This is a genomic window from Bailinhaonella thermotolerans (assembly GCF_003594875.1).
Lineage (GTDB): Bacteria > Actinomycetota > Actinomycetes > Streptosporangiales > Streptosporangiaceae > Bailinhaonella > Bailinhaonella thermotolerans.
The window spans coordinates 171788-229230 of record NZ_QZEY01000012.1 but is presented as its reverse complement, the minus strand read 5'-3'; the positions used below and the strand labels follow the sequence as shown (position 1 = coordinate 229230).

The 57443-nt window shown below is 73.4% G+C and carries 52 protein-coding genes (2 of these 52 running past the window's edge); 28 read left to right on the top strand and 24 right to left on the bottom strand.

Annotation, left to right across the window (positions count from 1 at the left end):
* Positions 1–388, top strand: the 3' end of a protein-coding gene (locus D5H75_RS27040) for a cyclase family protein (RefSeq protein ID WP_119929360.1). It extends 521 nt beyond the left edge of the window; only the last 388 of its 909 coding nucleotides appear in the window; the start codon falls outside the window, past its left edge; the stop codon is at positions 386–388.
* A gap of 100 nt (positions 389–488) precedes the next feature.
* Here the strand turns inward: D5H75_RS27040 and D5H75_RS27035 are convergent, their stop codons facing one another.
* Positions 489–1982 (bottom strand): AMP-binding protein, encoded by a 1494-nt coding sequence (locus tag D5H75_RS27035; protein WP_119929359.1) that lies wholly within the window; start codon positions 1980–1982, stop codon positions 489–491.
* A 21-nt stretch (positions 1983–2003) separates the two neighbouring features.
* On the bottom strand, positions 2004–3062 hold the full coding sequence (locus tag D5H75_RS27030; RefSeq protein ID WP_119929358.1) for an LLM class flavin-dependent oxidoreductase: 1059 nt from the start codon (positions 3060–3062) through the stop codon (positions 2004–2006).
* Between the two features lie 126 nt (positions 3063–3188).
* Here D5H75_RS27030 and D5H75_RS27025 point away from each other — a divergent pair, with 126 nt between their 5' ends.
* The 4 genes from D5H75_RS27025 to D5H75_RS27010 all read left to right on the top strand — a co-directional run bounded on the left by D5H75_RS27025 (position 3189) and on the right by D5H75_RS27010 (position 7231).
* Positions 3189–4079: a carbohydrate kinase family protein gene (locus tag D5H75_RS27025; protein WP_202638546.1), complete on the top strand. Its 891-nt coding sequence runs from the start codon at positions 3189–3191 to the stop codon at positions 4077–4079.
* A gap of 259 nt (positions 4080–4338) precedes the next feature.
* Positions 4339–5061 (top strand): DUF2271 domain-containing protein, encoded by a 723-nt coding sequence (locus D5H75_RS27020; RefSeq protein WP_119929356.1) that lies wholly within the window; start codon positions 4339–4341, stop codon positions 5059–5061.
* A 2-nt stretch (positions 5062–5063) separates the two neighbouring features.
* Positions 5064–5975 (top strand): FAD:protein FMN transferase, encoded by a 912-nt coding sequence (locus D5H75_RS27015; protein WP_119929355.1) that lies wholly within the window; start codon positions 5064–5066, stop codon positions 5973–5975.
* A complete protein-coding gene (locus D5H75_RS27010) occupies positions 5972–7231 on the top strand; it encodes a ferric reductase-like transmembrane domain-containing protein (RefSeq protein ID WP_202638545.1) in 1260 nt (419 codons plus the stop codon). Before D5H75_RS27015 ends, D5H75_RS27010 begins: the two co-directional genes overlap by 4 nt.
* A 33-nt stretch (positions 7232–7264) precedes the next feature.
* Here the strand turns inward: D5H75_RS27010 and D5H75_RS27005 are convergent, their stop codons facing one another.
* The 4 genes from D5H75_RS27005 to D5H75_RS26990 form a co-directional block, all read right to left on the bottom strand.
* The gene (locus tag D5H75_RS27005; RefSeq protein ID WP_119929353.1) at positions 7265–8749 is read right to left on the bottom strand and encodes a serine/threonine-protein kinase; all 1485 of its coding nucleotides are present in this window, start codon (positions 8747–8749) and stop codon (positions 7265–7267) included.
* 200 nt (positions 8750–8949) lie between these two features.
* Positions 8950–10395, bottom strand: coding sequence for a serine/threonine-protein kinase (locus tag D5H75_RS27000; protein WP_202638544.1), 1446 nt, complete (start codon positions 10393–10395; stop codon positions 8950–8952).
* Positions 10396–10513: 118 nt separating this feature from the next.
* Complete coding sequence (locus tag D5H75_RS26995) at positions 10514–11179, bottom strand: response regulator (RefSeq protein WP_119929351.1); 666 nt, start codon at positions 11177–11179, stop codon at positions 10514–10516.
* Entirely contained in the window at positions 11176–12801 is a 1626-nt protein-coding gene (locus D5H75_RS26990; protein ID WP_119929350.1) for an ATP-binding protein, read from the bottom strand. The genes D5H75_RS26995 and D5H75_RS26990 overlap by 4 nt, the downstream gene beginning before the upstream one ends.
* 281 nt (positions 12802–13082) lie before the next feature.
* Here D5H75_RS26990 and D5H75_RS26985 point away from each other — a divergent pair, with 281 nt between their 5' ends.
* The 8 genes from D5H75_RS26985 to D5H75_RS26950 all read left to right on the top strand — a co-directional run bounded on the left by D5H75_RS26985 (position 13083) and on the right by D5H75_RS26950 (position 20868).
* Positions 13083–14060 carry a tripartite tricarboxylate transporter substrate binding protein gene (locus tag D5H75_RS26985; protein WP_119929349.1) on the top strand — a complete coding sequence of 326 codons (978 nt, stop codon included), beginning with the start codon at positions 13083–13085 and terminating at the stop codon, positions 14058–14060.
* Positions 14057–14533 carry a tripartite tricarboxylate transporter TctB family protein gene (locus D5H75_RS26980; RefSeq protein ID WP_119929348.1) on the top strand — a complete coding sequence of 159 codons (477 nt, stop codon included), beginning with the start codon at positions 14057–14059 and terminating at the stop codon, positions 14531–14533. The genes D5H75_RS26985 and D5H75_RS26980 overlap by 4 nt, the downstream gene beginning before the upstream one ends.
* Complete coding sequence (locus tag D5H75_RS26975) at positions 14534–16048, top strand: tripartite tricarboxylate transporter permease (protein WP_119929347.1); 1515 nt, start codon at positions 14534–14536, stop codon at positions 16046–16048. It begins immediately after the preceding gene.
* A gap of 27 nt (positions 16049–16075) precedes the next feature.
* Positions 16076–16288: a CsbD family protein gene (locus D5H75_RS26970; RefSeq protein ID WP_119929346.1), complete on the top strand. Its 213-nt coding sequence runs from the start codon at positions 16076–16078 to the stop codon at positions 16286–16288.
* 243 nt (positions 16289–16531) lie between these two features.
* Entirely contained in the window at positions 16532–17203 is a 672-nt protein-coding gene (locus D5H75_RS26965) for a ThuA domain-containing protein (protein WP_147425291.1), read from the top strand.
* 108 nt (positions 17204–17311) lie between these two features.
* Positions 17312–18424: an amidohydrolase family protein gene (locus tag D5H75_RS26960; protein WP_119929344.1), complete on the top strand. Its 1113-nt coding sequence runs from the start codon at positions 17312–17314 to the stop codon at positions 18422–18424.
* A 174-nt stretch (positions 18425–18598) separates the two neighbouring features.
* Positions 18599–19654 carry a thiolase C-terminal domain-containing protein gene (locus tag D5H75_RS26955; protein ID WP_119929388.1) on the top strand — a complete coding sequence of 352 codons (1056 nt, stop codon included), beginning with the start codon at positions 18599–18601 and terminating at the stop codon, positions 19652–19654.
* A 116-nt stretch (positions 19655–19770) separates the two neighbouring features.
* Positions 19771–20868, top strand: a complete 1098-nt coding sequence (locus D5H75_RS26950) for a glycerophosphodiester phosphodiesterase (protein ID WP_119929343.1) — start codon at positions 19771–19773, stop codon at positions 20866–20868.
* Here D5H75_RS26950 and D5H75_RS26945 read toward each other — a convergent pair.
* The 3 genes from D5H75_RS26945 to D5H75_RS26935 form a co-directional block, all read right to left on the bottom strand.
* Positions 20861–21037: a hypothetical protein gene (locus D5H75_RS26945; protein WP_202638543.1), complete on the bottom strand. Its 177-nt coding sequence runs from the start codon at positions 21035–21037 to the stop codon at positions 20861–20863. The two genes, D5H75_RS26950 and D5H75_RS26945, sit on opposite strands and share 8 nt — an antisense overlap.
* An 89-nt stretch (positions 21038–21126) precedes the next feature.
* Positions 21127–21849, bottom strand: coding sequence for a DNA alkylation repair protein (locus D5H75_RS26940; protein WP_119929341.1), 723 nt, complete (start codon positions 21847–21849; stop codon positions 21127–21129).
* Positions 21846–22544: a TetR/AcrR family transcriptional regulator gene (locus D5H75_RS26935; protein WP_242454541.1), complete on the bottom strand. Its 699-nt coding sequence runs from the start codon at positions 22542–22544 to the stop codon at positions 21846–21848. Before D5H75_RS26935 ends, D5H75_RS26940 begins: the two co-directional genes overlap by 4 nt.
* A 232-nt stretch (positions 22545–22776) precedes the next feature.
* On the opposite strand from D5H75_RS26935, the gene D5H75_RS26930 reads away from it, so the two are divergent.
* The 3 genes from D5H75_RS26930 (at position 22777) to D5H75_RS26920 (ending at position 26165) form a co-directional block, all read left to right on the top strand.
* On the top strand, positions 22777–24378 hold the full coding sequence (locus D5H75_RS26930; RefSeq protein WP_202638542.1) for an alkaline phosphatase D family protein: 1602 nt from the start codon (positions 22777–22779) through the stop codon (positions 24376–24378).
* Positions 24379–24510: 132 nt separating this feature from the next.
* Complete coding sequence (locus D5H75_RS26925) at positions 24511–25455, top strand: endonuclease/exonuclease/phosphatase family protein (RefSeq protein WP_119929338.1); 945 nt, start codon at positions 24511–24513, stop codon at positions 25453–25455.
* Between the two features lie 452 nt (positions 25456–25907).
* A complete protein-coding gene (locus D5H75_RS26920; protein ID WP_119929337.1) occupies positions 25908–26165 on the top strand; it encodes a DUF320 domain-containing protein in 258 nt (85 codons plus the stop codon).
* A gap of 189 nt (positions 26166–26354) precedes the next feature.
* On the opposite strand, the gene D5H75_RS26915 is transcribed toward D5H75_RS26920, so the two are convergent.
* The gene (locus D5H75_RS26915; protein ID WP_119929336.1) at positions 26355–27626 is read right to left on the bottom strand and encodes a hypothetical protein; all 1272 of its coding nucleotides are present in this window, start codon (positions 27624–27626) and stop codon (positions 26355–26357) included.
* Positions 27627–27723: 97 nt separating this feature from the next.
* Between D5H75_RS26915 and D5H75_RS44285 the strand changes: the two genes are divergently transcribed.
* Complete coding sequence (locus D5H75_RS44285; RefSeq protein WP_202638541.1) at positions 27724–27888, top strand: hypothetical protein; 165 nt, start codon at positions 27724–27726, stop codon at positions 27886–27888.
* Positions 27889–28477: 589 nt separating this feature from the next.
* Here D5H75_RS44285 and D5H75_RS26910 read toward each other — a convergent pair.
* Positions 28478–30130: a hypothetical protein gene (locus D5H75_RS26910; protein ID WP_147425289.1), complete on the bottom strand. Its 1653-nt coding sequence runs from the start codon at positions 30128–30130 to the stop codon at positions 28478–28480.
* Between the two features lie 167 nt (positions 30131–30297).
* Here D5H75_RS26910 and D5H75_RS26905 point away from each other — a divergent pair, with 167 nt between their 5' ends.
* Positions 30298–31131, top strand: coding sequence for an ATP-grasp domain-containing protein (locus D5H75_RS26905; RefSeq protein WP_202638540.1), 834 nt, complete (start codon positions 30298–30300; stop codon positions 31129–31131).
* Positions 31132–31265: 134 nt separating this feature from the next.
* Here the strand turns inward: D5H75_RS26905 and D5H75_RS26900 are convergent, their stop codons facing one another.
* From D5H75_RS26900 to D5H75_RS26885, 4 genes are read right to left on the bottom strand one after another with little or no spacing between them, the layout of a single operon-like run.
* Complete coding sequence (locus D5H75_RS26900) at positions 31266–32027, bottom strand: SDR family oxidoreductase (RefSeq protein WP_119929333.1); 762 nt, start codon at positions 32025–32027, stop codon at positions 31266–31268.
* A gap of 9 nt (positions 32028–32036) precedes the next feature.
* Entirely contained in the window at positions 32037–32813 is a 777-nt protein-coding gene (locus tag D5H75_RS26895; RefSeq protein WP_119929332.1) for an SDR family oxidoreductase, read from the bottom strand.
* Positions 32810–33973 (bottom strand): acyl-CoA dehydrogenase family protein, encoded by a 1164-nt coding sequence (locus D5H75_RS26890; protein WP_119929331.1) that lies wholly within the window; start codon positions 33971–33973, stop codon positions 32810–32812. Before D5H75_RS26890 ends, D5H75_RS26895 begins: the two co-directional genes overlap by 4 nt.
* On the bottom strand, positions 33970–34602 hold the full coding sequence (locus tag D5H75_RS26885) for a flavin reductase family protein (protein ID WP_242454540.1): 633 nt from the start codon (positions 34600–34602) through the stop codon (positions 33970–33972). Before D5H75_RS26885 ends, D5H75_RS26890 begins: the two co-directional genes overlap by 4 nt.
* A 171-nt stretch (positions 34603–34773) precedes the next feature.
* Between D5H75_RS26885 and D5H75_RS26880 the strand changes: the two genes are divergently transcribed.
* The 3 genes from D5H75_RS26880 to D5H75_RS26870 are packed head-to-tail and all read left to right on the top strand — an operon-like array spanning position 34774 to position 38131.
* Complete coding sequence (locus tag D5H75_RS26880) at positions 34774–35940, top strand: thiolase C-terminal domain-containing protein (protein WP_119929329.1); 1167 nt, start codon at positions 34774–34776, stop codon at positions 35938–35940.
* Positions 35937–36332 (top strand): Zn-ribbon domain-containing OB-fold protein, encoded by a 396-nt coding sequence (locus D5H75_RS26875; RefSeq protein ID WP_242454539.1) that lies wholly within the window; start codon positions 35937–35939, stop codon positions 36330–36332. The genes D5H75_RS26880 and D5H75_RS26875 overlap by 4 nt, the downstream gene beginning before the upstream one ends.
* A complete protein-coding gene (locus tag D5H75_RS26870) occupies positions 36329–38131 on the top strand; it encodes an FAD-binding protein (protein ID WP_119929328.1) in 1803 nt (600 codons plus the stop codon). The genes D5H75_RS26875 and D5H75_RS26870 overlap by 4 nt, the downstream gene beginning before the upstream one ends.
* Positions 38132–38158: 27 nt before the next feature.
* Here D5H75_RS26870 and D5H75_RS26865 read toward each other — a convergent pair whose 3' ends face one another.
* Positions 38159–39181: a DMT family transporter gene (locus D5H75_RS26865; RefSeq protein WP_119929327.1), complete on the bottom strand. Its 1023-nt coding sequence runs from the start codon at positions 39179–39181 to the stop codon at positions 38159–38161.
* A gap of 145 nt (positions 39182–39326) precedes the next feature.
* On the opposite strand from D5H75_RS26865, the gene D5H75_RS26860 reads away from it, so the two are divergent.
* On the top strand, positions 39327–40472 hold the full coding sequence (locus tag D5H75_RS26860) for a DUF6986 family protein (RefSeq protein ID WP_242454538.1): 1146 nt from the start codon (positions 39327–39329) through the stop codon (positions 40470–40472).
* A 34-nt stretch (positions 40473–40506) separates the two neighbouring features.
* On the opposite strand, the gene D5H75_RS26855 is transcribed toward D5H75_RS26860, so the two are convergent.
* From D5H75_RS26855 to D5H75_RS26845, 3 genes are read right to left on the bottom strand one after another with little or no spacing between them, the layout of a single operon-like run.
* Complete coding sequence (locus tag D5H75_RS26855; RefSeq protein ID WP_119929326.1) at positions 40507–41181, bottom strand: copper homeostasis protein CutC; 675 nt, start codon at positions 41179–41181, stop codon at positions 40507–40509.
* Positions 41182–41197: 16 nt separating this feature from the next.
* Positions 41198–41722 carry a GNAT family N-acetyltransferase gene (locus tag D5H75_RS26850; protein WP_202638539.1) on the bottom strand — a complete coding sequence of 175 codons (525 nt, stop codon included), beginning with the start codon at positions 41720–41722 and terminating at the stop codon, positions 41198–41200.
* 44 nt (positions 41723–41766) lie between these two features.
* A complete protein-coding gene (locus tag D5H75_RS26845; RefSeq protein WP_119929325.1) occupies positions 41767–42516 on the bottom strand; it encodes a GntR family transcriptional regulator in 750 nt (249 codons plus the stop codon).
* Between the two features lie 912 nt (positions 42517–43428).
* Here D5H75_RS26845 and D5H75_RS26835 point away from each other — a divergent pair.
* The gene (locus tag D5H75_RS26835) at positions 43429–43839 is read left to right on the top strand and encodes a sensor histidine kinase (RefSeq protein ID WP_119929323.1); all 411 of its coding nucleotides are present in this window, start codon (positions 43429–43431) and stop codon (positions 43837–43839) included.
* A gap of 12 nt (positions 43840–43851) precedes the next feature.
* On the opposite strand, the gene D5H75_RS26830 is transcribed toward D5H75_RS26835, so the two are convergent.
* Positions 43852–45315, bottom strand: coding sequence for an acetyl-CoA acetyltransferase (locus D5H75_RS26830; protein WP_119929322.1), 1464 nt, complete (start codon positions 45313–45315; stop codon positions 43852–43854).
* A 432-nt stretch (positions 45316–45747) separates the two neighbouring features.
* On the opposite strand from D5H75_RS26830, the gene D5H75_RS26825 reads away from it, so the two are divergent.
* The 5 genes from D5H75_RS26825 to D5H75_RS26805 all read left to right on the top strand — a co-directional run bounded on the left by D5H75_RS26825 (position 45748) and on the right by D5H75_RS26805 (position 52547).
* Positions 45748–46794 (top strand): trypsin-like serine peptidase, encoded by a 1047-nt coding sequence (locus D5H75_RS26825; protein WP_119929321.1) that lies wholly within the window; start codon positions 45748–45750, stop codon positions 46792–46794.
* Positions 46795–47380: 586 nt separating this feature from the next.
* Positions 47381–48652, top strand: a complete 1272-nt coding sequence (locus D5H75_RS26820) for a trypsin-like serine peptidase (RefSeq protein ID WP_119929320.1) — start codon at positions 47381–47383, stop codon at positions 48650–48652.
* Positions 48653–48769: 117 nt separating this feature from the next.
* Entirely contained in the window at positions 48770–49882 is a 1113-nt protein-coding gene (locus tag D5H75_RS26815) for a trypsin-like serine peptidase (protein ID WP_119929319.1), read from the top strand.
* 187 nt (positions 49883–50069) lie between these two features.
* Positions 50070–51152 (top strand): trypsin-like serine peptidase, encoded by a 1083-nt coding sequence (locus D5H75_RS26810; protein ID WP_119929318.1) that lies wholly within the window; start codon positions 50070–50072, stop codon positions 51150–51152.
* 270 nt (positions 51153–51422) lie between these two features.
* A complete protein-coding gene (locus D5H75_RS26805; protein ID WP_119929317.1) occupies positions 51423–52547 on the top strand; it encodes a trypsin-like serine peptidase in 1125 nt (374 codons plus the stop codon).
* Between the two features lie 190 nt (positions 52548–52737).
* Here D5H75_RS26805 and D5H75_RS26800 read toward each other — a convergent pair whose 3' ends face one another.
* The 4 genes from D5H75_RS26800 to D5H75_RS26785 all read right to left on the bottom strand — a co-directional run.
* Positions 52738–54108, bottom strand: coding sequence for an NsdA family TPR-like regulatory protein (locus D5H75_RS26800; protein WP_119929316.1), 1371 nt, complete (start codon positions 54106–54108; stop codon positions 52738–52740).
* A 602-nt stretch (positions 54109–54710) separates the two neighbouring features.
* Positions 54711–56066, bottom strand: coding sequence for an FAD-dependent oxidoreductase (locus tag D5H75_RS26795; RefSeq protein WP_242454544.1), 1356 nt, complete (start codon positions 56064–56066; stop codon positions 54711–54713).
* Entirely contained in the window at positions 56059–57255 is a 1197-nt protein-coding gene (locus D5H75_RS26790) for a class I adenylate-forming enzyme family protein (protein WP_119929315.1), read from the bottom strand. Before D5H75_RS26790 ends, D5H75_RS26795 begins: the two co-directional genes overlap by 8 nt.
* 35 nt (positions 57256–57290) lie before the next feature.
* On the bottom strand, positions 57291–57443 hold the 3' end of the coding sequence (locus D5H75_RS26785) for an AMP-binding protein (protein ID WP_119929314.1). It continues 1389 nt past the right edge of the window; the window shows 153 of its 1542 coding nt (coding positions 1390–1542); the start codon falls outside the window, past its right edge; it ends in the stop codon at positions 57291–57293.

Genomic DNA, 57443 nt, shown 5'->3' with positions numbered 1-57443 from the left:
GGCCGAGATCGCGCGGGTCGGGCCGGGCGACGTCGCGGTGGTCCGGACCGGGTGGCCGGCCGTGTGGGAGCGGTCGCGGGAGGAGTACTGGTCCGGGCAGCCGGGCCTGTCGGCGGACGGCGGGCGCTGGCTCGCCCGGCACGACGTGGCCATGGTGGCCTGCGACAACGCGGCGATCGGCGGGCTCAACGCGGACCAGCTCGCCGACGAGGGCCTGGACGACGACCTCCATCTGATCCTCCTGTGGCGTCACGGCGTCCACCTGGCGGAGATGCTCTGGCTGGAGGACCTGTCCGAGGCCGGGGTGAGCGACTTCCTCTTCATCGCCGCCCCCCTGCGCATCGAGGGCGGCACCGGCAGCCCCATCACCCCGCTCGCCGTCCTGTAGCCCGGCCCGCGCCCCGCCGCCCCGCCGTCTCGCGCCAGCCGTACGGCATGGGACGGCGGGAGCGCGGGACGGCGGGTTCCCGGGATCAGGGCTCCCGGGGTCAGGAGCCGGGGTAGGCGCCGCCGCCGTACCGGGCGTCGAGGGCGTCGTAGTCGGGGGTGAAGCCCTTCTTGGGGAGCTCGCCGGCGAACTCGACGTGCCTGGGCTTCTTGTACGACGCGATCGCGCCGCGGACGTGCTCGACGATCTCCTCGGCGGTCGCCGTACGGCCCTCGGCCAGGACCACGATCGCCTTCACGGCCTGCTTCCACCGTTCGTCGGGCACGCCGATCACGGCGGCGTCGGCGACGGCGGGGTGGGTCTTGAGAGCGCGCTCGACCTCGGCCGGATAGATGTTCTCGTTGCCCGACTTGATCATCCGCAGCTTCGGACCGATGAACGTGAGGGTCCCGTCGGGCTCGCGGCGGCCCAGGTCGCCGGTGTGGTGCCAGCCGCCGGCGCTCTTGCGGGCGTTCAGCTCCGGCCGGTCGTGGTAGCCGCTGAACAGGGACTTGCCGCGCGCGCAGATCTCGCCGACCTCGCCGTCCGGCACCTCGCGCCCCTCCGCGTCCAGCAGCCGGACCTGGACGAACGGGGACGGGCGGCCGGCGTACCCGGCGGCGCCGGGGGCCAGGCCGAGGAAGGTGAGCATCCCGCCCACCTCGGTCTGCCCGTACCCGCCCATCTTGGACGAGCACCACGGCGAGTCGTCCACCGTGATCATCGCGTCCCACTCGGGGGAGTGCGAGACGAAGCGGAGGGACGAGAGGTCGTACTTGCCGCCCGCGTTCGCCGCGACCAGCGCGTCGATCATCTGGCCGAACAGGAACGCCTGGGTGCAGCGCTCGGCGTCGATCAGCCGGCAGACCTCCTCGGCGTCGAAGGCCGGGGTGAACACGTTCTTGCCGCCCGAGAGGAACGTGGTCAGGCAGAACATCATCGTGCCCACGTGGAACAGCGGGCCGCAGTTCAGGAACGTGAACCCCGGCTCCACCTGCCGCACCTGGAGCAGCGCGGCGCTGTGGGCGATCAGCGCCTCGTGGCTGAGCAGCGCGGCGTTCGGCCGCCCGTCGAACGCGGCGGTGTAGAGCGCGAGGACCGGGTCCCGGTCGTCCTTGTCGTCCGGCACCTCCGCGTCCGAGCCGCCGGCCACGAACGCCTCGTAGTCCTCGACCCAGTGCGCCGCCGTACGGCTCTCGCGGGCCCCGGCCACGGCGTCGGAGGGCTCGAAGGCGACCACGCGCGGGCCGAGGTCGTCCAGGACGTACGCCAGCTCGTCGGCGGACTGCCGCCAGTTCGCCGGGCAGAAGACGGCGCCGAGCCGGGCCGCGGCGAGGAGGAGTTCGAGCACGCGGTAGGAGTTCTGGCCGAGCCACAGCACGCGGTCCCCGGGGCCGACCCCCTGCGCGGCCAGGGCGTTCGCCAGCTTCGTGACCCGCGTGTCGAGCTGCGGATACGTCAGTCGCACCGAGCCGTCCACGACCGCGGTCTCGTGCGGCCGGCTGCGCCGGTGCTCGGCGAGGACGTCGGAGAGGGTGAGCCGGTGGATGCCCATGATCGCGCCTCCTGTCGGGGGTTACTTGAACGCCGGCATGACCTCGGCGGCGAAGAACTTCATGACCTTCCTCATCTCTTCGAGCGGGATCGGCCGGGTGCTGCCGAAGTCGCAGAGCAGGTTGGTGAAGCCGAAGTCGCGCAGCATCCGGATCTGGCCGATCACGCGCTCCGGGTCGCCGATCACCTCGAGCTGCTCCCAGCGGAAGTCCTCGCTGACCGAGCCGCCCTTGAGGTAGCGGTCCTGCCAGTACTCGAAGCCCTGCGCGACCTTGCCCGTCTTCGGGTCGATGGGCGCGCTCTTCTCGTTGAAGATCCGCGACCGGTCGAAGAGCCGCTCGAACCGCGCCTGGTCCTCGCGGGCCTGCTCAAGCGTCGGCGCGACGTACACCGACCGGCTCACCACCAGCTCCGTCCCGGCCACGTCGTGCCCGGCGGCCGTCGCCGTCTCGCGCCAGGTCTCGGCCGCCCGGGCGACCTTGTGGAACGGCGCCGCGGGGTCGGCCAGGATCGGCAGGCCGCGTTCGGCGTACATCGTCACGGTCTCGGGGGAGACGGCGGCCACGTGGATCGGCGGGTGGGGGGCCTGGAGCGGGCGGGGGACGAGCGACACCTCGGTGCCGGTCCGGTAGAACTTGCCCTCGTGCCGGAAGTTGTCCTGGCCCCACAGCCCGAGGATCATCTCCAGCGCCTCGTTGAACCGGTCGCGCGCCTCGGCCAGGTCGATGCCGAACCCCTCGAACTCGAACCCCTGGTAGCCGCGCCCGATGCCGAGCTCCAGCCGGCCGTTCGTGAGCACGTCCACCATCGCCGCCTCCTCGGCGACGTGGATGGGGTTGTGCAGCGGGAGCACGACGATCCCGGTCCCCAGCCGCAACCGCTCGGTGCGCGCCCCGGCGAACGCGAGGAAGTGGAAGATGTTCGGCACGACGCCGTAGTCCCGGAAGTGGTGCTCGGCCACCCGCACCCCGTCGAACCCCAGCTCCTCGCCGAGCTCCATCAGCTCCAGGTGGTAGTCGTAGACGTCCTTGAAGCTCTGGCCGTCGAACCGGTGGAGAAGGTGGAAGGTCGAGAACCTCATCGCGTTGTGTCCCCTCAACGTCAACCGCTTCCGTACCAAGCGCTCGCTTGGGAAGCGTATCAGCCCGGCCGCGATCGTTGTACCGTTGCCTTTGAGCTTTAGGGGGGCGGCGTGCACGGTGTCGTCGTGGTCGGAGAATCACTGATAGACCTGGTGGCCGCCGCGGACGGCCGCTCCTTCACCGCGCACCCGGGCGGCAGCCCCGCCAACGTCGCGGTCGGCCTCGCGCGCCTCGGCGTCCCGGTGACCCTCCACACCGCCCTGGCCGCCGACCACTTCGGCCGCCTCGTCGAGTCCCACGTGACGGACTCCGGCGTACGGCTCGCGCCCCACCGGACGGAGCACACCAGCCTCGCCGTCGTCACCCTGGACGGCCAGGGCGTCCCCGAATACGACTTCCGCCTCACCTGGGACATCGGCGAGGTCCCCCTGAACGCCGCCTGCCTCCACACCGGCTCCCTGGCCGCCGCCCTGCCCCCGGGCGCGTCGGCCGTGGAGGCCCTGATGTCGGCGACCTCCGCCACGGTCACCTACGACCCCAACATCCGCCCCCCGCTCATGGGCGAGCCCGCCGGGGCCCGCGCACGCGTCGAACGCCAGGTGGCGCTGAGCGACGTGGTCAAGGTCAGCGAGGAGGACCTGGCCTGGCTCTACCCCGGCGAGGACGCGGAGGAGGTCGCCGCGTCCTGGCGCTCCAGCGGCCCCGCGCTCGTCATCCTCACCCTCGGTGAGAACGGCTGCACGGCCCTGACCGCCCACGGCAGGCTCCACCGCCCCGGAATCCGCGTGAAGGTCGCCGACACCGTGGGCGCAGGAGACGCCTTCATGTCCGGCCTCCTGTCGGCGCTGCACGCCGGAGACCACCTCGGCGGACGCGTCGCCGTACCCCGCGACGCCCTGCCCGGCATCCTGGACACCGCGCTGAGGTCCGCCGCCATCACCTGCACCCGCCCCGGCGCCGACCCCCCGACGCAAGCCGAGCTCGCCGGCCTCCGGCTCCAGGAGGCCCGCCCGTAGACCGGGCCGGGCCGCCGCGTCCGTCTCCCCGGCCGAGAACGGCGGCCGGACGGGGAAGGCCCCGGCACGCGATCTCTCGGGCGGGGTCTGCCCGTAGTCGTCTCCGGCGAGGCGGAACGGGAGCTTCGCCCGGTGGCGTGCCTCCCCATGTCCGCGGCCGGTCCTTCCTGGACACGGCTTTTATGCGGCTTTTCGGGGGGCCTCCCTAGCGTGATCTTCGTCAGCCGGGCGGTCGAGCCGAGGGAGGGAGCCCGCGCCGATGACCGACAGGAACGTCCGCGTGGTGGTGCCGATCGTGGTGATCAGCGGGGTCGCGGCGGCGGCCACGGCCGCCCAGCTCGTTTACGGGCAGGTGAGCGGGCCGGGCGTGGCGGCCGCGCCCGTCGCCTCCGGCCCGTCCGCACCGCCGTACGGCGCGGCCGGGGGCGGCCGGGCGGACACGGCGGGGCGGCCGCCCGGGCTGGTGCGGATCGACTACCGGCTCACCCGGCTCCCGACGCACGCGAGCAACCAGATCGCGATCTGGATCGAGGACCGGGCGGGGCGGTACGTGCGCACCCTGTTCGCCACCAGCTTCACCGCCAACGGCGGGTACGTCCGGCGGCCGATGTCGCTGCCGCGCTGGCGCGAGGCCGCCGACTGGGAGAACGCCACCGAGGCGGAGATCCGGGCCGCGAGCAGGCCCGCGCAGGAGAGCGGCGAGCACAGCGTCTACTGGGACGGGACCGACAGGAACGGGCGGCCCGTCCCGCCGGGCACGTACGTCTACCGCATCGAGGGCAACGTGCTGTGGGAGAACCGGGTGCTGTTCACCGGCGAGATCCGGGTCGGGGAGACGGCTCACGAGTCGCGGGCGCGGGTGGAGCACCTTCCGGCGGCGGCGCGGGACCAGGGGGTCCTCCTGGACGGCGTGCGGGCCGCGTTCCTGCCCGGGGAGAGGCTCGGCCCCGCCCGCGTCACGGCGTACACGAGGGGGTCCTGACGATGACGTCGCCGATCGACGGGGTGCGCGAGCGGATCATGGGGACGGAGGTGCTGGTCGCCGGGGTCCCGCCGGCCGAGGCGGCGACCGTGCTGGCCTGGCTGCGGCGGGTGGAGCGGACGTTCAGCCGGTTCACGGCCGAGAGCGACGCCGGCCGCGCCAACAGCGGGAGACCTGTGACCGTCTCGCACCTGTTCCTGCTCGCGCTCGCCGACGGCATGGCGTACGCCGAGGCCACGGGCGGGCTGTTCTCGCCCTGGCTCGCCCGCGAGATGGAGCGGATCGGCTACGCCGACGACTTCGCGGCCATGGAGGGCCGCCCGCGCGGGTCCGCGGAGCCGGCCGCTCTCGCGGGTGGCCCCGGCGACCTCCCCATGGTCGAGGTGGACTTCACCCGGCGCGCCGTACGGCTGCGCGGGCCCGTCGGGGTGGACCTCGGCGGATTCGTGAAGGGCTGGGCCGTGCAGAAGGCGGCCGACGCGCTGCGCGAGGCGGGGGTGCGGTCCGGGCTCATCGACGCCGGGGGCGACCTCGTGTGCTGGCGCGGCCCGGCCGAGCCGGCCTGGCGGATCGGGGTCGAGCACCCGCTCACCGGCGAGCCCGCCGCGGTGATCGAGCCTCCCGCGTCGGACCTGCCCGCGGCCGTCGCGACCAGCAGCGCCGTACGGCGGAGCTGGGACGGCGCGGCGGGGGAGCGGCTGCACCACATCATCGACCCGCGCACCGGGCGGCCCGCCGACTCCGACTGCGTCCAGGCCACGGTGTTCTCCTCCGACCTGGCCGCCGCCGAGGTCTACGCCAAGTGCCTGGTCGTCCTCGGCACGGAGGAGGGGCCCGCGTGGCTGTCGGAGCACGACCCCGACGCCGGCTGGATCGTCGTGGACCTGGACGGCGCCGTGGTGAGCCGCCGGTGAGGGGCCGCGTCCGCCCGCTGCGGCCCGGCCGGCTGTGGGCGGCGGTCGCCGTGTCCGCGCTGCCGTTCTGCTATCCGCTGGCCCGGGCCGACCTGGCCGGGGGGCCGGTGCCTGCGGTGGCGGGCGTGTGCGGGCTGCTCGGCGGGCTGGCGCTGTGGTGGCAGGTGGCGCTCGGCGCGCGGCAGGCGGCCCGGCTGTTCGGCGCGGACCGGGGCCGGATCCTGACCGCGCACGCCTGGCTCGGCTCGGGCGGCGCGTTCCTGGTGCTGCTGCACCCGCTCCTGGAGGCGACCGCCGAGCTGCGCGGCCCGGACTACCTGGTCGCGGTGGACTTCACCTGGGTGGAGTCCACGTACACCTCGCTGGGGCGGCTGGCGCTGCTGATGTTCCTCGCGCTCTGGCTGACCAGCACGCTGCTGCGGGCGGCGGCCCGGCACCGGGTCTGGCGGTACGCCCACTACCTGTCGTACCCGCTGGTGGCCCTGGTGTTCCTGCACGCGGACGGGATCGGGACGTTCCTGGGCGCCGTCCCGTGGCTGCGCGCCTACTGGCTGGCCCTGGCGGCGGCGTTCGGGGCGGTGACGCTCTGGCGGCTGCTCGCGCCCCTGCTCGTCCCCCGGTACCGGCTGGCCGCGGCCGAGCGCGTCTCCGGCGCCGTGACCGTCTACCGGCTCGCGCCGCGCGGCCGCCGCCGGGTCCGGCCGCTGCCCGGGCAGTTCTGCCACCTGCGCACGTCCGTCCTCAGCCGGTCGCACCCGCTGAGCGCCGTGCGGTCCGACCCGGAGACCGCGGAGCTCGTCTTCGCGGTCAGGGACGCCGGGTCGTTCACCGTACGGCTGCGCCGCCTGCGGCCGGGCGCGACGGTCCTGGTGGACGGGCCGCACGGGGCCTTCACCCGGGAGGCCCAGCTCGGCGGGGAGCCCGCGGTGCTGATCGCGGGCGGGATCGGCGTCACCCCGTTCGTGGACCTCGCGCTGCGCCGGCCGGACGTGACCCTCTTCCACGCGGTCGCCTCCCCGGCGGACGCGGTCTTCGCCCCGGAGCTGCGGCGGGCCCTCGGCGAGCGCTATGTGCCCAGCCGCCGCGACGGCGTCCCGCCCGAGCGTTTCACCGGCGCTCGCCTGACCCGCGGCGCACCCGCCCGGGCGCGCTACTTCGTCTGCGGGAGCCCGCGCTTCGTGGCCGGGATCATCCGCGAGCTGCGGTCGCGGGGCGTGCCGCGCGACCGTGTCCTCACCGAGCGCTTCGAGTGGTGAGCCACCCGGCGCGGGCCGTACGGCGGGGCGGGGTCAGCGGCTCGTCCTGCTGAGATCGCCCTCGGCGTGGAACCGGGGGGCGTAGACGCGGTAGCGGAGGTTGCCTCCGGCGTTCTGGATCTGGAGCTTGCCCTGGACGTCGTAGTTCTCGCCGCTGGGGGTCCGGCAGGGGAAGGAGAACGCCAGCGAGGAGGGTCGGGTCTCCATGATCTCGGCGGCGGCCGTGCAGGAGACGTCTCCTTCCAGCCGGATCTGGGCGACCCGGTTGCCCTCGCTCAGGACGAGGGTGACGACGCCCTCGTGGGGCCGCCGGGCCCGCTCGCCCCGGACCCGGCCCTGCCACTGGCCGACGTACTCGGGCGGGATGGGGCCGGACCGGGCCATGGGGTCGGGGTCGGCGGGGGCGATGGGCAGGTCGGGGCCGGGGCCCTGGGTGGCCTGGGGCGGGAGGGTGGCCCGTTCGGCGGGGACCTCCGGGGACACGGGCGTCGAGCTGGGGGTCGGGGTGGGGCTGGGGGTCGCCTGGGGAGGGTCCGACGGCCGGGTGAGCCAGAAGGCGATGGTTGCGGCCGCCGCCAGGAGCACGGCGGCCGCGCCGGCGAGGAGGAGGGGGCTCCTGCTCCGGGCGGGCGGCGTGAGGTCGACGGCGGTCAGCCCGGCGGTGTTCCCGGCATCGACCAGCGTCCGGCCCCCGGCCGCCGGGGGCGCGAACGGGGTGGTGGTGGTCGCCGGGTTGACCAGGTGGAGCATGAGCTCGCTGGCGGTGGGCCGGGCCGTGGGGTCCTTGGCCAGGCAGCGCTCCAGGAGCGGGCGCCAGGACCCGGGGACGTCCGACAGGTCGGGGGCGGCGGTGAGGATGGCCTGGAACAGGACCGGGATCTGGGCGTCGGGGAACGCCGGATGGCCGGTCGCGGCGTAGATGATCGTGCCGGCCCAGGCGAACACGTCGCTCGCCGCGTGGATCTCGCCGTTGAGCTGCTCGGGGGCCAGGTACGCCGGGGTGCCGACCACGGCGGTCGTCGCGGTCCGGGTGTCGGCCGGGCGCGCGATGCCGAAGTCGACCACGCGGGGGCCGTCGGGGCCGAGGATGACGTTGGCCGGCTTGAAGTCGCGGTGGACCACCCCGGCGGCGTGGATCGCGGCCAGGGCCGAGGCCGTCCCGACCGCCAGGCGCTCCAACTGGCCGCCGGTCAGCGGGCCGGACCGCGCCACCCGTTCCTCCAGCGTGGGGCCCTCCACGTACTCGCTGACGACGTACGGCGACGGGCCGTCCACGCGCGCGTCGAGAACCTGCGCGGTGCAGAACAGGGCGACCCGCCGCACGGCGGACAGCTCGCGGGACAGCCGCTCGCGGGCCTTGTCGTCGATCTCGCCGCGCAGCAGCTTGATCGCCACCAGGTCGCCGGACGGGCCGCGCCCCTGGTAGACGATGCCCTGGCCGCCCTCGCCCAGGACGCCGAGCAGCTCGTATCCGCCCAGCTCGCGGGGGTCATGGGGACGCAGGGGACGTACGGTCACGGGTACTCCATGGTCAGCGGGGGAAGCCGATCTCCACCCGGCGGTTCTCGGCCCGGCCCTCCGGTCGGTGGTGCAGGCGCACCCGCCCTGCGCGTCCTTGCGGCATGAAGATCGTCGCGCGCCTCATGAATCCCGGAGTCTATTGGGAGTCGTGTGCTTCTGTCCGGGATGACGGGGATTGCCGGGATGTCTGGATCGGGTCATTTCCTGAGGTAGCCGTCGGCCTCGTACGCGGGGCTCCTGAGCCGCACGCGGGCCTCGTCCTCCGACAGGCGGGTGATCCTGGCCCTGACCTTGACCCGGTCGTCCTTCGGGTCGCCGCAGTGCAGGGTGAGCTCCACGGTGGACTCGTCCGCCTTGGTGACGGCGCTGTTGCCCGTGAAGCATTCGTACTCGCTCGGGCTGGCCTCGTCGAAGATGACGACCTCCGCGAGGCGCGCGCCCGCGCTGAAGCCGGCGCCCATCTCGCCGCTCCAGTCGTCGCCGGACACCCTGCCCCGGATGAGGCCGCCCCAGTTCCCGTTCCAGGAGGCCGGCAGCGGGACCTCTGCGCGCTCGTCGTGGCCGAACTCGTCGCCCTGGGGACGAGCCGTGGACGACGGGCCGCCCGCCTGCCCGCCCTGGGTCTGCCCGGGGGCGGGCGGCTGCGAGGTGGTGGTCGTGCCGCCGGCGGTCCCCGGCCGCTTCGCGCCGGACGGGTCGTCGGGGCGGCTGACGATCCAGATCAGGAGCGCGGCGAGCACGGCGAGGGCCGTGCCCGCGGCGGCGAGCGCGGGCGCGCGGCGGGGCCCGCGGCGGGCCGCTTCCGGGCGCTCGGCCGGGGCGGTCAGGTGCGCGGTGGGAACGGCCTCGGCGGCCGGGTTGACCAGGCGGACCATGAGGTTCTGGGAGGTCGGCCGGGCGGCGGGGTCCTTGGCCAGGCAGGCGCGCAGGAGGGGGAGCCAGGACTCGGGGACGCCGGACAGGTCCGGCTCCCCGGTGACGATCCGGTGGAGCAGGAACGGGATCTCCCGCTCGGGGAAGGCGGGGCGCCCGGTGGCGGCGAAGACCATCGTCCCGGCCCAGGCGAACACGTCGGACGCGGGCAGGGCCTGCCCGTTGAGCTGCTCGGGGGCGAGGTAGGCGGGGGTGCCGACCACGCCGGTGGTGGCGGTCTCGGTGTCGACGGGCCGGGCGATGCCGAAGTCCACGACCCGGGGGCCGTCGGGGCCGAGGATGACGTTGGCCGGCTTGAAGTCGCGGTGGACGATGCCCGCGGCGTGGATCGCGGCCAGGGCCGAGGCGGTGCCGACGGCGAGCCGTTCCAGCGCGCCGCCGGTGAGCGGGCCCTGCTCGCGGACCCGCTGCTGGAGGGACGGGCCGGCGACGTACTCGCTGACGACGTACGGCCGGGCGTCGTCCGTGCGCGCGTCGAGGACCTGGGCCGTGCAGAACATGGCGACCCGGCGCACGGCCGACAGCTCCCGGCGCAGCCGCTCCCGCAGCGGCTCGTCCACCGGCCCGCGCAGCACCTTGACGGCGACGAGCTCGCCCGAGGGCGCCCGGCCCTGGTAGACGACGCCCTGGCCGCCCTCGCCGAGCACTCCGAGCAGTTCGTAGTCGCCGAGCCGCCGCGGGTCCCCGGGGCGGAGAGGAGGAACGGTCAAGGAAGCCTCCCGGAGGAGCACGTCTGCGATCAACGGTAACCAATCGACCGGCGGCGTGCCGTCCGGAGCGCGGTGGTACGCGATGCCGGGCGGGGGTCCCGGGGCCTCCGGGGAGGCGTCAGCCGGACCAGCGGTAGCGGTGCTCGGGGCGGCCCGCCGTGCCGTACCTGGGCTGGAGGGCCGCCCGGCCGGTCTCGCAGAGGAACTCCAGGTAGCGGCGGGCGCTGACGCGGGACAGACCGGTCAGGGCGGCGGTCTCGGCGGCCGACAGGTCGCGCCCCGCCTCGCGCAGCGCCGAGGCGACGAGGTCGCAGGTGGCGGGGGAGAGCCCCTTGGGGAGGGTCGGGGCGGTGCGCATCGCGCCGAAGAGCCGGTCCACGTCGTCCTGCCGCGCGTCGCGGAGGGCGTCGAGGCGGCGGCGCGCCTCGGCGTACCGCTCCAGGCGGTCGGCCAGCGCCGAGGCCGCGAACGGCTTGATCAGGTAGTGGACCGCGCCGCCCTGCATCGCCGCGCGGACCGACGCCACGTCGCGCGCCGCCGTGATCACCAGGACGTCCACGGGCCGGGCCTGGGCGCGCAGCTCGCGGAGCACGTCGAGCCCGGACATGTCGGGCAGGTAGATGTCGAGCAGGACGAGGTCGGGCCGCTCCGCCGCCACCTGCGCCACCGCGTCCGCGCCCGTGTGCGCCGTCCCGACCACGGTGAACCCCGGCACCCGGGAGACGTATCCGGTGTGGATCCGCGCCACCATGAAGTCGTCGTCCACGACCAGCACCTTGATCACCGCGCCGCCCCCGCCCCCGAGACGCCGGCCCCGGCGCCCGGGCCGCCCCGCGCCGCCTCGCCGTACGGCAGGAGCGCCGTGAACACCGCGCCCCCGTCGTTGTGGACGCGCACCCAGCCGCCCCGCCGCAGGCACGCCTGCCGCGTCAGCGCCAGCCCGAGCCCCCGCGACCCCGCGTTCGCGGCCTTGGTGGTGAACCCTCGCCGGAACACCTCCTCGGCCAGGTCCTGCGTCACCCCCGGCCCCGAGTCGCGCACCTCCACGCGAAGCCCGTCGCCGTCCGTGCGCAGCCGCACCTCCACCAGGCCCCCGCCGCCGTCGAGGGCGTCCAGGGCGTTGTCCACGAGGTTCCCGAGCACGAGCACGGCGTCCGCCGGGTCTCCCAGCAGCGCCGGATCGACCGAGGAGTCGGCCGTCAGCTCCAGCGACGCCCCCCGCTCGGCCGCCTCGGCGGACTTGGCCAGCAGCAGCGCGGCCAGCGTCGGTTCGGCCAGCCGGTCGCTGAGCGAGCCCGCGAACCGCTGGTGCGCCGCCGTCGTCTCGGTGATGTACCGCTCCGCCGCGGCGTACTCGCCCAGCGACAGCAGCCCCACCACCGTGTGCATCCGGTTCGCGAACTCGTGCGCCTGCGCCCGCAGCGCGTCCGTCGTGCTGCTCGACCGCTCCAGGTCGCGCGACAGCCGTACCAGCTCCGTGCGGTCCCGCAGCGTCACCACCCAGCCCATGCGCCGCCCGCGCACCGCGACCGGCATCCGGTTGAACACCAGGACCCGGTCCCCGACCAGCACGATGCTGTCCTCGCCCGCGTCCACGCCGCCCAGCACGTCGCGCAGCCGGTCCGACAGCGGCAGGTCCGCGAGGGGCACGCCGGTGCGGTCGGGCAGGCCGAGCAGGTCCCGCGCCGCGTCGTTGACCAGCGTGACGCGCCCGGTCAGGTCGATCACGAGCACGCCCTCCTTGATCCCGTGCAGGACGGCCTCGCGCTGCTCGAACAGCGCCGCGATCTCCCGGGGCTCCAGCCCGAAGGTCTGCCGCCGGATGCGCCGGGTCAGCAGCGCGGCCGCGGCGGCCCCGGTCATGAGCACGGCCAGCACGGTCCACAGCAGCGGCGGCAGCGTCTCGCCGAGCTGCGAGATCACCGTGGACTCCATGACCCCGACCGAGACCAGCCCGATGACCTGCCCGGAGGAGTCGAAGATGGGGGCCTTCCCGCGCACCGAGCGGCCCAGGGTGCCGGTCTGCGTGCCGGTCCAGCTCCGCCCGCCGAGCACGGCCGAGCCGTCGGTGGACAGCCGCTTGCCGATCAGGGCGGTGTTGGGGTGGGCGAACCTGATCTGGTCCCGGTTGGCGATCGCCACGTAGTCGGCCTTGGTCATCCGCTGCACGCTCGCCGCGATCGGCTGGAGCAGCGCGGGCGGGTCGGGCGCGGCGAACGCGTTCCGCACCGACGGCAGCGCCGCGACCGACTGCGCGATCGCCAGCGCCCGCTGCTGGTACTCGTCGTCGAGCTGCCGCCGCGTGTGCTGCACCCACACGGCCGCGGTGCCGCCCACGGCGAGCAGCATGATCGCCATCACGAGCAGGAAGAGCTGGGTCCCCAGCGACACCCGCAGGCGCATCATCCACCTCCCGGAACCGCCGCGTCCGAACAGGGTACGGCCATCGCCCGCCGCTCCTGCCTGCGCGAACGCCGATCTTGCGCATGCCGTACGGCGTCCGCCGACCGTACGGCGTGAGCCCCCGCCCCGTACAGCCCCCGCCCGAAGAGCGGCGGGACGGCCCGGCCCGCCGGGGCCACCGGGCCGCGACCAATATGACCAATACGACGGCAAGCGCCGAAAGCATCGACATCGGCCGCCCCCGGCCCCAGCATCCTCACAACCTTTCGACGTGAGGAGTTGTCATGCGCGTACGGCTCATCGCCGGCCTCGCCGCGGTCGCCATCGCCGCGCTGGCCGGATGCGGGAACGCGGGCAAGGCGGGCGGCGCCGAGGGCGGCCCCGCCAAGGCACTGAAGATCATGGCGCCGGCCTCGCCCGGCGGTGGCTGGGACCAGACCTCGCGCGTGGCCGAGCAGGCCATCAAGACCACCGGCCGCAAGGTCGAGGTGTACAACGTGCCCGGCGCCGGCGGCACGATCGGCCTGGCGCAGCTCGCCGGGGAGAAGGGCAACGGCAACCTGCTCATGACCATGGGCCTGGTCATGGTCGGCGCGGTCGAGCAGAACAAGTCGGCCGTCAAGCTGGACCAGGTCACGCCGATCGCCAAGCTCACCGAGGAGTACGAGATCGTCGTGGTCCCGGCGGAGTCGCCGTACAAGACCCTGGGCGACCTCGTGACGGCGTGGAAGGCCGACCCGGCCAAGATCGCGATCGCGGGCGGCTCGGCCGGCGGCACCGACCACATCCTGGCCGGGCTCATGGCCAAGGCGGCCGGGATCGACCCGAAGAAGGTCAACTACATCGCCCACTCCGGCGGCGGCGAGGCGCTGAACGCGCTGCTGGGCAACAAGGTCGCGATGGGCATCTCGGGCATCGGCGAGTTCGCCGAGCACGTGAAGTCCGGCAAGCTGCGCGCGCTCGGGGTGTCCGCCCCGGCCAAGCTCGCCAGCGTGGACGCGCCGACCCTCAAGGAGGGCGGGCTGAACGTGGAGCTGGCCAACTGGCGCGGGTTCGTGGCCCCGCCCGGGCTGGACGACGCCGCCAAGAAGGCGCTCATCGACCAGGTGACGAAGATGCACGACTCGCAGGCGTGGAAGGACGCGGTCGCCAAGAACGGCTGGAACGACGTGTTCCAGGCCGGGCAGCCGTTCGCCGACTTCCTCGCCGCCGAGCAGACCCGGGTCAAGGCCATCATCGCCGAAATGGGTCTCGTGTCGTGAGAAAGCCCGAACTGGGGCTCGCCGCGCTGGTGCTCGGACTCGGGATCTTCGTCCTCGCGGGCACGGCGGACGTGCGGGCGGCCGGGGCCACCTTCGGCCTCGGCCCCCGCTTCTTCCCGATCCTCGTGGGCTCCGCGATGATCGTCGTCGGCGTGTTCTACGTGATCGACGTGCTGCGCGGCGGCCGGGGCGACCCGGAGGAGTCCGAGGACGTGGACTCCTCCGCCCGCGCCGACTGGAAGACCGTGCTGATGGTCGCCGTCGTGTTCGTCGGGTTCGCGCTGCTGCTGGACCTGCTCGGCTGGATCATCGCGGCCGCCCTGCTGTTCTTCGGGATCGCGTACGCCCTGGGGGCGCGCGGCCTGGCGCGCCTGGGCGCGGTCTCGATCGCGCTGTCCGTCCTCACCTACCTGGTCTTCGTGAAGGGCCTGGGCGTGACGCTGCCGGGCGGGCTGCTGGCGGGGGTGATCTAGGTGGACTCCTTCGGACTGCTGCTCGACGGGTTCGCCACCGCGCTGACCGTCGAGAACCTGCTGTTCGCCCTGCTCGGCGTCACCCTGGGCACGCTCGTCGGCGTGCTGCCGGGCATCGGGCCGGCCATGACCGTGGCGCTGCTGCTGCCGATCACGTTCAGCGTTCCGCCCGCCTCGGCCTTCATCATGTTCGCCGGCATCTACTACGGCGGCATGTACGGCGGCTCCACCACGTCCATCCTGCTCAACACGCCCGGCGAGAGCTCGTCGATGATCACGGCGCTGGAGGGCAACAAGATGGCCCGCCGGGGCCGCGCGGCGCAGGCGCTGGCCACGGCCGCCATCGGGTCCTTCGTGGCCGGGACGATCGCGACGGCGCTGCTGGTCGCGTTCGCGCCGATGGTGGTGGACTTCGCGATCGCGTTCGGGCCGGAGGACTACTTCGCGCTCGCCGTGCTGGCGTTCACGATGTGCTCGTCGGTGCTGTCGAAGTCGCTGGTCCGCGGGCTGGCCTCGCTCACGCTGGGGCTGGCGATCGGGCTCGTCGGCATCGACCAGCAGACCGGGCAGGCCCGGCTCACGCTGGGCATCCCGCAGCTCCTCGACGGCATCGACGTCGTGATCATCGCGGTCGGGCTGTTCGCGGTCGGCGAGGCGCTGTACGTCGCCTCGCGGATGCGGCACGCCCCGCCCGAGGTGGTGCCCGTCGGCCGTACCTGGATGGGCCGCTCGGACTGGGCGCGGTCGTGGAAGCCGTGGCTGCGGGGGACCGCGCTGGGCTTCCCCATCGGCGCGCTGCCCGGCGGCGGGGCCGAGGTGCCCACGTTCCTGTCGTACTCGATCGAGCGGCGGCTGGCCAAGGGCCCCGCGAAGGAGGAGTACGGCCACGGCGCGATCGAGGGCGTCGCCGGTCCGGAGGCCGCGAACAACGCCTCCGCCGCCGGGACGCTGGTGCCGCTGCTCTCGCTCGGCCTGCCCACGTCCGCCACCGCGGCGATCATGCTGGCCGCGTTCCAGCAGTACGGCCTGCAGCCCGGGCCGCAGCTCTTCGACCACAACCCCGCGCTGGTCTGGGGCATGGTCGCCTCGCTGTTCGTCGGCAACGCGATGCTGCTGGTGCTGAACCTGCCGCTGGCCCCCATGTGGGCCAGGCTGCTGCGCATCCCCCGGCCCTACCTGTACGCCGGGATCGTGCTGTTCGCGGCGCTGGGCGCGTACGCGGTCAACCAGTCGGTCGTGGACCTGCTGATCCTGTTCGCGCTGGGCGCGCTGGGCTTCGCGATGCGCCGGTTCGGGCTGCCGCTCGCCCCGGCGGTGATCGGCGTCATCCTCGGCCCGATGGCCGAGATCCAGCTCCGCCGGGCGCTGGCGATCGGGACCGGCGACGTGACCGTGCTGGTGTCGAGCCCGGTGGCCGCGGTCCTGCTGGCGCTGTCGGCGCTGGTGCTGCTGTTGCCGCTGATCCGGAGAGTACGAGCGAAGAAACAGGGCAAAAGCCCCGTGGGTGCGCCATAAGGGGCGCCAGCTCACTCGGGGGGATCGATGGGTGACATGAAGGACCGGGCCCAGCAGAAGGGCCGCCAGGCCATGGGCAAGGCCAAGGAGAGCGCCGGCCGTGCGACCGGCGACCGCGGCATGGCGAACGAGGGCCGCGGCCAGCAGGCCAAGGGCCAGGCCCAGGAGGCCATGGGCCAGGCCAAGGACAAGCTCAGCGAGGCCGGCGACAAGGTCAAGGGCATGTTCAAGAAGAGCTGAGCCCATCCGTTCCGGGGGCGTCCTCATCCGAGGGCGCCCCTTCGCCATGCCCGCCCCGGCCCGGCTCCGCCCGCCCGCGCCCGTTTCCGCCCGCGCCCGCACCCGCCCGTGACGCGCCCGCCCCTGGCCGTACGGCGGAGCCCGGCGCCGGCCGTACGGCACGCGGGCGGGAGGCGTGGCGGCGGGTGCCTGTCGGAGCGCGGGGCGCGGTGTCACGATGGGGATGAATCGGCGGAGGTGGCGATGGCCTGGAACCTGATCCTGTCCGGCGGGGTGGCGCACGACTTCGCGGCGTCCTCCGGGGTGCTCGCCGAGGTGCTGGCCGAGGTGGGGATCGAGTCCGAGGTGACCGAGGACATCGCGGGGGCGCTGGCCGAGCCGCCGGAGGTCCAGCTCATCACCGTGAACGCGATGCGCTGGCGGATGGACGGGCCGCACTTCCGGGAGCGGCGCGAGCGCTGGCGGTTCGAGCTGCCGACGGCCGCGCGCAACGCCGTGCTCGACCACCTCGACCGGGGCGGCGGGCTGCTCGCCATGCACGCCGCGCCGATCTGCTTCGACGACTGGATCGGCTGGTCCCGCGTCATCGGCGCGCGCTGGAACTGGGAGAAGTCGCACCACGAGCCGCTGGGCTGGGCGAGCGTGCGCGTCCACCGGGGCCGGCACCCGATCGTGGACGGCCTGCGCGACTTCGACGTGGCGGACGAGATCTACACCGACCTCGACCTGGAGCCCGGTCTCACCCCGCTGGTCTCCTGCGACGGCCGGCCCCTCGTCTGGGCCCGCCACGTGCGCCGGGGCCGCGTGGTCTACGACGCCCTCGGCCACGACACGCGCTCCTTCGACAGCCCGGAGCACCGCGCCCTGGTCCAGCGCGCCGCCCTGTGGACCCTCCGCCGCCTCCCCGCCCGCTGACCTCGCCCGACGAGAGGGAACCGAGCAAGCGCTTGCCTAGGAGGCGGGTCCGGCGTTAGCGTGACGATCGGGCGCCCCGGAGGAATCCGTACAGGAAAGGCAGGCGCGATGACCCGCATCATTTCGGCCGACTGCCACATCAACGAGCCGCCGCACGTGTTCGACCGGGTGCCCGCGCACCTGCGCGACCGGGCGCCGAAGATGATGCGCGGGGCGGACGGCGGCGACGGGTGGAGCTTCGACGGGGGACCGCCGAAGCGCACGTTCGGCGTCGAGGCCATGGCCGGCCGGTCCAAGGAGGACTTCAAGGAGTCCGGGCTGCGCTTCGACGAGATCATGCCCGGGAACTACGACGGCGCCGCCCACGTGTCCGACATGGACAAGGACGGCGTGGACGTCAGCGTCGTCTACCCGGCCAACGCGATCTTCACCTACGTCCACCCGGACCGCGAGCTGGCCGTGGCCTGCATGCGGTCGTACAACGACTGGATCCTCGGCGAGTTCCAGGCGGCGAACCCGGCCCGGCTCGTCGGGCTGCCGCTGCTGCCGGTGGACGACGGGATGGACACCACGCTCGCCGAGTTCGACCGGTGCCTGGAGCTGGGGGCCAAGGGGATGTTCATCCCGGGCCTGCCGGTCCGGCCCTACAACGACGCGTACTACGACCCGCTGTGGCAGCGCTGCGACGAGACCGGCGTGCCCGTCACGTTCCACCGCACGTTCGGCGGCAAGCCCCAGGGCCAGCAGTACGACGAGATGATGTCCGGCAAGATCAACCTGGCCGGCACGGTGTTCCGGTTCTTCGCCGGGGTGCAGCCGCTGACGTACATGATCTACGGCGGCGTCTTCGAGCGGTTCCCCGGGCTGAAGATGGTCGTCGGCGAGGTGAACCACGGCTGGGTGCCGTTCTGGATGCAGACGATGGACGAGACCTACGAGTGCGAGAAGGCGTGGGCCGACCTGCCCATCTCGCGCCGGCCCAGTGAGTACTGCGGCACCAACGTCTTCGTCACCAGCCTCGACGACTACGTCGGCTACGACCTGATCAGGAACGGCTGGCCGCAGGTCGCCGACATGGTCATGTACTCCACCGACTACCCGCACAGCCTCTGCCTGTGGCCGAACACCCGGGACTACGTGGAGAAGCTGCTGCACGACCTGCCCGAGGACTCCCGCGAGAAGATCCTCTCCGGCAACGCCGCCCGCGTCTACAACGTGTAGCGGCCCCGCAGACGTCGCCCGTCAGAGGCGGATCGCGCCCCGCCCCTGACGGGCGGCTCCTTCCCCGGAACCGGTTTCGCCGTCCTCCCCCCGGGAGACCGGCCCAGGAGCCCCCTTCCCGAGGAGTCCCGTTTGCAGGCCCTCTCCGGCCGCGCCGCCGTCACCGGCGTCGGCATGACCGCCCTGACGCGGGCCTCCGGCCGCACCGAACTCGACCTGGCCACCGAGGCCTGCCGGGCCGCGCTCGCCGACGCCGGCGTGGCCGCCCCCGACGCCGTCCTCAGCTACCACCTGGGCGACTCCGTCCCCGCCACACAGGTCGCCCGCGCCCTGCGCCTGGAGCGCCTGGGCTGGCACAACGACATCACCGGCGGCGGCACCCAGGCGGCCAGCATCCTCGGCGACGCCGCCATGCTCATCGCCGCCGGCGTCGCCCGCACCGTCCTGGTCTACCGCGCGCTGAACGGCCGCTCCGGCACCCGCATGAACCGGGCCTCCACCGGGCCGCAGGAGCGCTTCACCATCCCGTACGGCATGGCCGGCCCGATCCCGCTGTTCGCCCTCGCGGCCCAGCGCTACCTGCACGACACCGGCCTCACCGAGGACCACCTCCACGCCGTGGTCGCCGCCTCCCGCGACCGCGCGGCGGCCAACCCCCGCGCCCTGCGCCGCGCGCCCCTGCCGCGCGAGGAGTACCGCGCCGCGCCGTACGTCAGCACCCCGCTGCGCAACGTGGACTGCTGCCAGGAGACCGACGGGGCGTGCGCCCTGGTGGTCCAGGACGCGCGGCTCGCTCCCGCGGCGCCCCGGATCCACACGGTGGTGCGCGGCGGCGGCCCCGGCTGCTCGGCGATGGACCGCGCGGCGGACGTCACCGCGATCTTCTCCGCCCACCTGGACCTGTGGGGCGAGTCCGGCCTGGGCCCGGAGGACGTGGACGTGGCGCTCCTCTACGACGCCTACACCTGGCTGGTCCCGCGCCAGCTCTCGGACTTCGGCCTGGTGAAGCGGGAGGATCTGGGGGACTCCCTGCTGAACCGGTCGCACGTCCCGGTCAACCCCCACGGCGGTCTCCTGTCCGAGGGCTACGTCCACGGCCTCAACAACACCGCCGAGGCCGTACGGCAGTTGCGGGGCGACGGCGTCAACCAGGTGCCCGGCGCCCGGGTGGCCCTGGTCACCGGCTTCGGCGGCAGCTACGGCAGCGCCGCCCTGCTCGTCCGCCCCTGACGGCCGGGCGATATTTCCGGTGACATTCCCGTGGCGTCCGCCTCCCGGTCGCCCATTGATCAAGGTCCGTCCCTACCGTTCGTCCGGCAATCACTCCCTCAGGGAAGGACGGGCGGATGCGGGGACTGCGGAAGGCCGCGGCGGTGCTCGTCGCCGCGGTGGCGCTGGGACCTGGCGCGGCGGTGGCGGAGGCGGCGCCCTCCGGGCGGGCGGAACGCGAGCCCGTCGTGATCGGGCACCGCGGCGCGAGCGGGCACCGGCCCGAGCACACGATCGCGGCCTACACGGCGGCGATCGACATGGGCGCCGACTACATCGAGCCGGACCTGGTGTCCACCAAGGACCGCGTGCTCGTCGCCCGGCACGAGAACGAGATCTCCGGCACGACCGACGTCGAGAAGAGGCCGGAGTTCGCCGGGCGCAGGACCACCAAGACCATCGACGGCGTGCCGGTGACCGGCTGGTTCACCGAGGACTTCACGCTCGCCGAGCTGCGCACGCTGCGCGCCGAGGAGCGGGTGCCCGAGCTGCGGCCGGACAACGCCGCCTACGACGGGCTCTACCAGATCCCGACGTTCGACGAGGTGCTGGAGCTGGCCCGCCGCCGGGGCGTGGGCGTCTACCCCGAGACCAAGCACCCGACCTACTTCGACCGGGCGGGGCTGTCGCTGGAGGAGCCGCTGCTCGCCTCGCTGCGCCGGTTCGGCCTGACCTCGCCCAGGTCCCCGGTGATCATCCAGTCCTTCGAGACCGCCAACCTGCGCGAACTCCGCTCCAGGACGCGGGTACGGCTCGCGCAGCTCCTCTCGGCGAGCGGCGCGCCGTACGACCTGGTGGCGGCGGGAGACCCGCGCACGTACGCCGATCTGGCCAAGCCCGAGGGCCTGGCGTGGATCGCCGGGTACGCCGACGGGGTGGGCGTGAACACCGCCCTGGTGATCCCGGCCGGGCCCGACGGGCGGCTGGGCGAGCCCACCTCGCTGGTCCGCGACGCGCACCGGCGCGGCCTGTCCGTGCACGTCTGGACCGTGCGCAACGAGAACTCCCAGCTCCCCCTCGACCACCGGCAGGGGAACCCCGCCTCGCCCGCCTACGGCCGCGCGACCGGCGACGTGATGGGCTGGCTGAAGCGGCTCTTCGAGCAGCGGGTGGACGGCGTGTTCGCCGACGACCCCGGCATGGCGCGAGCCGTACGGGAGCGGCTGTTCAACTGACGCCGGCCCCGCCGGCGGCGCGGTCGTGGCCGGGATCCGGATCGGGTTCCCGGTCACGGGCGCGCCGCGGCGCGTCGTCGGTCCGGGCGAACCAGGCGTCCAGGCAGGGCCAGGTGGTGTGCCGCGCGGCCCGGCCGGTCAGGACGCCGAGGTGCCCGCCGGGGGCCACCGACGTTTCCGGCCGCCTCCCGGAACCGCGCGGCGGACGGGACCAGGTCAATGATCCTCATCAGCCGAGTCTAACTGTTTCCCGCGCAACTACCCGAGGTTCTTGAGGGCCTCGCGGCGGGAGAGCGGGGAGAGGCGGTCCCGGTTCTCCGCGACGTAGCGCCGCACCTCGTCCGGGTCGGTCTTGGCGTACTCCCGCAGCGCCCACCCGATCGCCTTGCGCGCGAAGAAGTCCGGATCGCCGATCGACCCCTCCAGGCAGGTGTACAGGAGGCCGAGGTCGGTGTCCCCCTTGAACTTGTTCTGCGCGAGGATGGCCGTGCGGCGGCGCCACAGGTCCGGGTCGCGCGACCAGCGCAGAAGCAGGGGGCGCAGGTCGTCCGGGTAGGCCCGGAGCAGGGGCCCGACACGCTGGACGGCTATCTCGTCCACCAGGTCCCACCAGGCGCCCGTGACGATCATCTCGTCGTACATCGGCAGCGTCTCGGGGGTCTGGAAACGCCGGTAGAGGCGGTGCCCGGTGAGGTCGATCGCGGCGTACAACTCCTCGCGGCGCGTCGCGCCCCGCCACAGCGCGAGCGCCGTGTCGCGCCACTCGGCGAAGCCGTCCAGGGGGTGCGCCGCGAACACCTCCGCGCACACCGCGCGGGCCGGCGCCCGCGAGACGCCGTACATCGGCATGGACGACCGGAGGTAGGCCGTCATGCCGGCCGCCTTCGCCGGGTCGGCCGCCGCCTCCAGCGCCCGCCGCACCTCCGCGATCAGCTCGCCCGCGGCCCCGCCGCTCCCGGGGGTCGTCGTGGGCGGGGTCACGCCTTGTGTGTGGTGCGCTCGCCCTTGGCGAGACCGTCGAAGAGCATGGTGATGTAGTGCTCGGCGAGGCCGTCGGTGTTGAGCCGGCCGCCCGGGCGGAACCAGCGCACGGCGACCCAGATCGTGTCGCGGATCATCCGGTAGGTCAGCTTGGGGTCCACGTCCTCGCGGAACAGCCCGTCGGCCTGGCCGCGCTTGATCTGGCCCACCCACATCTGCTCGACCTCGTCCTCGGCCTTGACGAGGTAGTCGAACCGGGGCCACTGGCGCAGGTAGTTCCAGTCGTTCTGCATGACCGTGATCGCCGCCCGGTGCGGCTCCAGCGTGCCGAAGCCGATGCGGATCATCTCCGACAGGACCGTGCGCGCGTCGGCGTCGCTCTCCAGGGCCGCGCGGTAGCGGGCGATCAGGTCTTCGAGGAACTGCGAGAGCACCTCGTCGACGATCGTCTCCTTGGAGTCGAAGTGGTGGTAGAGGCTGCCGGAGAGGATGCCCGCCTCCTGGGCGATCTCCCGCACGGTCGTAGCCTGGAACCCCTTCCGCGCGAAGATCTCGGCGGCGAGCTTCACGAGGTGGTCGCGGCGCTCGGAGGCGAGGCCGGACGATGACCGGCCCTTGCCCTTGGCGTCGCCCTGGGCCTGGCGCCGCGGCGAGGTCGTCGCCGTGGTTTCAGCGGTGTTCTTTCGCGCGTTCACACCATCCATTATGAGCCTCCGGGCAATCGCTTGTTCACGGTACGCCTCCCGCGAGTCACCTGCTCACGGCGCTGCCGCCTCAACCCTCTCTACCAAGCGCTTGCTACCGTGGCAATCGCTCTCGCCCCGGAGGCCCTCCAGATTCACCGATATTTCCGATGACTCCCCACCGATTAGTGTCATGTGTGACAATCGGCGGACGCTGAGGACGGTCATCCATCAGGGGGATCCGATGCCGAATTCCCTCACGCGCGGCGTGAACCCCTTCACCCTGGGTGTGGCGTCCGGCGACCCCACGCCGGACGGCGTGGTGATCTGGACCCGCCTCGCCCCCGACCCGCTCTGCGCCGACCCCGCCCGCCCCGGGGGCCTGGACGCCAAGCCCATCGAGGTGCACTGGCAGGTGGCCGCCGACGAGCGGTTCGCCAAGGTCGTACGGCACGGCAGGACGACGGCCGTGCAGGCGTACGCCCACAGCGTCCACGTCGAGGTCACCGGCCTGGAACCCGGCCGCGAGCACTTCTACCGCTTCAAGGCCGGCTCCGCCATCAGCCCCGTCGGGCGCACCCGCACCGCGCCCGCCCCCGCCGCCGCCGTGCCCGTGCGCTTCGCGTACGCCGCCTGCCAGATGTACGAGCACGGCTACTTCACGGCGTACCGGCACATGGCCGAGGAGCGCCCCGACCTGATCCTCTTCCTCGGCGACTACATCTACGAGTACGGCCCGCACAAGTACCTCCCGCCCGGCGGCAGCCCCCGCAAGCACGACGGCCCGGAGATCAAGACGCGGCACGCCTACCGCAACCGCCACGCCCTCTACCGCCTCGACCGCGACCTGCAGGCCGCCCACGCCGCCGCTCCCTGGCTGGTCACCTGGGACGACCACGACGTGCGCAACAACTACGCCGGGCCGTACCCCCCGGGGGAGCTCCCGGCCGACCCGGAGCGGCGGAAGAAGGCCCTGCGCGACTTCGCCGCCCGCCGCGCCGCCGCCTACCAGGCGTTCTACGAGCACATGCCGCTGCGCGCCGCGTCGATCCCGCGCAAGGACGCCATGCGGCTGTACCGGCACGTGCCGTACGGCGCGCTCGCCGAGTTCGACGTGCTAGACACCCGGCAGCACCGCAGCCGCCAGGCCGCCGGGGGCGCGATCGCGCCGCCCAACCCCGAGCAGGCCGATCCCAAGCGCACGATGCTCGGGGCCGAGCAGGAACGCTGGCTCGCCGAACGCCTCTCCACCTCGCCGGCCCGGTGGCGCTTCCTGGCCCAGGCGGTCTTCTTCGCCCGCCGCGCGATCCGGGGCGCCGCCGTGCCCCGCTTCTCCATGGACGCCTGGGACGGCTACCCGCCCGCCCGCGACCGGCTGATGGAGGCGATCCGGCGGGCCCAGGACCCCGCGGGCGTCGTGTTCCTCACCGGCGACGTGCACGCCGCCTGGGCCGCCGAGGTGCGCTCCGACCTCGCCGACGCCGCCTCCGCGCCGCTGGCCACCGAGTTCGTCTGCACCTCGATCACCAGCGAGGGCGACGGATCCGACACGCGCCCCGACACCAAGGGCGCGCTCGCCGACAACCCGCACATCAGGTTCTTCAACAACTACCGCGGCTACACCTCCTGCCTGGCCGCCGCCGACGCCCTGCGCGTGGACTACCGCGTCGTGCCGTACGTCAGCAAGCCCGGCGCCCCGGTCCACACCCGCGCGGCGTTCCTCGTCGAGGCCGGGAACCCGGTGATCCACAAGATCCTGGACCGGCCCCTCCCGCTCCCGCTGGCCGGCCTCGCCGGCGAGGCGTTCCCCTCCGAGGACTCCCGCGTGGCCGCCCAGGAGGTCTGACCGGGGGTCCCGGGCCCCGCGCTCCGTGATTTCCTCCCGCCGCTCCTCGCCCGTCACCTCGACGACAGGCGGTGGCCGGGCGCGACGCTCAGCATCCGGAGCAGAGCGTCCCCCGAGCCGAGGAGCGTCCCCATGCCTCGCCCTCTCGCCGTCGTCCTCGCCGTCGTGATCTCCCTGACCCCCGTGCCCGCCTCCGGAGAAGGCCCCGGCGGCGACCCCGGTGACGGCCCCGGCCGCCGGGCCGAGCCCGCCGTGGCCGCGCGCGTGGCCGGCGGGCGACTGGCGGACGCCCCGCCGATGCGGGTGATGAGCTTCAACATCCGGTTCGCCGAGGACGCCCCCGCCTGGCGGGCCTGGTCGCGGCGGCGCCCCCTGGTCGTGGAGGCCGTGCGGCGCGGCGCGCCCGACCTGGCCGGCCTGCAGGAGGTGCTGTGGCGGCAGGTCCGCGATCTGGAGCGGGCGCTGCCGGAGTACGGCTGGGTCGGCCAGGGCCGGGCCGGGGGCCGCAAGGAGGAGTTCAACCCGATCTTCTACCGGCGGGACAGGTTCGTGCTGCGCGACTCCGGTCACTACTGGCTCTCGCCCACCCCGGAACGGACCGGGTCCAAGGGCTGGGGCAACTTCTACGTCCGGATGGTGACCTGGGCCAGGTTCGAGGACCGGCGCACCGGGCGGCCCTTCCACGCGGTCAACACGCACTTCGACCACCAGTCCGCCCGCGCCAGGGAGCGGTCGGCGGCCCTGGTCGCGCGCCGGGTCGCGGACCTGCCGTTCGGGCTGCCCGTCGTGGTCACCGGCGACTTCAACGCGCCCGCGGGGGCCTCCCGGCCGTACGACATCCTGACCGGGGGCGGCCTGGCCGACACCTGGGAGACCGCCGAGCGCCGCGGCACGCCGTACAACACCTACGGGGACTGGAAGGGCCCGGTCAGGGGCGGCGAGCGCATCGACTGGATCCTCACCGGCGGGGACGCCGCGACCCGGTGGGCCGAGATCAGCACCTTCCACCGGGCCCGCCGGTACCCCAGCGACCACTACCCGGTCCTGGCCGACGTGGTGCTCGGCGAATCGCGGTAGCCCTCCGCAAGCCGCCCGCAAGTCGTTCCCTGGTCGCGATCTCTACCGTGAGGGCCACGCGTGATCGGACCTCGAGGCGCCGTACGGTCTCGCCGTCGGGAGGGGCGGCCAGGGGTCGCCGTACGGCTCGCGCCCGGCCCCCGTCCCGGGCGCGCGAACCCCCTCACCGGATGATCCGGTGAGGGGGTCATCGCGTCCCGCCCGTCTCGGCATGCCGGTCCGTGACCTCTTCGTGACACTCTGCCGATCGCTGTTTTGGCTGGTCAGGGGCCGCCTTTGGGGGTGTCGTGGCCCGGGGTGGGGGCGGCATCCAAAAACAGTAATCAGACGGCTACACACTGTGAATGTTTTGGGATAGCCTCAAGTCGTGTGGCCGCCAGGCGGAAAAGGCAGTGAATGGCCCTTTCTCGCCGAACGGCCGAAGATGCCCCGAGTTTCGAAGGGAGCCCCCGATGTTCAAGAAGCTCTGTGTCACAGGTGCCGTCGCAGCCGCCGCCGCCGGGGTCGCGCTGATCGGTTCGCCCGCGCAGGCCAACGACGACAGGTCGGACAACTGGACCAGGAACAACGACTCGTTCCAGTCCGGGAACCAGTTCACGGGGGGGTTCCGCCCTGATCTCGACGGGTGCGGCAACGCCGCGTTTCAGAACGGCATCAGCGCTTCGACCTGCAGCGGCGGCAGCGTGATCGCGACCTACGACTTCGACTAGCGACGGACGCCTCCGCTCGCCGGAGACTGAGACGAACCGGGAGCCGGACCCGCGTGGTCCGGCCCCCGGCCTTTTGCGTACGGCTCCCGCAGGGCTCGCGGGAGCCGTACCGGGCCGAAGGCGTACGGCCGCCGCACGGGGCGCGGCGGCCGTACGCGATCAGGGGCCGTGCTCGGCGGCCGCGCGCGATCAGCGGCGGCGCGGGGACGGCCCGCGGACGTCCACGTGGTCGCCCCAGCCGTGGACCGGGGCGAAGCGGTCGCTTCCGGGGTGGCGGGCCCGCCAGTAGCCGTCGGTCCGGGCGCGGAACCGGGCCCTGAACCTGCCCTGGGCATCGGTGCGCAGCACGGCGTAGGTGGTGTAGACGGACGAGCCGAAGCGGCGGAACTGCAGCTCGACCCGGCGGCCCCCGAGCACGTCCAGCCCCGCGCCGGTCGCGTTCAGGGCGTGGAGCCGCCCGGAGGCCGTGATCGTCCGGCCTCGCCGCACCGGCTCCGGGCCCGCGTCGTAGCCGGTGACGAACACCTGCCGCCGGACGGTGAAGGCCGCCTTCGCGGGCCGCGAGATGTGCCCCTGCCGGTCGAACGCCTCCACGACGTACCGCTGCGGGCCGTGCGGGCCGGCCGGCCGCAGGCGGATGTCCGCGTGGTAGCAGCCGCCGCCGTCCGGGGTGAGGGCGGTCATCGCGCCGTTCCCGGTCAGCAGCACCAGGTCCACCGCCGCGTGGCCGCGCACCCTGGCCTCGATCCGCACCCGCGCGCCCTCGGGAGTCAGCGTGACGTGCCGGGGCGCGCGCACCTCGACGATCTCCGGCGCGGGCAGCTCCGGGACGATCGTCAGCGGGCGGCCCGCCGCCGTCACCGTCCCGTTCGCGCCGGACGCCTCGAAGACCACGGTGTACGACGTGGTCCGGCCGACCTCCCGCGCGTCCACCCGCGCCTCGTACGAGCCGCGCCGCGCGTCCCCGCCGACGCGCTCCAGCGTGATGCGCCGCGGCGCGGTCCCGCTTCGCAGGAGCGTCGCGGTCACGCCGGTCACCCCCGCCGGGGCCGCCGCCTCCGCCCGGAGCCGGAAGTCGTCCGGTCCCCTCAGGCTCTCCGGGGACACGCGCACCCGGGAGAGCGCCGGCGCGCCCGGCGCCGGCCTCCCCACGGTGATCGTCTTCGCGGGGGTCCGCCGCCCGCCGGCGGCGTCCACGGCCTCGATGACCACCCGCTGCCGCCGGCCCGCCGTCCGGCGGAGCAGATGCTCCTGCGTGTAGACGCCGTCGCGGGCGTCCCCGAGCACGCGCGCGAGCCGTACCCGGGTCCGGTCCCCGACGCGGGCGAACACCTGGACGTCGCCGTGCGGGGCGCTGCTGCGCACCCGGGCCCGGAACGACACCCTGGCGTCCCCGGCGACCTTCGCCGGCCCCACCGCCACCTCGCTGATCACGGGGAGGGCGGCGGGCTCGACCGGCACCGTGAGGACGGGCCCGGGAATCCCGCCCGGCCCGCCCCCGGGACCGCCACCCGGGGAGGGCCGGGGCGAGGGGGACGGCGAGACGGCCGGAGCCGGGGTGGGGGACGGCGACGGCTTCGGGGAGGAGGTGGCGCTCGGCGTGGGGGTCGGCTCCGGGCTCCGCGTGGGCGTCGGGGCCGGGGTCGGCTCGCGCGACCCGGTGGGCTCCGGCTCGGGGGACGGCCCGGGCTCCCGCGACGGCTTCGGTTCCGGCTCCGGCTGAGGCTCCGGTGAGGGCTTGGGATCCCGCGACGGGCCCGGCTGCTCCCCGGGACCCGGCTGGGCGCTCGGGTTCGCGCTCAGGCCCGTGATCGGCTCGCCGCCCCCGTCCGCCGGCCCGGGCTCCGCCGCCGGGGCCGCGGTCCCGCCTCCCCGCGAAGGGGCCGGCTCGGCGGCGGGGGAGACCCCCGGCCCGGAGCGTGCCGCGACGGCGGCGGCCCCGTCCGCCCCGAGGGCCGGCGGCCCGAGTCCAGCGGTGACCACGGTGGCGCTCAGCGCCGCAGCGCCGAGAACACGCCTCTTCAACGGAATACTCCCAGGGGGACGAACCACTCACGATGATGTGCATGAGGCGAACTTTGTCCCCTTATTGCACTCGGATGACCTTAAACCACCCGACTGGGCGATCTTTCCCGCCCCATGTTCCTGTCGCGAGGCTCATCCGGATCGCCGGCCGAGCGCCCCGGGAAACTCCGAGCCCCCGGGAAACCACGAAGGGCCGGACCCCTGAGGGTCCGGCCCTTCGTCGCGACGCTCTTCCGGCGGCCGTCCCGGAGGACCTCGCCACCGCCGGCGCATCCGCCCTCGGCGGGCTACCTCACGTCCACGTGGTCGGCCCGCGTGCCCATCTGGGCGTACTTGGCGGTGCCGGCGAAGACCGCCTTCCAGTGGGCGTCGTACGCCGCGGTGAAGCCCTTGGCGAAGCGGCCCCGCGCGTCCGTGGTCACCGTCGCGACCTTCGTGTACGTCGTGGACCCCGCCTTCTTGACCAGGATGTCCACCTTGTGCCCGGCGAGGCCGGGGGAGGCGGTCCCCGCGGCGTTCAGGCCGTACAGCGTGCCCGAGACGGTGATCGCGCCGCCCTTGCGCACCGGCTCGGGGCCCGCGTCGAACCCGCCGAAGAACACCGCGCGCTTGACGTAGAACGAGACGGCCCGGGTGTCCTCGGCCTTGCCGGAGGCGTTCAGCGCCTCCACCTTGAAGGTCTGCCGGCCCGCGTCCATGGTCGGCCGCAGCCCGATCTCGATCCGGTACCTGTCGCCGCCGAAGTGGCTGAACGGCGCGGACGCCCGCCCCTGGGTGAGCAGGACCCGGCGCGGCCCGTTCTTGACCGTGGCCTCGATGCGGACGGTCGCGCCGCCCTTGCCCAGGCTGACGTACCCGGGCCCGGAGACCGAGGTGATGTCGTACCTCGGCGTGGGCACGACGGTGAACGGCGTCCCGGCCTCGGCCGCGACCCTGCCCGCCGAGTCCGTGGCCTCGAACACCAGCCTGTAGCCGGTCTTGCCGGACACCGTGCCGAAGTGCGCCTTCGCCTCGTACAGTCCGTTCCAGGCGTGCCCGCTCACGCGCGACAGGGTGACGTGCCGCGGCGGCGCGGCCTCGCTGATCAGGGTGGCCGCGACCTTCGTCACGCCCCGCCCGCCCATGCCCTTGACCCGCGCCCGCAGCGTGGCCGAACCCGGCGCCCGCAGGATCTGCGGCGCGGCTCCCGCGCCCTCGATCTCCGGCGCGCCGGGGACGCCGGGCACCGACGTGATCGTGGGGCCCGGCCGGGAGACGGAGCCCTTGGCGGTCCGCGCCGTGACGGTAACCGGGAACTCCCGCGTCCCCGAGCCCGCGCCGACGCCCCACTCCTGGACGTACACGCCGTCGCGCGCGTTTCCGGACACCCGGACCAGCGGCACCCTCCACGGGTCCACGCTGGCGGACACCGAGGTGACCGGCTCGGCGCTCCGGACGCGCACCTTGATCGTGACCTTGGCGAAGCCCTCGACCCGGACCGGGCCGACCTCGACGTCGCCGATGCTCGGCGCCGACGGGTCCGTGGAGGGCGACGCGCTCACGAGCGGCTCGGGCGACAGCGTGACGTCGGGGATCCTGGGCTCCGCGGTCTCCGGCCCGGGCTCCTGCGAGGGCGGCCCTGACGGCTCCTCCGAAGGCGTCCCCGGCGGATCCTCCGAAGGCTTGCCGGAGGGCTCCTCCGAGGGCTTGTCCGAGGGCTTGTCGGAGGGTTTGTCCGAGGGGCCGGAGGGGCCGGGTTCCTGGTCCCGCGGGGGCGCGGGGCTCGGGCCGGTCTCCGGCTCCGGGTTCCGCTCCCCGGCGCCGGGGAGCGGGGCGGAGGGATCGGCCGCGGCGGGCGATCCGATCGCGGCGGGCGAGTGCGCCTGGGCGAAGGCCGCGGGGGCGAGCCCCAGGGCGACGCCGGCGCCCAGCGCGACCACGGCGAGAGCACGCCTGTTCACGGGAATCTCCTGAGTCTCACGGTCATGTCCCGTGCACTTTATGATCTTTGTCTGGTTTTTGCACGCTCCTCACCGGCGCTCGGGAACGTGCGAAGGCGATCCCATATCGTCCTGGTTTCGCCATGCCCGTACCATTGCGTCACTGTTCACGCCCCCGGAGGCCCTCCATGCGCGTCGCTTACGTCACCTTCGAAGACCGCGAGGTCGACACCGAGATCCCCGTCGTGCTCGGGGCGTGGGCGGCGGAGGGGCTGGACGGCGAGGCGCTGCGCTGGGACGACGCCGAGGCCGACTGGTCCGCCTTCGACGCCGCGGTCATCCGGTCCACCTGGGACTACGTGCCGCGCCGCGCCGAGTTCACCGCGTGGGCCCGCCGTACGTCGCAGGTGACCCGCCTCTTCAACCCGGCCGGCGTGATCGAGCGCAACACGGACAAGACCTATCTGCGCGACCTGGCCGCCGCCGGGATCCCGATCGTCCCGACGGAGTGGTTCGGCCCCGGCGACGAGCCGGTCCTCGCGAACGACTGGGCCGAGACCGTGGTCAAGCCCAACGTGTCCGTGGGCGCGCAGGACACCAGCCGCCACGACTCGCGCGAGGGGGCGACCGCCGCGATCCGCGCGATCCAGGAGTCCGGCCGGACCGCGATGGTCCAGCCCTACCTGGACATGGTCGAGGCCGAGGGCGAGACGTCCCTGCTGTTCTTCGGCGGCCGGTACAGCCACGCCGTACGGCGTCCCGCCATGCTGGCCAGGGACGGCTCCGGGGCCCTGGCCACCGGCGACCCCCGCGAGGCCGCCGCCGACCAGCTCGAACTGGCGCGCGCCGTGCTGGCCGAGATCGGCGAGCCCCTGCTGTACGCCCGCGTGGACCTCGTGCGCTCGGCCTCCGGCGACCCCCTGCTGATCGAACTGGAGCTCACCGAGCCCCACCTCTTCCTCGCGGCCCACGAGAAGGCCCCCGCCCGCTTCGCGGGAGCCCTCCGCGACCTCCTCGCCTGACCGCCGCCCGCGCCTCGGCCCGCGCCTGCGCCCGCGCACGCCGTACGGCCCGCGCCCGCCGGAGAGGCCGGCGCGAGCCGTACGGCGGGACGCGGCGCGGACCGGGGCGGACGGGCCGGACGGGCCGTCCGCGGTCAGCCGTGGGTGGACAGGCCGCCGTCCACCGGGATGACCGCGCCGGTGAGGTAGGAGCCGGCGCGGGAGGCCAGGTAGATCGCGGTGCCGGCCATGTCCTCGGGGCGGCCGATGCGGCCCATCGGGACGAAGTCGGCGACGGCCTGGCGGAGTTCGTCGGTGGCGAGGGCGAAGGCCATCATCTTGCTCTCGAACGGGCCGGGGGCGATCGCGTTGACCGTGATGTGCTCCTTGACCAGGCGGTGCGCGAGCTGGCGGGTGAGCATGTGGACCGCCGCCTTGGAGGCCGCGTAGGGGTAGTTCTCGGTCTCGGGCACGCGAATGCCGTCCACGGACCCGATGTTGATCACGCGGGCGGGGTCGTCGGGGGCCGCCGCCTTGCGCAGCAGCGGCAGTATCGCGACCGTCAGGTAGTAGACGCCCTTGACGTTGACGTTCCAGATCTTGTCGAAGCCGTTCTCCGGGAAGTCCTCCAGCGGCGCGCCCCAGGCGGCCCCGGCGTTGTTGACCAGCACGTCCAGCTTCGGCTCGCGGCCGGCGATCTCGCCGGCGAACCGGTCCGCGCCCTCGCGGGTGGACAGGTCGGCCGGGATCGCGGTCACGCCGATGGAGGCGGCCGCCCGCTCCAGCTCGTCGGTCTTGCGGGAGCAGATGTAGACCCGCGCCCCCGCCTCCGCGAAGCCGGTCGCGATCATGAGCCCGATGCCGCGCGAGCCGCCCGTGACGACGACGCTCTTACCCTCTACCGAGAACAGGTTCATGCAACCGCATTATGGGTGCCGATCCGAGACCGACACCACCTCTCCGGTCATATAGGACGAGTAGTCGCTCGCCAGGAAGACGATCACGTTGGCGACCTCCCACGGCTCGGCCGCGCGCCCGAACGCCTCGCGCGACTCCAGCTCCGCCAGCGTCTCCTCGCTCGCCACCCGGGACAGGAACGGGTGCATCGCCAGGCTCGGCGCGACCGCGTTCACGCGCACGCCCGAGGGGGCGGCCTCCAGCGCGGCGCACCGGGTCAGCGCCATCACCCCGGCGTTGGCCGCCGCGTAGTGCGCCTGCCCGGCCCCGGCCCGCCAGCCGGCCGCGCCCGCGGTGTTCACGATCACGCCCTTGCGGCGCGGCAGCATGTGCCGCAGCGCCGCGCGCGTGCACCGCATCGTCCCGGTCAGCGTCACGTCCAGCACCGCGTGCCACTGCGCGTCGGTCATCTCCGCCAGCGTGGCCGTACCGCCGAGGCCGGCGTTGTTGACCACGACGTCCACCCGCCCGTGGGCCCGCGCCGCACGGTCGAACAGGTCCTGGACCTGCGCCTCCTCGGTCACGTCGCACGGCACGGCCAGCGGCTTGACCCCGGTCAGCTCGGCGAGCGACTCGGCGGCCTCGGCCAGGCGGCGTTCGTGCCGGTCGCTGACCACGACCGTCGCGCCCTCCTCGGCGCAGCGGCGGGCGGTCGCGTAGCCGATGCCCGCCCCGGCGGCCGCGGTCACCACCGTGACGCGCCCCTCCAGCAGTCCGTGCGATCGGGGATACGCCGGTGTCGTCACCGCGGCTCCTTCGGCAGACCGAGGGTTCTCTCCGCGATGATATTCCGCTGGATCTCGCTCGACCCCGCGTAGATGGTGTCCGCCCGGCTGAACAGGTAGAGCCGCTGCAGGTCGCCCGGCTCCGGATCGGCGACCAGCCCCTCCGCGCCCTGGACGGCCATCGCCAGCTCGCCCAGCCGCCGGTGCCACTCCGACCAGTACAGCTTCGCGATCGAGACCTCCGGCCCGGGCTCGCCCGCGCCGAGCGAGCGCATCGTGCGCAGCGCGTTCAGCCGCATGATCTCCAGCTCGACCCAGGAGCGGACCAGCTCGTCCCGGAGCACCGGGTCCCGCGCGGCCCCCGTGCGCTCGGCGGTCTCGATCACCCGGGCCAGCTCCCGCCGGAACCCGATCTGCTGCCCGAGGGTGGACGCGCCCCGCTCGTACCCCAGCGTCGCCATCGCCACGCGCCAGCCCTGGCCGGGCTCGCCGACGACGTTCGCGGCGGCCGTGCGGGCGCCGTCGAAGAAGACCTCGTTGAACTCGGACGTGCCGGTCATCTGCACGATCGGCCGCACCTCGACGCCGGGCCCGCGCATGGGGACCAGCAGGTAGGACAGGCCGTGGTGCCGCCGCGACCCGGGCTCGGTCCGCGCGAGCACGAAGCACCAGTCCGCCACGTGCGCCAGGCTCGTCCACACCTTCTGCCCGGTGACGACCCACTCGTCCCCGTCCAGGTACGCCCGGGTCTGCACGTTCGCCAGGTCCGACCCCGCGTCCGGCTCGGAGTACCCCTGGCACCACAGCTCCTCGCCGCGCTGGATCGGCGGGAGGAACCGGCGTTTCTGCTCCTCGGTGCCGTGGTCGAGGATCGTGGGCCCGATCAGCCCCTCGCCGATGTGCCCCACCCGCGCGGGTGCGTCCGCCCTGGCGTACTCCTCGTGGAAGATCACCTGTTCGGCCAGGCTCGCCCCCCGCCCGCCGTACGCCACGGGCCAGCCCAGGCAGGTCCAGCCCGCCTTGCCGAGGTGGCGTTCCCAGCGGACGCGCAGGTCGTGGCCCTCGTGCTCGCGGCCGGGGCCGCCGAGGCCGCGCGCGTCCGCGAACTCGCCGGTGAGGTTCTCCTCGAGCCAGGAGCGGACCTCGTCCCGGAACCGCTCCAGGTCCTGGGCGCCGCTCACGCGTGGAAGCGCCCGTACGCGCCGCGGAAGAAGACCAGCGGGCCGTCGCCGTTCCCGTGGGTGTTCAGCTCGTGCACCCGGGCGACGACGATGACATGGTCGCCGGCGACGTACTCCGCCTCGATGGAGCAGTCGATCCAGGCCAGGGCGCCCTCCAGGATCGGGGTGCCGCTGGGGGAGGGGTTCCACGCCAGGTCGCGGAACTTGTCGCCGCCCTTGGCGGCGAGCTGCCGGCAGACCGGGAGCTGCTGCTCGCCCAGGATGTTGATGCAGTGCCGGGCGGCCTCGCGCACCTTCGGCCAGCTACTGCTGGTGTGCGCCACGCAGAACGCGACCAGCGGGGGGTCGAGCGAGACCGAGGTGAAGGAGTTCGCCGCGAGCCCGCAGGGCCCGCCGCTCTCGGGGTCGATCGCGGTGATCGCGACCACGCCGGTGGCGAAGTGCCCGAGAACCGAGCGGAAGTGGTCTCCGTTCACCGATCCGTCCGCCCCCTGTGCGCCGTTGGGAGAGTACGGCTCCGCCGCCGCCGTCCCGGTGGCGGTGTCGTGCACGGCGACGAGGCGGGGGCGTCGTCCGCCTCCGCCCGCCGCGAACATTCGCGCCGCGGCCGAATGGGCTCCCTCGGGCATGACCCGTATCCCTTCTTCTTACCAAGCGCTTGCTTGGACGATATGAGCGTGCCCGCACGGGTGTCAAGCGCGATGGTCATCGCGGCATGGCCCGCGCGTTGACAGCCTCCGGGGCGCTACCTAGCCTCGGATTGTGCCCAAGCGCTTGTTCAAGTATCTCCGGCGGCTCCCGTGAGCGCCCCCGGATTCCGCGACCGGACGGCCGTCGCCGGCGTCGGCTACACGCCGTTCTCCAAGAACTCCGGGGTCAGCACGCTCACGCTCGCGGCGCGGGCCGTGCTCGCCGCCCTGGAGGACGCGGGCCTGGGGCCGGACGACGTGGACGGGCTGGCCACGCACCGCGTGGGGGACTCGGCCGCGCCGTGGCTGGTCGCCTCGGCGCTGGGCATCCGCGAGCCGAGCTGGTACCTCGACCAGTTCGGCGGCGGCAGCGTCTCGCACAGCGTGGTGGGGCAGGCGGCGCTGGCGGTCGCGAGCGGCATCGCCAGGACCGTGGTCTGCTACCGGGCGATCAACGCGCGGTCGGAGTTCCGCATGGGCGGGACCGGGCGGGCGGTGCCGGTCAGCCCCGAGGTGCAGTACCAGGCGCCGTACGGCTTCTTCGCGCCCCCGCAGCAGTACGCCATGTACGCCCGCGCGCACATGCTGAAGTACGGCACGAAGGAGGAGCACTTCGGGCGGCTGGCGGTGACCCAGCGGGCCAACGCGGTCAAGAACCCGCGGGCCCTCATGCGCGACCCGATCACCCTGGACGACTACCTCTCCTCACGGTGGATCGCCGAGCCGTTCCGCCTGCTGGACTGCTGCCTGGAGACCGACGGCGCCTGCGCCCTCGTGGTCACCACCGCCGAACGCGCCCGCGACCTGCGGCAGCCCGCCGTCACGATCTCCGCCGCGGCCTGGGGCGGCGGCGACTCGTTCCTCTCCGGCGGCCGCGCCGACGTGACGGTGACCGCCGCCGCCGAACTGGCCCCCCGCCTGTACGCCATGGCGGGGGTGCGGCCGCGCGACATCGACGTGGCGCAGATCTACGACTGCTTCACCTACTCCGTGATCGTGCAACTGGAGGACTACGGCTTCTGCGGGAAGGGGGAGGGGGGCCCGTTCGTCGCGGACGGGCACACCTCGCTGGACGGCGACCTGCCTGTGAACACCCACGGCGGGTTCCTCTCGGAGGGATACGTGCACGGAATCAACCACATCGCGGAGGCGGTCTCACAGCTCCGGGGCCAGGCGGGCGACCGCCAGGTGCCGGGCGCGGAGGTCGCCCTGTCCACCGCCCAGCCCGGCTACATCCTGCCCGCGACCTCCGCCCTCATCCTGCGGGCCGACCGGTGACCGAGCCGATGCGCCCCGTGCCCGACCGGGACTCCGCCGCCTGGTGGGAGGCCGTGCGCAGGCACGAGCTGACCGTGCAGGTCTGCGACGACTGCGGCACGCCGCGCTTCCCCGCCCGGGCGGTCTGCCACCGCTGCCGCTCCTTCGCCTGGAGCTGGCGTCCCGCCGCCGGCACCGGCCGCGTCGTGAGCTGGGTGGTCACCCACCAGGTCTTCGCGCCGGCGTTCGCGGGCGCCGTGCCGTACACGGTCGTGCTGGTGCGCCTGGACGACGCCGAGGACTGCCTGATGCACGGCGGGTTCACCGGGACCCCTTCCGCCGATCTGCCGGTGCGGGCGCGGTTCGACGACGTGGGGGACGACCTCACGCTGGTGAACTGGGTCCCCGCATGAGGATCGCGGTCCTGGTCAAGCAGGTGCCCAGGTTCGAGGAACTGCGGCTCGGGCCCGACGGGCGGCTGTTGCGCGCGGGCCTGCCGCTGGAGATGAACCCCTACTGCCGCCGCGCCGTGGCCAAGGGCGCCGAGCTGGCGCGCGGGAGCGGCGGCCGGTGCACGGTGTTCACGCTGGGCCCGCCCGAGGCGGAGGAGGTGCTGCGCGAGGCCGTCGCCTGGGGCGCGGACGCGGGCGTGCTGATCACCGACCCCGCGTTCGCCGGCTCCGACACCCTGGCCACCGCCCGCGCGCTCGCCGCCGCGCTGCGCCGCGCCGGCCCGTTCGACCTGGTGATCGCCGGGCTGAACTCCGTGGACGCCGACACCGGGCAGGTCGGGCCCCAGCTCGCCGAGCTGCTGGGCCTGCCGTTCCTGTCCGGCGTGCGCGAGCTGGCCGTGGACGGCGTACGGCTGAGCGCCCGCTGCGAGCGCGACGACGGATACCTTCACGCCCGCGTGGCCCTCCCGGCGGTGATCAGCGCGGCCGAACGCCTCTGCGACCCGTGCAAGGTCCCGCCCGAGCGCCGCGCGGTGGCCGGGGACCGGATCACCCGGCTGAGCGCGGCCGACCTCGGGCCCGGCCCGTGGGGGCAGGCGGGCAGCCCGACGCGCGTGGGCGAGATCCGGCTGCTCGACGTGCCCCGCCGCCGCCTGCGCCTGACCGGCCCCGTCCGCGACCAGGTCCGCACGGCCGTCGCCCTGCTCACCGAGAGCGGCGCGCTCAACGGCCGCCGCCCCGCCGTACCGGCCGTGGCGCTGGACACGGGCGGCGATCTCGGGCTCGGGCTCCCGCCCGCGGGGAGCGCGGAGGCCGGTGGCGCGGAGGAGGCGGCCGGCGCGGAGCCGGTCGTGGCGGTGGTGGCCGAGCCGGGGCGGGAACGGCTGACGCGGGAACTGCTCGGGGGCGCGGCGGCGCTCGGCCGGGCGGTGCTGATCACCGCGGAGGAGACGGACGCCGAGGCGGCCTGGGCCTGGGGCGCGGGCGAGGTGGTGGAGCTGCGGCCCGCGCCGACCCCGGAGGACGTCGTGGACGGCGTGACCGCGTGGGCCCGGCAGGCCGCGCCGTGGGCGGTCCTCGTGCCGGCCACCTCCTGGGGGCGCGAGGTGGCGGCGCGCGCCGCCGTACGGCTCGGCGCGGGGCTGACCGGGGACGCGATCGAGCTGGACCGGCGCGACGGGCGGCTGGTCTGCTGGAAGCCGGCGTTCGGGGGCGGCCTGGTGGCGGCCGTGACCGCGGACTCGCCGGTGCAGATGGCCACCGTGCGGCCCGGCGTGCTGCGGCCCGCCGGACCCCGCGCGGGAGGGCGGGCGGAGCGCCGTGTCCACCGGGTGAAGGCCCGGCCCCGGGTGACCGTGGAGCGGCGGATCTGCGAGGACGACCCGGGCAGGCTGGCGATGGCGCGGGCGGTCGTGGGCGTCGGGCAGGGCGTGGACCCGGCGCGGTACGGCGAGCTGACCCCGCTGCTGGACCTGCTCGGCGCGGAGCTGGCGGGCACGCGCAAGGTCACGGACAAGGGGTGGCTGCCCAGGTCCCGGCAGATCGGCATCACCGGCCGGGCGGTGTCGCCGGACCTGTACCTGGTGCTGGGCTCCTCGGGGCGGTTCAACCACGTGGCGGGGATCCGGGGCGCCCGGTTCGTGATCGCGGTGAACGCCGACCCGGCCGCCGAGGTCTTCGACGTGGCGGACGTGGGCGTGGTGGGGGACTGGGCGGAGGCCGTCCGCCACCTGGTGGAGGAACTGCGCTCCCGGGGATGAGGGCGGGCCCGGCGGACGGCCGCCCGGTCACGCGCGGCCGGGGACGCTCTGGTGGCACGGGCAGGTCACGGCGTCCTTCGCGGCCGGTTCCGCGCCGGCCCGGTGGTCCCCGGCCCGGGGTTCGAGGCGGGTGAAGACCGCGAGCGCCGCCACCGCCAGCACGAGCCCGCCCACCCGCAGGGCCAGCGGCTGCGCCTCGTCCGGCCAGCGCTCGCCGTACACCAGCGGCCCCACGGTGACCAGGTAACTGTGCGCGGCGACGTTCTTGATCGGCACGACGACCGAGATACGGCAGCGCTGGAGGGCGATCTGCAGGCCGCCCAGCGCGATCGCCGCGACCACGACCATGACATAGGGGTACGGCGTGGCCAGCGCGGCGACGCCGAGCCCGCCCGAGCCCGCGAGCACCGCCAGGCCCTTGATCCCCAGCTCGGAGACGCCGAACAGCACGCCCACCGCCACGCCGTACGCCAGCCCGGCCAGCGGGCGCGCGTGCCTGCCGCGCTCGCTGAGATCGCCGGTGAGGAAGATCAGGAGGGCGGCGGCGACCGACGGCACCGCCACGGCCAGCAGCAGCGAGGGGTCCCCGGCCGCCCCGGCGCGCTCCCCGCCGGTGCCGGAGAACGCCAGCAGCGTCATGGCCAGGCCGATCAGCGCCAGCGCGGTCAGGTCGCGGCGGGTCAGGCGCTCGCCCAGCACCCACACGGCCAGCGGCACGAGGATGAGGAGGCTGGCGGCCAGGATCGGCTGCGCGACGCCGAGCGGGAGCCGGGTCAGCGCGGCGATCTGGAGCGCGACCCCGCCGAGGAGCACGGCCAGGCCGCCGAGCCAGGCCGGGCTGGTCAGGATCGTCCGGGCGAGATGGACCACGCGGGTGCCGCGCAGCGGCGGCATCCGGTCGGCGGCCAGCTTGAAGACGACGAAGGCGGCGTTGTAGGCGAGGTTCGCCAGCAGTGCGAGCAGCGCGGGCAGGGCCGGCAGCGCGGGCAGGTCGGTCAGCGTGTGCAGGTCGGGCAGGGCGTGGGCGGGCAGGGCGTGGGTCGGCTCCATGGGCGGTCTCCGTCTCGGGTGCGCCCGTCGAATCTCACCGCCGCCGCCCCCGACGTCTACGACGGCGGGTGACAAGCCGGTGACGGAAACGTGCGCGAAGGTGCGGGTTCGACCGGTGATCGGCGCCAGGTCTAGGCTGCGCACCGTGAAGCGCACGCTCGCCACCCCCGCACTCGCCGCCGTCGAAGCCGCCCATCGGGAACAACGGCGGCGCTTCCCTGGCCCTCCCGAGGGCCGGCAGCCCGTCCACACCGTGTACGTCCCGGCGGACCGACTCACCGAGCACACCGTCCGCGACCTGGGCGTCGAGGCGCTGCGCCTGTTCCGGGCCCACGACGCCGCGGCCGCCTGCGACGTCGCCCCCGGGCTGGCGGACGCCGTACGCGCCAAGGTCGAGGCCAAGCTGCGCGCCGAGCCGGTCGAGGACCTGCGCGTGGACTTCGAGGACGGGTACGGCACGCGCCCGGACGCCGAGGAGGACGCCCACGTGCTGTCGGCGGCCGGGGCCGTCGTCCGCATGCGCGAGGCCGGGACCCTCCCCAGGCGCTGGGGCCTGCGGATCAAGTCCTTCGCCGACGGCGCCTGGGATCGCGGCGTGCGCACCCTGGACGGGTTCCTCACCGAGATCGTCGCCCGCGCCGGTCAGCTCCCGCCGGGCTTCGTGGTGACCTTCCCCAAGGTGATGATGCGGGAGTACCTCGACGCGTTCGCCGAGATCCTGGCCGATCTGGAGATGGGCCTCTCCCTGCCCCCGCGCACGCTGCGCTTCGAGATCCAGGTCGAGGCCCCGCAGACCGTGCTCTTCCTCCTCCAGGGCGCGCCGGAGTGCGACGGGCGCGTGGCCGCGGCCCACTTCGGCGTCTTCGACTACACCGCCGCCTGCGGCCTGGCCCCCCACGAGCAGCGCCTGGACCACCCCGCCTGCGACTTCGCCCGCCATGTGATGCAGGTGGCCTTCGCCGGCACCGGGGTGGAGCTGTCCGACGGCTCCAGCAACATCGCCCCCGTGACGGACGCCGACGTCCCGGCCGTCTGGCGCGCCCACGCCGCCCACGTCAGGCACAGCCTCTCCCACGGCTTCTACCAGGGCTGGGACATGCACCCCTCCCACCTGGTCAGCCGCTTCACCACCGCCTACGCCTTCCACCTGGCCGGCTTCGACGCCTACGCCGAACGGGTCCGGGCCTGGCGGGAACGGCAGGCCACGGACACCGGCGTCATGGACGAGCCCGCCACCGTCAAGACCCTGGCCGCCCACCTCCGCCGGGCCGCCGCCGCCCTTCCCGGCTGACGGCGGGCCCGGGGGAGGGCCGCGGGTTCCGGGGTCAGGCGGTGTCGAGGAGGTCGCGCCACTCCCTCACCAGCGCCTCGTCCACCGGGGCGGACCAGGAGGAGCGCACCGGGGACCCGACGTGGAAGGCGCGGACGCCGTACGACTTGAGCGGGGCCACGTGATCGCGGGAGAGTCCGCCGCCCGCGAGGATCAGGCCCGCGTCGGCCGCGCGCGAGCGCAGGACGTCCAGGCCGTCGGCCACGCCCCGGGGGGAGCCCGAGGTGAGGACGGTGTCCAGGCCGGGGAACTCCCGGACCACGCGCCAGGCCGCCTCGGGGCGGGACGCGTTGTCGACCGCGCGGTGGAAGGTCCACGGGAGCGGGGCCACCGCCTGGGCCAGGGCGAGGGTGGCGGAGACGTCCACCATGCCCGCGTCGTCGAGGAAACCGAAGACGAAGGCGTCGGCGCCGGCCGCCCGCAGCTCGCCCGCCTGGTCCGACAGCGCCGAGAGCTCGTCGCTCGATGCGGTGAACCCGGCGTTGGAGCGGAGCATCACGCGGAGGGGGAGCGAGCACTCCGCCTTGATCGCCTTGACCGTCGCCACGCTCGGCGTCAGGCCGCCGGCCGACATGTCGGACACCACTTCCAGGCGGTCCGCCCCGCCGGCCTGCGCGGCGGCGGCGTCGCGGGCGTCGAGCGCGATTACCTCGAACAACACGTGATCCATGCCTCGACCCTAAGGGTCAGGCGGGGACCGGGGCCTCGCGGGTCTCGTCCAGGATGTAGAGGCCCTCGGGGTTGAGCCGTACGGTGCCCGACCGCTGGAACAGCGCGCCGGAGGCCCGGTGCGGCAGGTCCACCGTGCGGACGTGGCGGAACTGGAGCTTGAGGTAGTACCGCTGCAGGCGCTTGTTCTTCTTGGAGCAGTCCAGCCGGAGCCAGCGGCGGCCGGACATCAGGACGCGCCCGCCGGCCCAGTCGAGCAGCGCCTCCCCGATCCCAAGGCCGGAGCAGGCCCGGTTGACCGCGAGCTTGTGCACGTAGAGGGCGTTCTCCGGCAGGTCGCCGGGGTGCCAGAACTCCGGGTCGGCGTACCCGTCCAGCGCCACGGTCGCGGCGGGGCCGGTCAGGTCGTCCGAGAGCAGCACGAAGAACACGCCCTCCGCGATGAGCGGCGTGATCCGGGACGCGGGGAAGCCGTCCCGCGGCCACTGGTCGATGCCCTGGCTGTGGAGCCAGGCCGCCGCGTCGGCCAGGAGTGCGAGCACGCTTGAGAGATCGCCGGGGTTCGCCCGGCGAAGAGTGAACACACTCAACGTTCCAGCTCGTACCTGATGGTGTGTTTGTCGGCGGGCAGAACCGACACAGCGACGCGGACGGGCACGTCGTGTGGGTCGTACCCCGTGCGGACGAATACGACGACAGGGGTCCCCGGCTCCAACTGGAGCCGCTGGCTCTCCTCGGGGGTCGGCATGCGGGCCCAGATGTCGTCGACGAACCTCTTCTGGGGGTGACCGAGCGCCTCCAGCACCCGGTTGGCGCCCTGCATGATGTCCGGAGGGTGCGCGATCGCCGAGTCGCGGACGATGTCGAGCGGGAAATAGGAGTCCGCGGTGTTGTAGGGCTGCCCGTCCACGAGCCGCAGGCGCCGCCGTACCATCGCCGAGTCCCCCTCGTTGAGGCGGAGCCGGCTCGCCACCTCCTCGGGGGGCACGACGATGTGGACCTCGATCTGCTGGCTGAGCCTGCGGCCCTCGCCCTCGACCGCCGTGAGGAACGCCTCGCGCCGCGGCGCTCCGGGCGCGAGCCCGGCGAGCTCGTCCTGGGGGCGCATGCGCAGTGGCCGTCGGTCGCGCACGATCGTGCCCCGGCGGGGGGCCCGGCTGACGAGCCCCTCGGTCTCCAGCTCGCGGAGGGCGAGCCGGACGGTGTTGCGGCTGACCTTGTGGGTGTACATCAGGTCGGATTCGGTGGGGAGCTGGGCGCCCGGACCGAGCTCACCGCTGTATATAGCCTGGCGCAACTCCGAGGCCAATTGCTCATACAGCGTCGAGCGTGCCACTCCGTCCCTCTCCCTGCCCTTTTGTACCTACGAATCTAAGGGATCCCACGGTTAGAACAAACAGAACAATCTCAGTCAAGCCCTTGACCGCCCGCCCGCCCGGGCGCATCATCCAAATGTTGGTACAAATCCAATGAAAGGCCCAACGGTGTCGGCGGTGCGAGCTCCATACCTGGCCTCACGCGATCCAGGCGAAGCCACGAGGCTCCTCCGCTACGCGTTGCACCGGCACGGATTCACACACACCTACCAGAGCGACGGCAGAGGTATGAGCGTTCTGTCCGTTTGCGAGGAAATCACGGTCTGGTGCAGGAATGGAGCGTTCCACTGGCGTGAGGACGGCGTCCCGGCCACCCACCCCCTCGACGACCCCGTGGGCGCGGCGCGGCTGATCGCCCGTCGGCACTCCCACGACAAACCCCAAGAGAGGGCTGCGTCCTACCCGGAGGAGCAGCCCGCACCCAGCCCGGAGCGGCAGACAGCCTGAAGGAATCCGTCCCTCGCCAGGCCTTCAGGCGCCGCGCGGGCGGTCGACGCGGCCCCGACGGGCCCCCACCCCGTCGGGGCCGCCGATCTCTCCCGGTCCTCCCAGGGCTCCCCGCCCGCCCCCGGCCCGCGCCGTCCCGCGCCCGCCGCGTCCCGATCCCGCACGGCCGGCGCCGGGCCCCATCCCGTACGGCTCGCGCGGCCCCGGCCGCCGAGTCCGCGCCCTCCTCTCCCCGGCCCTGCCCGCGCGGGCCGGGCACGCCGCGCCGGGGCGGCGCGCGGAGCGGTGCGGGGCGCTCTATCCTTCAATCCAGGATCGCGGCGGTCACGGTGATCCGCCCGGGAGGGGAGGGCCCGGACGGGTGCGGACGGGCCGGCGCGGGTGACATCGGGAGGGGAACATGCGAGCGGCCCCTGGCGCGCGAGATGCTTGATCAGCTTCATGTCTTCGACGGCCGCGACCTGGGCCGGACCCTGCGCGAGCACCTCACCGCCTGGTCCGGGCGCACCGGCGTCGGCCTGGAGATCTGGGCCCTGCCCACCCGGGACGTGCCCGCCGCCCGGGCCAAGGCCGTCTACGCGATCATCGCCGAGGCCGTGGCCAACGTCGAGGCGCACAGCGGGGCGCGGACCGTCTCCGTCGCGGTGACCTCGGGCGACACCGCTCTCAGCTTCACCGTCCGCGACGACGGCCGCGGGTTCGCGCCCGAGCACCGCACCGGGGGACGCGGCCTGGCCCGCATGAAGGCCCACGCCGCTGCCCTGGGCGGCGATCTCCGCGTCGGCACCGCCCCCGGCCGGGGCACCACGATCTCCGGCGTCGTCCCCCTGCGCTGACCGCCGCGCCGGTCACCAGGTCGCGACGTTGACCGCCCCGTCGGGCGCGAGCCGTACCTTCTGGCCGACCAGCTCGCGGGACTCCGCGTCGGCGATCAGGTCCGCGTCGCGCACGTGGGCGTACGCGCGGTCCCCGCCTGGCAGTTCCACCGCCAGCAGCCCCACCTCGGGGGCCCCGTCGCGGCCGTGCGCCACGGTGTACGCGACCACCCCGGCCGGTCCCTCGTACACGTCGCGGATCGGCACGGGCTCGGCGCGGTGGACGGGCTCGGCGGAGTACTCCCCGGAACCGCCGGGCTCGGTGGACCAGACGGCGTAGGCGTGCTTGGTCATGTGCATCCCGACCCCGGTGACCAGCCCGTGCCCCCCGGCCGCCCGCAACCGCCCGGCCATCGCCGCGGTCGAGTGGAGGACGTACGCGCTCCCCGGCCCCCCGGCGTACGGCAGGCCGCCGGTGACGGTGACGCCGCGCGGGTCCGCGGGGGACAGGCCGGTCGCCTCGCACGCGAACCGCACCGCCACGGCGAAGCAACTGTAGAGGTCCAGCGCCGTCAGGTCCTCCGGCCCGACGCCCGATCGCGCGAACGCGGCCCGCGCCGCCGCCCGCATCGCCGGGGACGAGCCCGGCACGGGACGGGCGGCGACCTCCCAGGTGTCCTCGGCGTAGGCCCAGCCGCGCAGGTGGACGCGCCTGTCCTCGGCGATCCCGAGGGCGTCGGCCAGCCCGGCGCTCACCAGGATCACCGCCGCGGCCATGTCCACCTCCATGACCGCCACCGTGCGCTTGGTGTACGGCCAGCCCACGATCCGGTTCTCCGGCGACGGCGTCACCAGCTCCTCCGGCGTGCGCTCGTGCGGGAACCAGGCGTGCGGGTTGGCCGCGGCGACCCGCGTCATGCCCGCCATCAGCGCGCCCCGGTCCGCGCGCTCCCGATCCAGGGTCTCCCCGGTCCTGGCCCGGCGGGCGGTGTCGAGCATCGCGTACGTGTGCACCGGCAGGATCAGCCCGTGGGCGAGCTCGGTCTCGGCCGGGGGCCGCTCCCAGCCGTACGGCGGCTTGGGGTCGGCCGCGTGACTCCACCGGGCGTGCTCTCCGGCCCGGCGCAGCTCGCGGCGGGTGGCGAGCGCCTCGGCCCCGGTGACGAGGGCCGCGTCCAGTTCCCCGGCGGCGATCCGGGCGGCGGCGTCGCCGATGAGCACGTGGGGGGCGGTGCCGCTGACGGTGGAGTAGCGCCGGTGCCCGGGCGGCGCCCCGATCCGCTCGGCCAGCCGCCCGCACGGGTCGTCGTACTGCCAGGACTCGGTGTAGACGACCTGCACCGAGCCCAGCCGCCCGAGCAGCCCGGGCGCGCCCGCGTCCTCGGCGGCCTCCCGCGCGACCCGCTCCCACAGGTCGAGCGGTTCCGGGCCGGGCCGGTCGCGGACGGTGTGCTGGGCGACGCCGACGAGAACCGGCGTACGTGGATCGATCGGCACGCGAACACCTCCGGTCGGGGGCCTGTGCCGCCATGCTAACCGAACGCCATTCGGTTGACCTGGGCTTCCGCCGCGCACCGCTGTGCCGTACGGGAAGGGTGTGATGGGAAAGGGTGAATGCGAGAAGAGTGGACGGCCGTTAAGGGTGTAGAGCAATGACGGAATGATTCCCGCGCGCGGCCATTGCCGGTGAATTCCGCTCCACGTCTGATTCCGCGATCGGCTGTCGTGCCTCTACCTGGGCGGATGTCGAAATACGCGATCAAGTGCGGCGGGTCTCCGAATAACGAACTCATACCGAGGGGATGCATTTTCGGCTTATCCCAAGATTTCCCCCATCTCCGGCAAGATCCATTCAGTACGGTTCTCATCATTTCTTCACGGGCGAATGGGGCGCGAGAGGCGTCTCACGACGGCAGAGAAGGGAACCGCATGGGTACCCGAGCACGACGCCTGGCCATCCCCCTCGCGGGCGCGTTCGCCGCGTCCGGCCTGGCCGGCGCACCCCTCACCGGCGCGGCTCACGCCGTGGCCGCGGACGAGGTCCAGGTCCGGGCGGCGGGCGACGCGGAGAAGGCCCGCGCGTTCTGGACCGCCGCACGGATGCGCGCGGCCCAGAGCCGCACCGAGACCCTGAGCGCCGGGGCGGCGGCGGACGGCGCGCGGCCCGCGCCCGCGCGGGCGGTCGCCCCCGACGGCCCGCCCGGCTCGGTGCCGCCGGGCGGGCCCTCCTCGCCCGGCAAGGGCAAGGACGTGAGCCCGCCCCGCACGACCGGCAAGGTCTTCTTCAGGTTCGCCGGCGATCCGCGGCTGTACTGGTGCTCCGCGAGCTCGGTGAACGCCCCGGACCGCTCGCTGGTGGCGACCGCCGGCCACTGCGTCTACGACACCGACACCAGGCGCTGGGCCGAGGACTGGATCTTCGTCCCCGGGTACCGCCAGGACAAGGCCCCGTACGGCGTCTACGCGGCCGCGCGCTTCAACGCCGACGACGACTACGTGAAGCGGTCGGACTACGACTACGACTACGCGTTCGTCAACGTCACCCGCGACCTCACCGCGACCAGGCACCGCCGCCTCGGCGACGTGGTCGGCGCCCAGGGCCTCACCTGGAACAGGAGCGCGAAGGTCACGGTCTTCGCCTTCGGTTACCCCGCCGGGCCGCACCCCGACGGCGACCGGCCGTACTCCGGCCACACCGTCAAGTGGTGCTACGGCACCACGGCCGCGATGCCCAAGGTGAAGAAGTTCAAGGTCGAGCGCCACATCGGCCTGCGGTGCGCGTTCACCGCGGGCGGCAGCGGCGGCCCCCTCCTCGCCGGCTACCGCAACGCCACCGGCCGCGGATACCTCAACGGCGTCGTGAGCCTCGCCTGGGACACCGACGGGAACGGCCGCTACGACCGCGCCTCCACGTCGTACTTCAACGGCGAGACCCACGCCGTCTACAAGACGGCCACCCGGAAGCGCCCCAAGTAGACGCTCCTCCCCGGACCCCGCGGGCGCGCCCCGCAGGGGACACCAGGGGACACCAGGGGGAACACCTCAGGAAGACAGGGCCCGGCTTCGTGCCGGGCCCTGTCTGTGTGTCCCTATATATAGGGGCTTGTCCCTATATATGTACGGCTGTCGCGCGGGCGGCCAGGAGGGTAGCCGAGTGGGCGGCCGGCTCGGGCGAAGTTGGTGGAAAAAATCTGAAACCGGATGGAACGGGAGGGACGGGTGCTCCCGTCCAAGGATCTGAGGGACCCGAAGGGCTCCTGAGGGCAGTGTGACGTAGGTCACGTTTGAACTGTCACGTTCTGTGCTGTCCGACGCCGCTCGGGGGGTGCCGGCGACCACGGGTAGATCATCCTTGACCTGCGGGGATGTGCCCACAGATGCCCCCTTGGTCACACAAGTTCGCTTCGGAAACCCTTGTAACGGCCCGGTATCAGGCTGGCGAACTTTCGGGATTCAAGTGGATCTGCCCTACATGGACCAAGATCCACCATGTACGTTCCTGGTCATCCCTTTACTGACGCATGGGACGTAAGTGACGTCTCACGACAGCGCAAGGAGCTACATGAACTCCCGAGCAAGGCGCCTGGTGCTCCCCCTGGGCGGGGCGGTCGCCGTCTCCGCCATGATTGGCGCCACCATGGCCGGCACCGCGTCTGCGGCGCCGCTGCCGAAGGGCAAGGCCGACGCCCTCCCCATGGCGGCCAGCAGCACTGACGCCGCCAAGGTCGTCAACTGGTGGACCGCGAACAAGGGCGCGAACCTTGTCAACGCGAAGTACTTCGACAACGACGCTGAGCTGAAGAAGGGCCAGTTCGGCAAGACCGGTAAGATCACCGGCACGCCGGGTGGCGGCGGCAGCGTCCCCCCGATCGGCGGCGAGAACAGCAAGCCGTCGGCCGCGGCCAAGCACGTGAACCTGCCTTACTCCGTGGGCAAGGTCTACTTCGAGATCAAGGGCCAGCCCTACTGGTGCTCGGCCTCCTCGGTGCAGTCCAAGTACCGCAACCTGGTCGCCACGGCCGGTCACTGCGCGTACGACACGGACGAGAACGCCGCGGCCGACTTCTGGATGTTCGTCCCCTCCTCGTGGGACGCCACCAAGATCGAGGACTGGTTCGAGGACGGCAAGGGCAAGGCCCCCTTCGGCTTCTACGTCGGCCGCATGCTCAACATGCACCCCGACTACGACGTCTTCGAGGACTACGACCGCGACTACGCGTTCGTCAACGTGTACAACGGCACCGTCCCGGTGCACGGGTACATCCTCAAGACCGACGAGTCGCCGGGTGGCGTGTCCGGCATCCCCGCCTCCGAGTGGGAGAAGCTGCCGGCCGACAAGAAGGCCCTCTACGAGGCCGGCATCTACCTGGCCGACCTCGGTCGCCTGGGTGACAACGTCGGTGGCTCGGGCCTCGCCTGGAACCAGCCGGCCAAGCGCACCTACTTCACCTTCGGCTACCCGCAGGGTGCGCACCCGGACGGCGACACGCCGTTCTCGGGCCGCACGATGAAGTACTGCTACGGCACCTCCAAGGCGATGCCGGCGGCGGCGAAGTTCAACGTTCAGGAGCACATCGGGATCAAGTGCCCGATGACCGGCGGCGCGTCCGGTGGCCCCTGGCTGATGAACTACGACCAGAAGAAGCGGGTCGGCTACATCAACGGTGTCAACAGCCTCGCCTGGGACACCGACGGCAACGGCCGTTACGACCACAACTCCAGCCCGTACTTCGACGGCGAGACCGCTGCCGTCTACAGCTACGCGGCCAACCTGTGGACGCCGGCCATCGCCAAGGAGCTCGGCGGCCGCGGCCCGTCCATCGGCACCAAGTAGTCAAGGTTTTCCACGGATCTTCTGATCCAAAGGAATCCCTGGGAACGGGGTCCGGCTCCTGCCGGACCCCGTTTTCCTTCCATGAGAAAGATGATCTTCACAGCCTGAGGTAGCACGATGCACCCCCGAGCACGCCGCTGGACGCTGCCCCTGGCCGGGGCGATCGTCGCTGTCGGCGTGGTCGCGGCGCCGGCCGCCTCCGGCACGACCTCGAACGCGCCCGCCGTACGGCGGGCCGAGGTGGTCAAGAGCCTGCCGATGGCGCCGACCCCCGCCGACGCGCAGAAGATCATCCAGCGCTGGAACCCCACCAAGCTCAAGCGGGCCACCAGCTACGCGGCGGGAGCCGTTCCCGCCGCCCGGACGGCGTCAGCGCCGTCCGCCGTGAAGTCCTCCCAGAACCCCGCGACCGGGGCGGCCCAGTCGTCCGTGCCACCGGCGTCCGCGCCCAAGCCGCAACGCGGCATGACGGCGGAGCCGCTGACGGGCAAGCGGGTCCCGGCGCCGGCCAGCGCGGGCAAGGTGTTCTTCGAGATCGGGAACCGGGAGTTCTGGTGCTCCGCGATCGCGTTGCAGGCCAAGCACCGCAACATGGTCGCCACCGCCGCGCACTGCGCGTTCGACGCGGTGAGGCGCGAGCCCGTGAAGTCCTGGGTCTTCATTCCCGCCTACTCCGAGGGCAAGTCGCCCTACGGCATATACGTCGGCCACACGCTCAGCCTGCACGGTGAGTTCTGGGGCGGCGCCGACTACGACTACGACTACGCGTTCGTGTCCGTGCACGACGGCGTCCGCTGGTCCGGGGGCAAGACGCGCTCCGCGGGACGGCTCGGCGACAACGTGGACGGGCAGGGCATCGCCTGGAACAGGGGCTCGAAGGTCGCCGTGCACGCCTTCGGCTACCCCGCCGGCCAGCACCCGAACGGCTCGGCCCCGTACGACGGCAAGGTGATCAAGTCGTGCTCGGGCGCGAGCGGATCGATGCGGCCGGCCCCGGCGTACAAGCTCGACCTCGGCCTGGGCATCCCGTGCTCCTTCACCAAGGGGGCGAGTGGGGGTCCCTGGCTCATCTCGTACAACCCGGCCACCAAGGTCGGTTACCTCAACGGCGTCAACAGCCTCGCCTGGGACGGCGACGCGGACGGCCGCTACGACCGGATCTCCTCGCCCTACTTCAACGCGGACACGTATGCGGTGTACCGGGCGGCCAACGAGATCAGGAGCGGCTGACCTGCGTTATCGCCCCGTGACCGAGTCGTGACGCCGATAACGAATCCATCTCGCCGAGGTGTGAAGTGATCCACTTTAAGGCGAAATGTCCGGATGAGTGGGATCTTCCTCTAGTACGGTTCTTTACCGTCTCTTTAGTGACTCATGGGGCGCACGGGGCGTTCCCAGGACACTGACAAGGAGCTCAATGACTTCCCGAGCAAGGCGCGCCATCGTCCTCGGTGGCGCAGTGGCCGCCACCGCCGTGGCCGGCGCGACGCTGACCAGCACCACCGCGAACGCCGCCAAGTTCGCCCCCAAGCGCATCACGATGGTCTCCTCCGAGGCCGCCGCCCAGTCCGTGGCGCAGTACTGGACTCCTGCCAACCTCAAGGCCGCCAAGAGCTACACGGACGTCGTGTACATGAAGGGCAAGTTCAAGCCCGGCTCCGGCAAGGTCAGCAAGGACGGCGGCGCCGGCTCCGTCGCCCCGGGCGCCCCCGGCGGCTCCTCGGGTGGCTACGCCCGCAACGTCAACCTGCCCTACACCGTGGGCAAGGTCTTCTTCCGGGTCAACGGCCAGCGCTACTGGTGCTCGGCCTCCTCGATCCAGTCGAAGTACCGCAACCTGGTCGCCACGGCCGGTCACTGCGTCTATGACACGGAGACCAACCGCCTCGCGGACCGCTGGGTCTTCGTCCCGGCCTACAAGGACGGCAAGGCTGCCTTCGGCATCTACGTCGGCCACACGCTGAACCTGCACCCCGACTTCGAGGTGTTCGAGGACTACGACCGCGACTTCGCGTTCGTCAACGTCCACAGCTCCTTCGTCTGGGACCGCAACGGCAAGCTCCAGCGGGACGAGAAGGGCAAGCCGGTCCGCGTCCGCCTGGGCGACCAGGTCGGCGGCCAGGGCTTCGCCTGGAACCAGGACCCCAAGTCCACCGTCTGGGCGTTCGGCTACCCGGCCGGCAAGCACCTCGACGGCGACCAGCCGTACTCCGGCCACACCATGAAGAGCTGCTACGGCTCCGGCAAGGCCATGCCGGTGGCGGCCAAGTTCAACGCCCAGGAGCACGTCGGCATCAAGTGCGCCTTCACCCCTGGCGCGAGCGGCGGCCCCTGGATCAAGAACTACAACCAGAGCAAGCGCGCCGGTTACATCGTCGGCGTCAACAGCCTGGCGTGGGACACGGACGCCAACGGGCGTTACGACCACATCTCCAGCCCGTACTTCGACGGCCAGACCGCGGCGGTCTACAACTACGCCGCCAACCTCTGGACCAAGTAGTACAGGTAGTGCGACCTGGTTCACCCCTCGGTGCGAGGCCCGGCATCCCGCCGGGCCTCTCCCTTTTTTCGTGCCTGGAAGGCCCCGCGAAAGCCGTACTAATAGGACAAAACGGACTAAAGATCAAGTAACGTCAAGATCTCGGGACGGTGGCCGTTCGGACTCCTACCCCAAGGAATCGCCATAAACCGGACGATCTTCTTGTAGCGTCCAAAAGGACCTTAACCGCTCACGAGCACCCTCAAGCATCGTGACAGGACAAGGAGCTACATGAACTCCCGAGCCAAGCGCGCCATCGTTCCCCTCGCCGGCGCCGTCATCGCGTCCGGCGTCGTCGGCGCATCGCTGACGACCACGGCCGAGGCGCAGGCCAAGCCGCGGACCAAGACCGTGACCCTGGCCAAGAGCGCCGCCGAGGCGACGGCGATCGTCAAGGCGTGGACCCCGGCCAAGCTCAAGGCCGCCAAGAGCTACACCGAGGAGCTGGGCGTCAAGGGCAAGCTGGCCCGCAGCGTCCGTCCCGCCAAGGCCGACGGCCCCGCGGGCTCCGTGCCCCCGATCGGTGCCTCCTCCAGCGGCTCCGCCAAGAACGTGAACCTGCCCCGCACGGTCGGCAAGGTGTTCTTCGAGATCGGCGGCGAGCAGTACTGGTGCTCCGCCACCTCGATCCAGTCGAAGTACCGCAACCTGGTCGCCACCGCCGGCCACTGCGCGTACGACACCGACACGAACACCGCCACCAAGCAGTTCGTGTTCATCCCGTCGTACCACCAGGGCAAGGCCCCCTACGGCGTCTACGTCGGCTACAAGCTGAACTTCCACAGCGACTTCGACGTGTTCGAGGACTACGACCGCGACTACGCGTTCATCAACGTGTACAACGGCATCAAGCCGAACACCGGCCCGACCAAGGACTTCCGTCCGGTCGACGTCGGCCGTCTGGGCGACAACGTGGGCGGCCAGGGCTTCACCTGGAACCGCAACCCCAAGTCGACCTACTTCACCTTCGGCTACCCGGCGGGCGCCCACCTCGACGGTGACAAGCCCTACTCCGGCAACACCATGAAGTGGTGCTACGGCACGTCCTCCACGATGCCGGCCGCCCCCGAGTTCAACGTGCAGGAGCACCTGGGCTTCAAGTGCGCCTTCACCCCGGGCGCGAGCGGCGGCCCCTGGCTGTACGGCTACCGCAACAGCACCCGCGTGGGCTACGTCGGCGGCGTGAACAGCCTCGTGTGGGACACCGACGGCAACGGCCGTTACGACCGCGTGTCCTCGCCGTACTTCGACGGTGAGACCTACTCGGTGTACAAGGCCGCGGCCAACCTCTGGTCCCCGGTCTACCCGGGCGCCAAGAAGGCTCCGGTGGGCTCGGGCCCGGCGCACAAGGGTTGATGGGCTAGCGCATCGCGTCACTAAGGGAAAGGAGCGGGGCCCGGCATCACGCCGGGCCCCGCTTCGCCGTGTTCCCAGGGGGTCGCACGGTCGCGGTGCTCGGAGGCGTTCTCCGGGAGGGGTTCTCTCAGGGCTTCTCTCGGGGCTTCTCTCGGGGCTTCTCTCTCAGGGGGCTTGTCCCGCGCGGGCGCTACACGGCCTTGGCCAGTTCCCGGCTGCGCTCGGTGAGCGCCGCCACCATCGGCTCGTCGGCGTACGGCGTCAGCCGCCGCCGCAGGTCCGCGATGTAGGCGCGGCTGCGCGCCGACTGGAGGCTCGCCGCCAGGTCCAGCGCCTTCGCGCCGACCCGGCACGCCTCCTCCAGCTCGCCCTGCTGGGCGTATCCGGAGGCGAGCAGCGCCAGGTTGAACATGCGCCCGCGGACGTAGCCGGAGTCCATGTCGAGGGATCCGAGCGCGCTCCGCACGGTGTTGGGGGAGTCGCCCAGTTCGCGGAAGCAGTGGGCGAACTTGGCCGACAGGTAGGCCCGGTCGAAGTAGCGGATCCACTCCGGCTCGGACTCGGGGTCGGCCCGTTCGAAGGCGGCCTCGGCGGCCCGGAGGGAGGTGGCGGCGGCCTTGCCGTCGGAGAGCGCCGCGTGCGCCTGCGCCTCCATCACGTGGGATTCGGCCAGCAGCGTCGCGACGCCCGAGCGCATCGCCGAGAGCTGCGCCGCGCGGGCGAGGTCCAGCGCGTGACGCGGCTGGCCGACGTAGAGCGCCTGGTGGCTCATCCCGGCCAGCACCTCGCCGCCCAGCGCGTGGTCCCCCGCGGCCCGGGTGAGCCGGAGCGCCTGGATGAGGTAGCGCTGGGCGAGCCCGTGCTGTTCCAGGTCGTAGGCCATCCAGCCGCCGAGCTTGGTCAGCTCGGCGACGGCGGACAGCAGTTGCCTGCCGGTCTCCTCGCCGTAGGAGCCGTCCTTGAGCAGTGGCGCCACCTCGGTGTCGAGGTAGCGGGTGAGGGCGGGGCGCACGCGCCCTCCGCCGAACCTGTTGTCGAGACGGCCGAACGTCCGGGTGACCTCGCGGATCTCCGCGACGTCGGCCGCGTCGACCCGGTGCCTGCCCCGCGCCGCGGGCCTGCCCTCCGCCGGGAGGGTCAGCCAGCGCACCGTGGAGGTGGCCCCGGCGCCGATCGCGAAGGTGGAGTCGAGAAGGAATCTTCGCCGCTCCACGTCCGCCTTCCACAGTGCTGTCACGATCGTGATGCCCTCCTGCCAGCCGTGGGCGAACTCCTGGCCGAGGTCCGTCGGCACGCTGCTCGCCCGCATCCCAAGATCGCCGGCGCCGATCGCGCGCCCCAGCCGCATCCCGAAGATCTCGCCGAGCAGGCTCGGCACGGGGTCGCGGGGCTGTTGACCGGACAGCCAGCGGATGACCGAGCTGTGGTCGTAGCGAAGACCGGTGAGGCCGCGCGCCTCCGCCAGGTCGTTCACTCGCCGCGCCAGGCCCTTGTGAGAGAAGCCCGCTTCGTCGATGAGAGCCCGGAGGGGTTGGTTGGACTCGGTCGGTCTGCGTGCCATCAACTTCGGCCCTCCTCACTGGTGACGCATGCAGTGTTACACCCGGTTACCGGGGTGCGCCGGGAAATCTGCAAATGCACGCCCCCTGTGCACACGCCCCGATTTCTCAGCGGGTGTTCACACCCGCCGCTCGCGTCCGGCGCGCCGCTCGTCGCACGCCCCCGCCGCCCGCCCTCCGCGGGCGGTCCGCCCCCGCGCCGGCACGGCTCCCGCCCGCGCCCGGGGTACGGCGCCCACCGGCGTCCCGGGCCCGGCTCCCGCCCGCGCCTCGGGTACGGCTCCCGCCCGCGCCTCGGGCCCGGCTCCCGCGTGCCCTCCGGCGCACGGCGGTCCCGCCTCCGCCCACCGACCCCTGCGCTCACGAACTCCGCGCCCAACAGACCGCCGTCCGCCGTCTCGAACTCCGACCGTCTCCGATCGCGGTATGCCCGGACAGGCGTTCCTAAACGACCATCCCCGCGCCCGGCCGTACGGCGCGGCCCCCAGCCCCGCGCCGATCACGCGGTTCGATCACCCGGCGGGCTCGAAACCCGGTGAACGCGACGAGGCGCGGGATCGTTCGCCGGCGCCGGGCCCCGCCGCTCCGGCGGGCGCCGGGCGGGTCACCGCTGGGGGGAGATGGCGGCGCGCAGGGCCTCGGGGCCGGCGAGCTTGACCCGCTCGCCGCGGCCGAGGGACTGGGCGAGGGCGGCCTCGGCCTTCTCGATCGCGAGCCAGTCGGCGTAGGTGACGGGGGTGAGGCCGCGCTCGGCGCACAGGTCGTCGAGGGTGGGGCGGTCGCCGCGCGGGGTGACGTCGGCGAGGAGGGAGCGCACGGTCTCGGCGGCGTCGGACTTGTTGGTGCCGATGACGCCCGTGGGCCCGCGCTTGAGCCAGCCCGCGACGTACTGGCCGGGGACCGGCTCGCCGTCCGCGCCCAGGACGCGCCCCTCGGAGTTGGGCACGGTGCTGGTGCGCTCGTCGAAGGGCACGCCGGGCAGCGGCACGCTGCGGTATCCCACCGAGCGCAGCACCATGCCGACCTCCAGCGTCTCGAACTCGCCGGTGCCGACCACGCGGCCCGTCTCGTCCAGGCGCGTGCGCTCCAGCCGCAGCGCCTCGACCCTGCCCTCGCCCAGGATCTCCACGGGCCGCAGCCAGAACCGCACGTCCAGGCGGCGCAACCGGCCCTCCGGGGGGCGCGAGGCCCAGCCGTGGATCGCCTGCACGTTGCCCCGGATCTGCCGGTTCGCCTCGGCGAGCGCCCGCGCGGCGGCGTCGAGGTCGATCTCGTCGGGCCGTACGACGACGTCGGCGCTGGGCAGCTCGCCCAGCTCGCGAAGCTCCTTGGTGGTGAACTTGGCCTGCGCCGGGCCCCGGCGGCCGATCATGTGGATGTGCCGGACGCGGCTGGCGGCCAGGCGTTCGAGCACCGGCTCGGGCACGTCGGTCTCCCGCAGCTCGTCCGCGGTCTTGGCGAGGATCCGCACCACGTCCACCGCGACGTTGCCGACCCCGATGACCGCGACGGCCTCCTGGTCCAGCCGGAACCGGTCGGCGGGCATGTCGGGGTGGCCGCAGTACCAGTTCACGAAGTCGGTGGCCGCGACGCTCCCGGGCAGGTCCTCGCCGGGGATGCCCAGGTGCCGGTCCACCATGGCGCCCGTGGCGTACACGACCGCGTCGTAGCGCTCGGCCAGCTCCTCCGCCGTGACGTCGGCGCCCAGCTCGATCCCGCCGACGAACCGCACGGCCGGGTCCTCCAGGACGCGGCGCAGGTAGTTGGCGATCGACTTGATCGAGGTGTGGTCGGGGGCGACGCCGTACCTGACGAGGCCGTAGGGGGTGGGCAGCCGGTCGAGCACGTCCACCTCGACCGGGTCCTGCGACTGCTTGATCAGGGCCTCGGCGGTGTAGATGCCCGCAGGGCCGGAACCGACGACCGCGACGCGCAGGGGTTGGTTCGCCACGTCAGTGATTCTGCCCCCTATCACCGTCCGGCAACAGGTGAAGTCGATCACTGTCGTCCACGAAGCCGATGTCGCCGGTGCGGACGAACCCGTCGCGGGCGAACGCGCGGGCGGCGGCGCGCGGATCGTCCCAGTATCCGCTCATCACGGCGGCGGACCGCAGCAGCACCTCGCCCGGTTCCCCCCGCCGGGCGGTGTGCCCGTCGGCGTCGCGGACGGCCAGGTCCACGCCCTGCCGGGGTCTCCCGACGGTGGTCTCGGCGTCCTCGGGCGGGTCGCCGGGGCGGGTCCCGAGCCCGAGCCCGGCCTCCGTGCAGAGGTACCGGTTGCACACCGGCGCCCCGAACGCCCCCCGCAGCTCCCGCACCAGCTCGGCGGGGGCCGGGGCCCCGCTCGTGAGCACCAGCCGCACGCCGGGGAGCCGGCCGGCGTGGGGGAGGAGCCGTTCGAGCTGCGCGGGCGAGCCGTGCAGCACCCCGATGGAGTGGCGCGCCAGGACCTCGGCGGCGGCCTCGGGCTCCCAGGCGGGGAGCACGTGCGAGGTGCGCCCGGTCTGGAGGAGCACCGGCAGCCGCGTGAGCACGCTGACGTGCGCGAGCGGCGTGGACACGAGCCGCGCGTCCCCGCCGCCCCACCGCGATCCCGCGCCCGCGGCCCGGATGGCCTCCAGTTGCCGGTCCCCGAAGACGACCCCCCTGGCCGGCCCGGTCCGCCCCGACGTGTAGACGATCACGGTCGCGCGGGCGGCGTCCGGCGGCATCGGCGGCGGCGGGCGCTCGGGCCTGGCCAGCTCGGCGATCGCGGTCACGTCGTACGGCTCCCGCCGCCCGCCCCGCCCGGCCGGCGTGACCACGTCGCGCCCGGGCCGGTGCGGCAGCACGCCGGGGGCGGTGACGGTGAGCGCCGGGTCGAGCCGGTCCACGCGGGCCGCCAGCGCGCCCGCGGGCAGGCGGGTGTCGAGCCCGGCGGCGATCGCGCCGACCTTGGCGGCGGCCAGGCAGCACAGGAGGTATTCGGGCCCGTCGGGCAGCGCGACCGCAACGACGTCCCCGGCCCGCACGCCCCGGTGGGCGTACCCGGCGGCCACGCGGTCGGAGAACCGGTCCAGTTCGGCGAAGGTCAGCCGGGACTCGCCCGTGTCCACCGCCGCGCGCCCGCCGAAGCGCCGCGCGGCCTCCCCGGCGAGCATCCGCAGCATGGAGGGCTCCCGCGCAAAGTCCCGTTATGCGCAACCTACCCGGCGGAGGCGGCGCGGGCGCGCAGTTCCCTCTTGTCCACCTTGCCGTTGGGGTTCACGGGGAGCGCGTCCACGACGTACACGCGCGCGGGCACCTTGTATCCGGACATGTTGGCCTTCGCCCAGGCGATGACCGACTCCGGCGTGAC

Excerpts from the sequence above, each read along its gene's own strand:
- D5H75_RS27035 (WP_119929359.1), bottom strand. The coding sequence starts at position 1,982 with ATGGGCATCCACCGGCTCACCCTCTCCGACGTCCTCGCCGAGCACCGG.
- D5H75_RS27030 (WP_119929358.1), bottom strand. The coding sequence starts at position 3,062 with ATGAGGTTCTCGACCTTCCACCTTCTCCACCGGTTCGACGGCCAGAGC.
- D5H75_RS27020 (WP_119929356.1), top strand. The coding sequence starts at position 4,339 with ATGACCGACAGGAACGTCCGCGTGGTGGTGCCGATCGTGGTGATCAGC.
- D5H75_RS27015 (WP_119929355.1), top strand. The coding sequence starts at position 5,064 with ATGACGTCGCCGATCGACGGGGTGCGCGAGCGGATCATGGGGACGGAG.
- D5H75_RS26990 (WP_119929350.1), bottom strand. The coding sequence starts at position 12,801 with ATGATGCGCCTGCGGGTGTCGCTGGGGACCCAGCTCTTCCTGCTCGTG.
- D5H75_RS26985 (WP_119929349.1), top strand. The coding sequence starts at position 13,083 with ATGCGCGTACGGCTCATCGCCGGCCTCGCCGCGGTCGCCATCGCCGCG.
- D5H75_RS26970 (WP_119929346.1), top strand. The coding sequence starts at position 16,076 with ATGGGTGACATGAAGGACCGGGCCCAGCAGAAGGGCCGCCAGGCCATG.
- D5H75_RS26965 (WP_147425291.1), top strand. The coding sequence starts at position 16,532 with ATGGCCTGGAACCTGATCCTGTCCGGCGGGGTGGCGCACGACTTCGCG.
- D5H75_RS26960 (WP_119929344.1), top strand. The coding sequence starts at position 17,312 with ATGACCCGCATCATTTCGGCCGACTGCCACATCAACGAGCCGCCGCAC.
- D5H75_RS26955 (WP_119929388.1), top strand. The coding sequence starts at position 18,599 with ATGACCGCCCTGACGCGGGCCTCCGGCCGCACCGAACTCGACCTGGCC.
- D5H75_RS26950 (WP_119929343.1), top strand. The coding sequence starts at position 19,771 with ATGCGGGGACTGCGGAAGGCCGCGGCGGTGCTCGTCGCCGCGGTGGCG.
- D5H75_RS26930 (WP_202638542.1), top strand. The coding sequence starts at position 22,777 with ATGCCGAATTCCCTCACGCGCGGCGTGAACCCCTTCACCCTGGGTGTG.
- D5H75_RS26925 (WP_119929338.1), top strand. The coding sequence starts at position 24,511 with ATGCCTCGCCCTCTCGCCGTCGTCCTCGCCGTCGTGATCTCCCTGACC.
- D5H75_RS26920 (WP_119929337.1), top strand. The coding sequence starts at position 25,908 with ATGTTCAAGAAGCTCTGTGTCACAGGTGCCGTCGCAGCCGCCGCCGCC.
- D5H75_RS26905 (WP_202638540.1), top strand. The coding sequence starts at position 30,298 with ATGCGCGTCGCTTACGTCACCTTCGAAGACCGCGAGGTCGACACCGAG.
- D5H75_RS26900 (WP_119929333.1), bottom strand. The coding sequence starts at position 32,027 with ATGAACCTGTTCTCGGTAGAGGGTAAGAGCGTCGTCGTCACGGGCGGC.
- D5H75_RS26885 (WP_242454540.1), bottom strand. The coding sequence starts at position 34,602 with ATGCCCGAGGGAGCCCATTCGGCCGCGGCGCGAATGTTCGCGGCGGGC.
- D5H75_RS26870 (WP_119929328.1), top strand. The coding sequence starts at position 36,329 with ATGAGGATCGCGGTCCTGGTCAAGCAGGTGCCCAGGTTCGAGGAACTG.
- D5H75_RS26865 (WP_119929327.1), bottom strand. The coding sequence starts at position 39,181 with ATGGAGCCGACCCACGCCCTGCCCGCCCACGCCCTGCCCGACCTGCAC.
- D5H75_RS26855 (WP_119929326.1), bottom strand. The coding sequence starts at position 41,181 with ATGGATCACGTGTTGTTCGAGGTAATCGCGCTCGACGCCCGCGACGCC.
- D5H75_RS26835 (WP_119929323.1), top strand. The coding sequence starts at position 43,429 with ATGCTTGATCAGCTTCATGTCTTCGACGGCCGCGACCTGGGCCGGACC.
- D5H75_RS26825 (WP_119929321.1), top strand. The coding sequence starts at position 45,748 with ATGGGTACCCGAGCACGACGCCTGGCCATCCCCCTCGCGGGCGCGTTC.
- D5H75_RS26820 (WP_119929320.1), top strand. The coding sequence starts at position 47,381 with ATGAACTCCCGAGCAAGGCGCCTGGTGCTCCCCCTGGGCGGGGCGGTC.
- D5H75_RS26815 (WP_119929319.1), top strand. The coding sequence starts at position 48,770 with ATGCACCCCCGAGCACGCCGCTGGACGCTGCCCCTGGCCGGGGCGATC.
- D5H75_RS26810 (WP_119929318.1), top strand. The coding sequence starts at position 50,070 with ATGACTTCCCGAGCAAGGCGCGCCATCGTCCTCGGTGGCGCAGTGGCC.
- D5H75_RS26805 (WP_119929317.1), top strand. The coding sequence starts at position 51,423 with ATGAACTCCCGAGCCAAGCGCGCCATCGTTCCCCTCGCCGGCGCCGTC.
- D5H75_RS26800 (WP_119929316.1), bottom strand. The coding sequence starts at position 54,108 with ATGGCACGCAGACCGACCGAGTCCAACCAACCCCTCCGGGCTCTCATC.
- D5H75_RS26790 (WP_119929315.1), bottom strand. The coding sequence starts at position 57,255 with ATGCTGCGGATGCTCGCCGGGGAGGCCGCGCGGCGCTTCGGCGGGCGC.